The organism is Agromyces subbeticus DSM 16689, assembly GCF_000421565.1.
Taxonomy (GTDB): Bacteria; Actinomycetota; Actinomycetes; order Actinomycetales; family Microbacteriaceae; genus Agromyces; species Agromyces subbeticus.
The window spans coordinates 56,000-112,640 of the sequence record NZ_ATXG01000011.1; the positions used below are offsets into that span (position 1 = coordinate 56,000).

Genomic DNA, 56,641 nt, shown 5'->3' on the forward strand with positions numbered 1-56,641 from the left:
CCTGCGCAAGCGCTACGGCGCCGAACAGGCCCTCGACGGCTTCGACCTCGAGATCCGGCGCGGGCAGGTGCACGGCCTGCTCGGACCGAACGGCGCCGGCAAGACCACCGCCGTTCGATGCCTCACCACCCTGACCGACCTCGACGACGGTCACGCCGAGATCGACGGCATCGATGTGCGCCGGCACCCAGCACGGGTGCGCGAGCGCATCGGGCTCGTCGGCCAGTTCCACGCCGTCGATGAGGCACTCACCGCGCAGCAGAACCTCGTGCTCTTCGCCCGGCTCAGCGGACTCTCCAAGGCGAATGCGCGTCGCCGCGCGAGCGAGCTGCTCGCCTCCTTCGAGCTGACGGATGCCGCGTCCCGCGCGGTCTCCGGCTTCTCCGGCGGCATGCGGCGCCGGCTCGACATCGCGGCGAGCCTCGTGCTCACCCCCGCGATCCTCTTCCTCGACGAGCCCACCACTGGGCTCGACCCGCGCGGGCGGGCGACCGTGTGGCAAGCGGTGCGCGAGATCGCAGCGGCCGGCACGACCGTGCTGCTGACGACCCAGTACCTCGACGAGGCCGACCAGCTCGCCGATCGCATCTCGGTCATGGACCACGGCAGGGTCGTGGCCGAGGGAACGCCGGCCGCGCTCAAGCGGCGGCTCGGCGGCGACCGGGTCGCAGTGGTGATCGCCGACGCCGCCCGGCTCGACGAAGCGGCGGAGCTCGTCGGCCGAACGGTCGGCTCCGCAGCATCCGTCGATCACGACACCCGCACCGTCACCGTGGAGGTCGACGACGGACAGAAGGCGCTCGCCCCGATCGTGCGCGCACTCGACGGCGCGGGGCTCACCGTCGACGACCTGGCGCTGCGGCGGCCGACCCTCGACGAGGTGTTCCTGCATCTCACGGGCCCCGGAGGGCAGTCAGCATCCGACCCCACCGCCGCCAGCACCCCACCACTCCACGAGACTCAGGAGGCACGATGACCACCATCACCCCGCCCACCGCCGTCGCCGGCGCATCCGTCGTGCGAGACCGACGCCCGAATGCCGCGCGAGAGGCATGGCTGATCGCCGGGCGCGACATGCTGCACTGGGTGCGCGAGCCCTGGGGCATCGTGTTCGGGCTCGCGTTCAACATCATGCTCATCCTGATGTTCGGCTTCCTCTTCGGCGGCGCCATCGAGCTGCCGGGCGGCGGCGACTACATCGCCTTCCTGCTGCCCGGCATGTTCGCGCTCACCATGCTGTTCGGCCTCGAATCGACCATGACCGCGATGGCGGAAGACGCGAAGCGCGGCATCACCGACCGGTTCCGCTCACTGCCGATCTCGAGCGCATCGGTCGCACTCGGCCGAGCGATCGCCGACCTCGCATCGTCGGCGCTGAGCCTCGCCGTGCTCATGCTCGGCGGGCTGCTCATCGGCTGGCGGCCGACGACCGGGCCCGGCGAGGTCGCGCTCGGCATCGTGCTGCTGCTGTGGCTGCGCTTCTCGCTGCTGTGGCTCGGCATCTTCCTCGGCCTGCGCTTTCGCGGTGCCGGCGCGACGACCGCGGTGCAGGTGCTGGTCTGGCCGATCGGGTTCCTCTCGACCGTGTTCGTCTCGGCCGAGACGATGCCCGGCTGGCTCGGCGCGATCGCCACGTGGAACCCGGTCTCGGCGACGGCGGCCGCGACTCGTGAGCTGTTCGGCAACCCGACCGGCACGACGAGCGGATGGTTCGCCGAGAACGCCGTGCTCGCGGCATCCGTCTGGCCGCTCGTGATCACGGCCGTGTTCCTGCCGCTCGCCGCCGGGGCGTACCGACGCCTGCGGCGCTGACTCCGGAGCGCACGACGGCCGGGCTCGATTCGAGCCCGGCCGTCGTCGCGCGATCGCGCTACTTCTTCTTCGACTTCTCGGGCACCGGCAGCGTGCCGGCCGCCCGCTGCGCCGCGTAGTAGGCGCGCGCCTCGTCTTGCCGCTCGAGCTCGGCACCCGACGCGATCTTCGCGCGCAAGTGCTCGGGAGCGTAGCCGAACGCGTCGACCAGGTCTTGCGCGTGCGGTCGCAGGCGCTCGACGAGCCGGTCGATGTAGGCCCCGACGGCCTGAGCACGCTTCGGCGCGAGGCGGCCGTGGATCAGGTACCACGCGAGGTGCTTCTCGATGAGGCCGAGTCCGAAGAGGTCGCGCACCCAGGTCAGCACCTGCTTGGTTCCCGGGTCTCTCGTCTTGGCGAGGGCGCGCGTGAACGCCTCCCACTGCAGCAGCTCGCCGTGGGCCCGCGCCGCCTCGATGAGTTCGTTCTGGTTCCGGTTGAACGCGGCGGCCGCGTCGGCCTTCGGCAGCCTGCGCGCATCGCGCAGCCGGCCGGCGATCTCGCCGATCATGGCCTCGACGCGGTCGGTGAGCAGCTCGCGCTGCGTCCGCTCGTCGCGCAGCTCGCTGACCGATCGGGCGGTCGAGCCGAAGTCGGCGATCGTCTGGGCGAGGCTGCGGAGCCCGGTGCCGTGGTAGGCGCGATCGGCCGTCTGCGCGACCACGTAGCGCGCCATGACGCCGGCATCGGCCTTCGCGAACTGCTTCGAGAAGTCGGTGAGCAGTCGCTTGGCCACGAGCTGCAGCAGCACGTTGTTGTCGCCCTCGAAGGTGACGTAGATGTCGAGATCCTGGCGCAGGCCCACCATGCGGTTCTCGGCGAGGAAGCCCGCACCGCCGGTCGCCTCGCGCGCCTCCTGCAGCGTCTCGAGCGCGTGCCACGTCGACAGCGGCTTCAGCGCGGCCGCGATCGTCTCGAGGTCTTGACGGTCGTCGTCGGTGTCGGCCTCGCCCGAGAACACCGCGTCGAACTTCACCAGGAACTCGTCGTGGGCGAAGAACTGCGCATAGGTCGTGGCGAGCTTCGGCAGCAGTCGGCGCTGGTGGCGCTGGTAGTCGAGCAGCACCTCTTCTTCGGTGTCGCTCGCTGCGTTGAACTGGCGGCGCTGGTTGCCGTAGGTGATCGCGATCGTGAGCGCCATCGCGGCGGCAGCGGTCGCCGCGCCGTCGAGCGAGACGCGGCCCTGCACGAGCGTGCCGAGCATGGTGAAGAAGCGGCGCCCCGGGCTCGCGATCGGGCTCGAGTAGGTGCCGTCTTCGGCGACGGCGCCGTAGCGGTTCAGCAGGTTCTCGCGCGGCACCCGCACATTGGTGAAGTGCAAGCGGCCGTTGTCGATGCCGTTCAGGCCGCCCTTCAGGCCGTCGTCTTCGCCGCCGATGCCCTTGAGGAAGGCGCCCTTCGTGTTGCGGAGCGGCACGTAGAAGGCGTGCACTCCGTGATTCACGCCCTTCGTGATGAGCTGCGCGAAGACCACCGCGGCGGTGCCGTGCACGGCCGCGTTGCCGAGGTAGTCCTTCCAGGCGCCGCGGAACGGGGTGTTGATGACGAACTGGTGCTTCGCCTCGTCGTAGGTGGCGGTCGTGCCGATCGCCGCGACATCCGAACCGTGGCCGGTCTCGGTCATCGCGAACGCGCCGGGCACCTTGAGCGACATGATGTCGGGCAGGAACGTCTCGTGGTGGTACTCGGTGCCGAGGTGCAGCACCGCTGCACCGAAGAGGCCCCACTGCACGCCCGCCTTGATCTGCAGGCTGGGGTCGGCGATGACGAGCTCTTCGAACGCGGCGATGTTGCCGCCGTGGTCGTCGAACCCGCCGAGCGACGTCGGGAACGCGCGGTGCACGGCGCCCTCGTCGACGAGGAGTTTGAGCTGCCCGAGCACGCGCTCGCGGTGCTCGGCCATGGGCTGGCCCTCGATGCGCTGGAGCTCGGGTCGCGCAGCACGTTCACGCGATGCAAGGCGGATGTCCGCCCACGTGCCGAGCAGTTGCCGCCCCAGGGTGGCGACGTCGACAGCCGGCTGGGCGGGTGCTGCGCTCTGCGCAGGGGCGGATGCCTCGGTGCTGGCCGGCTTCGGCGGCGCCGTATCGGCCGACCGCTGCGGCTTGGCGGCCTGCTGCTTCGAAGTGGTGCGGGGTGCCGTGTCAACCATCGTCGGTGTCTCGTCCTTCGTGTGCGGTCTGGGCGTCGTTCCACGCTACGACTGCGCCGGTCGGCACGGAAACGCTGCTCAGGTGGCCTACAAAGGCGGGCGGGAACCCCTCGACGCCCGCTGTGACTACCCTACAAACGGGACTCTCGAGCTCGATGGGATACCGACAACGACGTGATCGGCCGCCCGCTCACCCGCGGAAGAACGCGTTCGCGCGGCCCGTCCAGAGGAAGGCCAGGATGATCACGGCGACGGCGACACTGAAGTACTCGCCGATCGCGCCGGCCGGGTAGGCGATCGCCAGGAAGATCGAGAGCGCGATCGAGAGCACCTGGAAGACCGTGACGACGATGCGGGCCCCCGGGCTGCCGCGCAGCAGCCCGCCGGCGACGGCGATGACGATGCCGCCGACGAGGATCGTGATGATCGCCGAGGCGATGAGCTGGCTGGCTCCGCCGAACTGCTCGACGGTGGCCGCGACACTCGTCTGGAAGAGCAGGATGGTGCCGCCGATGATGTCGAGCAGGCCCGAGATCCAGGTGAGCACGGCGATGAAGGTGACGCCGCCCGGGCGCACCGCGCTCACGCCACGCTCCGGGTGCCGAAGAACACGCTGGCCCGGTGCGTCCAGAGCAGCAGCACCACGACGAGCGAGACGAGGATGCCGAGCCACTCGCCGACGGCGCCGCCGAGGTAGGCGAAGGCGAGGAAGAGCGAGCCGATCATCGAGATGACCTGCACGACCGTGATGATGAGGCGCGCCACCGGGTTGCCGCCGAGCAGGCCCGCGGCGAGCCCGATGACGATGAATCCGAGCACGATCGAGCCGATCGCGGCCACGTAGAGCGGCCCGGTGCCGCCGAAGCCGTCGGCGACCGACTCGACGCCGGCTTGGAAGAGCAGAATCGTGCCGGAGATGACGTCGAGTGCACCCGCGATCCACGCGAGGATCGCGACGATCGTCACCCCTGTCGGCCGAGTCGCCTGTTCGGACATGCCGTACCCCCTTGCCCCTGCGCACCGCCGGCGCGGCGCACTTGCGCCGATCGTAGCGTTCACGACGGCATGCCGTACAGCATCCGCGCCGACGGGTACTGCCGCGACTCAGTCGGCGTAGCGCAGCCCGTGCCCGAAGCGGAACAGCGGGTCTGCCGTGTCGAACGGCACGTCGGGCCGATTCGCCTCCACCGCCGCCATGCTCCTCGGCAGGTCGAACGGCAGCTTTCCCTGAGGCGCGGCGGCACCCGTGAGCACGTCGAGCACCGCACGTGGGCTCGCGCCCCAGTTGGCGGTCAGTGCGGCGAGTTCGTCGACGATCGGCGTGAGGATCGCCGGGCGGTCGAGGAAGACGTCGACGACGGTCGGCACTGCGTCGGCCACCTCTCGCACGTGCGCGATCTGGTCAGCCGAGAAGTCGAGCGAGCCGGAGTGGAAGAAGTTCTCGAAGAACGTCGGGCGCTCCTCGAACGGCGCTGACAACCGCAGGATCGCGACGTCGGCCTCGGCCGGTGACGCGACGACGTCGCCGTACTCCGCCGCGATCTCGGGCTCGATGCCCTCGACGTAGAGCCGCAGGCCACGGGCGAGCGGCAGGGCGGGGCGCGTCGCGCCCGAGGCATCCGTCTGTTCGCGATTGACCAGCAGGGTGATGGCCGCGCGCTGGGCGGCCTCACCCGCGGCGACGAACTCGGGCGAGCCGACGACGCGCTTGGCCCGCTCGACGTCGACGTAGGGGTTGTCGAAGAGGCCGAGCACGAACTTCTCGCGCAGCAGGCGACGCGCCGAGACATCCAGTCGCGCCTCGGTGATCTCACCCGATCGCACGAGCTCGACGAGCATGTCGGGTGCCGCCTCACCGCCGAACTGGTCGGCACCGGCGTCGATGACCTTCTTCATGCGCTCGCGCGGCGACAGGTGCTCGACGCCCCAGGCGCGGGCGGGGAACGAGGCGCCCATGATCGAGGCGTCGTTGATGAGCCCCCAGTCGGTGCACACGATGCCGTCGAAGCCGTAGCGCTCGCGCAGCAGGCCGGTGATGACCGACTTGTTGAAGCCGAAGCCGACCTCTTCGTATTCGGTGCCGACCGGCATGCCGTAGTAGGGCATGATCTGGCTGGTGCCCGCCTCGAAGGCGGCTTCGAACGGCTTCAGGTGCAGCTCGAACTCGCCACCGGGGTAGACCTGCTCGCGACCGTGTGCGAAGTGCGGGTCCTCACCGTCTTTCTGCGGGCCGCCGCCGGGGAAGTGCTTCGTCATCGTGGCGACCGAGTCGGGGCCGAGCTCCGCGCCCTGGAACCCGCGGATGTACGCGGCACCGAGTCGCGAGGCGAGCTCGACGTCTTCGCCGAAGGTCTGCAGCGCGCGCGACCAGCGCGGCTCCGTCGCGAGGTCGATCTGGGGATGCAGCGCGACGCGGATGCCGACGGCGGTGTACTCCTGCCGCGCGATGTCGCCGAATCGCTCGACGAGGGCCTCATCTCCGATGGCGGCCAGCCCCATGGTCTCGGGCCAGACCGAGAACGAGCCCGTGAGCATGCCCGAGAGCGGGTTGTCGGTGTAGGAGTGGCGCGGGTCGGTCGAGATGGTCACGGGGATGCCGAGGCGGGTCGCGGCTGCGGCCTCCTGCAGGCGGTTGTGCCATTCGGCGATGAGCTCCGCCGTGGGCGGGGTCTGCAGCACGTTGAAGTGGTTCATGAGGCGACCCGCGACGTAGTCGTCGGTCGCGGGCAGGCCGAACATGTCGTCGCCCTGCGAGAGCGTGCCGTCTTCACCGGCGGCGATCATCGTCTGGAAGAAGAGGCCTGCCTTCTCTTCGAGCGTCATCTGCGAGAGGAGGATCTCGACGCGCTCGGCGACCGGCAGGCTCGCGTCGCGATAGCGCAGGTCGAGGTCACCGGCGGTGTCGACGGGCACCGCGGCATCCGTCTCGTGGTTCAGCTGATCGGTCATGCCAGCACTCCTTCATGCTTCGAGAATCGGGCCGCGACGCGGCATCCAGTTCATCATAAACCGAATGACGCTTGGTTTTCGAGTCCTCGGCGGAAACGCACAGGCACGGCCGCATGCCTGGATGCGGCCGTGCCTGGTCCTCTCGCGTCGGGTCGGGCTTCGGGTCGAGGCTCGGGTCGGCTATGTGCTCCGCTGGTACACGCGGAACGCGCGCGTCGCCACCCAGGCGAGCACCGCGGTGAACACGGCGAGGAGGCCCAGGTGACCCCACACGCTCGCCCAGTCGGGGCTCGCGCCGAGCGCCTCGCGGCCGGCCACGACGGCCCACTCGAACGGGTTGAACCGCGCGACCTCGGCGACCCAGTCGGCCGACAGGCTCGTGTCCATGAGCGCAGAGCTCAGGAACATGAGCGGGATCGTGATGAGTTGCGAGATGCCGATCAGCACGTTCTGGTTGCGCGCGAGCAGCGCCGCCGCGTTCGACAGCGCCGAGAACGATGCCGTCAGCAGCATCGCCGCGAGCAGCAGGATCAGGATGCCGCCGAGGCCGCCGTCGAACCTCGCCCCGCCGAGCCAAGCGACGCCGAGCACGATGAGCGACTGCACGAGGGTGAGCAGCGCCTGGTAGACGAGCGTCGAGACCATCATCGCGCCGCGACTCGTCGGCGAGGTGAGGAAGCGGTCCATGACGCCGCGGTCCATGTCCTGGATGTAGCTCGTGCCGGCCCAGGCGCTGCCGAACAGGGCCATCATCATGACGATGCCGGGCGTGAGGAACTCGAGGTAGTTGTCCCCGCCCGTGAATCCCGGGATGTCGACGACCGAGGTGAAGAGCTGGCCGAACAGCAGCAGCCAGATGAGGGGCTGCACGACGTTCATGACGACGAACGCCGGGACTCGCGCTGCGGCCCGCAACTGCCGGAGCGTGAGGTAGGCGGTGTGGCGGAAGAAGCTCGGCCGGGCAGTTGCGGGCGGGGCCGCGACGCGGGCCTGGTTCGTGAGCGCGGTCATGATGCGACCTCCTCGAGCTCGGTGCGGGCATCTGCGGACGAGCCGGCGTGCACCGCGGCGAAGGAGTGCCCGGTGTGGGCGAGGTAGACGTCGTCGAGGCTCGGCCGCGACACGGTCGCGGACGCCACGGCGATGCCCTCGGCGTCGAGCGCCGCGAGCAGGAGCGGCAATGCCGCGCCGCCGTCATCGGCCCTGGCGCGCACCGCACGCCCCTCGGCCGCGGCGTCGCGGAACCCGCCGAGGCGGCCGAGCGACTCGAGCACCCGAGAGATGACGGATGCCTCGTGCAATTCGATCACCACGGCATCGCCGCGCAGCTCGCTCTTCAGCTGTTCGGGCGTGCCCTCGGTCACGACGCGCCCGGCATCGACGATCGCCAGCCGGCTCGCCAGCCGATCGGCCTCCTCGAGGTAGTGCGTCGTCAGCAGCACGGTCATGCGCTCCTCACGGGACATCCGCTCGATCTCGGCCCACATCTCGGCGCGCGCCTCGGGGTCGAGACCGGTCGTCGGCTCGTCGAGGAACAGCACCTGCGGGCGGTGCATCAGGCCGATCGCGACGTCGAGCTTGCGCGCCATGCCGCCCGAGTAGGTCTTCACCTGGCGGCGGGCTGCACTCGTGAGCGCGAACCGCTCGAGCAGCTCGCCCGCCCGGCTGCGTGCGGCACGCGTCGACATGCCGTGCAACTGACCGGCGAGCACCAGGTTCTCGACGCCCGTGTCCATGGGGTCGGAGACCTGCTTCTGGGCGACGAAGCCGATCGCGCTGCGAGCGCGACCGGGGTGGCGCCCCACGTCGATGCCGGCCACCATGGCGGTGCCGGAGTCCGGGCGCGCGAGGGTCGAGAGGATCTTGACGGTCGTCGATTTGCCGGCGCCGTTCGGTCCCAGTAGGCCGAAGACCGTGCCCTCCTCGGTCTGGAACGTGAGCCCGTCGAGGGCTCGGAGCGGGGGCGTGCCGCGCCCCTGCGAATAGGTCTTGACGAGATCGGCGGCCACGAGGGCCATCCCGTCGGATGATGCAGCCATGAGGCTCTCCTTCGGTGGGGAGCCGTTCGGTCGTGAGGGCGCGCCGATAGAATGGCGGCACGCACTGGGATGGATTCGATTCACGTTGAACGACTCGGTTGCGAGATGGCTCGGGTGTTGCCGCATCCGGGCCATCGATCTGTGTACTGGTCAGTGCTGCTGCTGGTCTGCGGCTCCTTCCGCCAGGTACTGCGCGAGCTTCGCTTCGAGCTCTTCGGCGCTCGCGCCGGACTCGATCAGCTCGTGCATGGCCCTCCACGCGTCGAGACCGCCGAGCTCGCCCGCCTCGAGGCGCTCGAGCATGCCGGCCACGAACTCGCGCTCGGCGCGGGTCATCGCCACCCGGTAGTGGGACTCGACGAGGAACAGTTCGGGCAGGCCGACCTCGTCGGACTGCTCGGCGAGCTTCGCCCGGGAGGCGAGCTCGGCGTCGAGCCGCTCGAGGCGTTCGCGCAGGAGCGCGATGGCCTCGTCGGGCGCGAGCAGCGCGATGAGCGAGAGGCCGGACTCGAAGGCCGGGTACTCCTTGGCCGGCACCGCGATGAGCTCCCGCATCCAGTCGTGCGCCTCGGCACGGCCTGCGTCGGTGATCGCGTAGACGATGCGCTCGGGCCGGTTGCCCTCGCGCTCGACGCGCGCCTCTTCGATGAGGCCGTGCTTCTCGAGCGACTTGATGATCGCGTAGAGCGAGCCGAAGTTCAGCTTGATGCTGTCTTCCTTGCCGCGCTCCCGCAGGGTCGTCGTGATCTCGTAGGGGTACATCGGGCGCTCCCACAGGCTCGCCAGCACTGCGAGTGCGAGCGGGTTGCTCACCGGCCGACGCGACATACTCACCTCCAAATACTTTGTTCAGAGTATATCGCGAGTTATCGGACGTCAAGCGCGGCCTCGCCCCGGGTCTGGCAACCGCGTCAACACGACCTCAGTCGCTGGGCGCTCAGCGGGCGTTCAATGGGACGGCGACGACGCCGCCATCATGCCGAGCGAGTCGACGACCCGGTTCGAGAAGCCCCACTCGTTGTCGTACCAGGCCACCACCTTCACGTGGCGCCCGAGCACCCTCGTGAGTTCGGCGTCGTAGACGGCTGACGCGGGGTTGCCCACGATGTCGGTGGAGACGAGCGGATCGGTCGAGTACTCGAGGATCCCCGCGAGGCGCCCCGCTGCCGCGCTCCGGTACGCCTCGTCGAGCGCGTCGACCGAGACCTGCCGCTCGACGGTCACCGCGAGTTCGACGAGCGAGCCGACCGGCACCGGAACGCGCACCGAGTCGCCCGCGAGCCGTCCGTCGAGCCGCGGCAACACGAGGCCGATCGCCGCAGCCGCACCCGTCGTCGTCGGCGCGATGTTGACCGCTGCCGCCCGCGCCCGGCGCAGGTCGCGGTGCGGGCCGTCCTGCAGGTTCTGCTCCTGCGTGTACGCGTGCACCGTCGTCATGAAGCCCGCCTCGATCGTCGCGGTCTCATCGAGCACCTGGGCGAGCGGCGCGAGCGCATTCGTCGTGCACGACGCATTCGAGACGATGTCGTGCACCGCCGGGTCGTAGGCGTCGTGGTTCACGCCGAACGCGATCGTCACGTCGGCTCCCTTGGCTGGCGCGCTCACGAGCACCTTCGCCGCACCAGCATCGAGATGGCGACGCGCGTCGCCGGCCGCGGTGAACCGGCCCGTCGATTCGAGCACGAGGTCGACGCCGAGCTCGGCCCACGGCAGTCGCTCGGGCTCGCGCTCGGCGAGCACGGTGAGCTTCGCGCCGTCGACGACGAGGCCGTCGTCGGCCACCTCGACCGCGCGACCGAGGCGGCCGAGCGTGCTGTCGTACCTGAGCAGCTGCGCCAGCGTCGCGGGCGCGGCGAGGTCGTTGACCGCGACGATCTCGAAGTCGGTCTCGCGTTCGAGTGCTGCGCGGAAGACGTTGCGGCCGATGCGGCCGAAGCCGTTGATGGCGACACGGGTGGTCATGGGCGGTACTCCTTCAGTCGGTGGTGTCCACCAACCACACTGCCGAGACGCTCGCGCCGCCGGCAGGTGGCCGGAAGACAGATTGCGAAAGGATCGGGACAGCCGAGACATCCGCTCGCCTTCGAACGAGACGGATGCCGCTTCGCCGGCGATCGCCCGCCGGGTGCGCGACCCACCCGCGCCCTACGCCGCCGAGTCGGCGAACGTCTTGCAGTAGTCGCTCGGCGATGTGCCGAGGATGCGGCGGAAGTGCAAGCGCAGATTGGCACCCGTGCCGAGGCCGACCCTGGCCGAGACCTGGTCGATGCCGAGGTCGGTGCCCTCGAGGAGTTCACGAGCGAGATCCACTCGCGCGCGAAGCACCCATTGCAGCGGCGTGTAGCCCGCGTCCTCGACGAAGCGGCGCGCGAATGTGCGGCTCGAGACGCGCGCGTGACGGGCGAGATCGGCCACGGTCCGCGGCTCCTCGAGACGGGCGAGCGCCCATTGGCGGGTCGCGGCGAACACCTCGCCGAGCGATTCCGGCACAGATCTCGGGACGAACTGCAACTGCCCGCCGCTGCGGTACGGTGCCGCGACGAGTCGGCGTGCGACGTCATTCGAGAGGCGCACGCCGTGATCGCGGCGGATGAGGTGCAGGCAGACGTCGATGCCCGCGGCGACTCCCGCCGATGTGAGCACCTGACCCTCGTCGATGAAGAGCACCGTGCCGTCGACTCGGACCGCGGGGTACCGGCGGGCGAGCTCCTCGGCGCTCGCCCAGTGCGTGGTCGCCCGCAGGCCGTCGAGCAGCCCTGCTTCGGCGAGCGCGAAGGCGCCGGTGCAGATCGAGACCATCCGGGCGCCGCGCCGATGGGCGGCCTGCAGCGCCGCAAGCACCCTCGCGTCGACGCCACCGCCGCGCGGCCGGTAGCCGGGGACGATGATCGTGTCGGCCTCGGCGAGCGCTTCGAGGCCGTGCTCGACGTGGAAGGCGAGCCCATCGCGGGAACCCACCCGGCCCGCGGCGACACCGCACAAGCGCAACTCGTAGGGAAGCCATGGGCGCGGATGGAAGACCTGCGCGGGAATGCCCACGTCGATCGACACCGCGCCCTCGAGCACGAGCACCACGACCCGGTGCTGCTGCATCATCGACCCCTCACTCGTGCTGCCAGTCATCTCACCAGCATGAGCCCGGTCGCCGCCGAGGTGCCATTGGCGAGAATGCCATGCACCGAAAGATTCCCGCCACGGATGATGCGGCCTAACGGGGTCGGCCGTCGGGCGCTGCATCGTCAGCATCGATGTACGCGTCGGCGACGCGCCGGGTGAACTCGTCGATCATTGTGCGAGTCTGCTCGGCAGCGTCTTCGGGGGGCGCGGCCTCCCACAGTCCGGCCACCCGGTGCTCGAGATCGCGGATCTGGGCGCGCACCGCTTCGTCGGCTCGGATGCGCGCCTCCTTCGTGGCATCCTGCACCACCCGCACCGCCGTGCCGATGATGCGGCGCTCGAGCAACACCACGATGCCCACGAGCAGCAGCGTGGTGCCGACGCCGGCGAACACGCCTCCGACGTAGCCGAGCCGGCTTTCGGGCGAGACGAGGAACCATCCCGCGATGATGGCGGCGAGGCCGAGCACGATGCAACCGAGGAACCAGCCCCAGCGGATACGGATGCGGTGCGGAATCGGGCCGCTCTCGGTTCCGCCGGTCGTTGCCTGCGCGGCGGCGGCCTCGATGCTCGGTTCGCTGGTCATCGCTCCAGCTTCGTGGCGCGCGCGCCGTGCGTCAAACACCCGCGGGTCGATGCACCCGCACCGGGAACCCGCGGGCGCTTCAGGCGCCGACGACGGAGAGCAGGGCCTGCCCGTAGGCCTCTCGCTTCTTGGCGCCGATGCCCGTGATGCCGTCGAGGTCTTCGAGGGTCGCGGGTCGCGCGATGGCGACAGCCCGCAGGGTGGCATCGCCGAAGACGATGTAGGCGGGCACGCCCTGCTCTTTGGCCTCGCCGGCCCGCCACGACCGCAGCTGCTCGAACAGCTCGGCCTGCGCCGGCTCGAGGTCGGCGGCTGCCGTCGCGGCCTTGGGCCCGCGCGAGCGAGTCGCCCGCTCGGGTTCGGTGCGCAGCATCACGGAGCGAGTGCCCGAGAGCACCTCGGCCGAGGCATCGGTCACGGTGAGGGTGCCGTATTCGCCGTGGGTCGCGAGCAGGCCCTGGGCCAGCAGTTGGCGAACGACGCCGCGCCACTGCTGGTCGCTGAGATCTTGGCCGATGCTCCACGTGGCGAGCGCATCATGGCCGTATTGGCGCACGCGCGGCGTCTCTTTGCCGCGGAGGATGTCGATGAGGTGACCGGCCCCGAACTTCTGGCGGCGCTCGCGCTGCAGTCGCACGATCGTCGACATGAGCTTCTGCGCCGGCACCGTGCCGTCCCATGAGGCCGGCGGCTCGAGGCACGTGTCGCAATTGCCGCACGGCTCGCTCGGCTGCCCGAAGTACCCGAGCAGGTTCTGTCGACGGCACTGCACGGTCTCGCAGAGGGCGAGCATCGCCTCGAGGTGCTGCGCGAGCCGACGCCGGTGCGCGAGGTCGCCCGGGCTCTCGTCGATCATGCGTCGCTGCTGCACGACGTCTTGCAGGCCGTAGGCGAGCCAGGCCGTGGCGGGGCCGCCATCGCGGCCGGCACGACCCGTCTCCTGGTAGTAGCCCTCGACCGACTTCGGCAGGTCGACGTGGGCGACGAAACGCACGTCGGGCTTGTCGATGCCCATGCCGAAGGCGATCGTCGCGACCACGACGACACCGTCTTCACGGAGGAAGCGCTCTTGCGTGCGCCGGCGGAGGCCCGCGTCGAGACCCGCGTGATACGGCAACGCGTTGACGCCGTGGTCGGCGAGGTAGGCAGCGATCTTCTCGGTGCTCGCCCGGGAGAGGGCGTAGACGATGCCCGCGACGGGGTTGCCTGCGGCATCGCGCCCCTCGGTGCGGATGAAGTCGAGCAGTTGCTTGCGCACCTCGAGCTTCGAGTCGATGCGGTACTGGATGTTGGGCCGGTCGAAGCTCGAGACGAAGTGCTTCGCGCCGCCGAGGCTGAGTCGCTCGGTGATCTCGCGGTGCGTCGCCTCGGTCGCCGTCGCCGTGAGGGCGATGCGGGGCACGTCGGGCCAGCGCTCGGCGAGCTCGGAGAGCGCGAGGTAGTCGGGACGGAAGTCGTGCCCCCACTGCGCCACGCAGTGCGCCTCGTCGATCGCGAAGAGCGCGACCGTGCCCTGGGCGAGGAAGCGCTTCGTCGCCTCGCCGCCGAGCCGCTCGGGAGCGACGTAGAGCAGGTCGAGCTCACCCGCGAGGTATGCCCGCTCGACCTCGGCGCGCTCGTGCGACTGCTGGCTCGAGTTCAGGTAGGCGGCGCGCACGCCGTTGCGCACGAGGGCGTCGACCTGATCGTGCATGAGGGCGATGAGCGGTGAGACGACGATGCCCGTGCCCTCGCGCAGGAGCGATGGGATCTGGTAGCAGAGGCTCTTGCCGCCGCCGGTCGGCATGAGCACAACAGCGTCGCCGCCGGCCGCGACCTGCTCGATGATCTCGGCCTGCTCGCCGCGGAAGCTGTCGTAGCCGAAGACGGTGTGCAGCGCCTCGGCGGCTGAGCCGAATCGGGCCGGGGCCGCGGCTCGGGCGACGGCGGCGGATGCAGCGTCGGGCCGGGCAGCGCTTGCGGCGGCCGGCATGGAGAACTGCGCATCGGCGGGCGGCGGCGCCCACTCGTCGTCGGGCGGCGGCGCCTGCTCGTCGGGATCCCACGGGACCTCATCGGCCCAGTCGGGTTCGGCGTGCAAGCTCATCCGTCGAGTGTAACGAGCGCCGCTGACCATGCCGCCCGATCAGCGGGCGCTCGATGCGGGCCATGAGCAGGCGACCCTGTGGAGGACGGGCGGACTCAGTACCCGAGCCGCGAGCGGAGCACCGTGAGCGCGTGCGAGGTCTCGACCGCGAGGTCGGGCGCGAGCGCAGAGACCGACTGCGCGAGCACGTCGGCGACGAGGATCGAGGTCAGCACCTCGGCGGTCAGCCCGGTGGGCGTGTGCGGCGCGGTGAGCGTGACGGCGACCCTCGGCGCGAGCCGCTCGCGCAGTTCATCGGTGATGAGCACGGTGTGCGCGCCGACCTCGCGCGCTCGCCCGACGATCGCCTCGAGCTCGGAGTTGACGCGCCCCGGGGCGAAGAGCACCACGACGTCACCGCTCCGCAGCGGCAGCAGCGCATCGGCCAGCCGGAAGCCGTCGGCGTCGAGATGCCGGGCCGATCGGCCCGCTCGACCGAGCCGCAGGCACAAGTGGGTGGCGGCGACGGCCGAGGCGCCGACGCCGTAGGCGTAGACCTGACCCGCACGGGCGATGAGCGCGGCGGCGGCGGTGACGTCGTCGACCGAGAGCGCCCGCCGAGCGAGCTCGATCTGATCGCGCGCCTCGTCCCAGACGCTCGCGGCGATGCGGCCGGTGTCTTCACCTGCGTGGTCGAGCCGTTGCCGCACGCGCTCCTCGGGCGAGACCGCCTCGGTGAAGGGCGCGGCGACCTGGCGCTTCAGGTCGGCGAGGCCGGCGTACTCCAGCTTCTGCAACGTTCGGATGACGGTGGCATTGCTCGTGCCCGTCTCGGCGCCGAGCTCGGCCGCGGTTGCGAAGAGCAGGCGTTCGGCCGGGCTGCCGGCGAGCAGGCCACCGACGGCCTGTTCGGCCTTGGACATGGTCTCCCACGCGCCACGCACGCGGCTTCGCAGCTCGATCACACCGGGGTTGCGTGTATCGGTTGTTACAGATTGCAGGTCGTGTGTATCATTCATTCCACGAGCATCCTATCTCGTAACGATCATTCCAACGAAGACGCCGGTGATCCACATGCTAACCGGCGCAGAGAGAACGCCGCCGGACATGAGCACCACCATCCGCACGATCGAGATCAGCGGCGCCCCATTCGAACGCGGCACGCAATACGGCGAGGCCGCCACCGATCTCATCTCGTCGGCCATCGAGTACTACGAGGCTGCGTTCGGCCAGCAGGCCGGCCTCACCTGGTCGGCGGTGCGCGATCAGGCCGCGAGCTGGATTCCCGCCTGTCGAGACGCGGCGCCCGACGTCGTGCGAGAGCTCGAAGGCGTCGCCGCCGGCAGTGGGCGCGACCTGCTCGACCTGATGGCCCTGAACCTCCGCGGCGAGATCATCTACGACCAGGGTTCGACGCGCACCCGGCCGATGGACCCCGAAGAGGAGCGCGATTCGAGCGACGGCTGCACGAGCTTCTCGCTCACCGGGGCTGCCGCCGGCGACGGCCACACCTACGCCGGCCAGAACTGGGACTGGCGAGCAGGAACCCAGCACACCGTCGTCATCGTGCGGGTCGTGCAGGACCCGCTGCCGACGCTCATCATGCAACTCGAGGCGGGCCAGATCGGGCGGCACGGAGTGAACTCCGCGGGGCTCGCGCTGAACGCCAACGGGCTCGGCGGCCGCTTCGGCGCCTCGGTCGGACTCCCCCAGACCTTCATCCGGCGCATGACGCTGAACCAGAGCGAACTGCCCGACGCGATCAACACGCTCGTGCGCACGAACGCCCACATCTCGAGCAACGCGCTGCTCACCGACCGCTCGGGCTTCTCGATCGACCTCGAGATCACGCCCACGGGAATCGACTGGGTCTACCCCGACGACGGCCTGCTCGTGCACGGCAACCACTACCAGGCATCCGTGCCCCCGCAGCTCGCCGGCCACTACCGCCCGGTCTCGGCCGACTCGCTCTTCCGCGTGCCGCAGGCACGATCCGGCCTCGAGCGTGTGCGACATGCCAACGGCCGCGACGAGACCCTCGCCGGCATCCGCGCCGCGATGAGCGACCACCTCGGCTACCCCGAATCCGTCTGCACCCACCCCGACGAACGACGTCCGGCGGTGCGGCAGTGGTCGACGCTCCTCTCCAGTTGCGTCGACCTCACGACCGGCGACTACTTCGTCACGAACGGAACGCCGTGCGACCACCCCTATGAGATCCTGCCCTGGAACGCCTTCGACGGACCGGGCTCCCGCTTCACCACCCCCACCCTGCCAATGGAGGCACACCGATGAACATCAGCCACCGACCCAGACGAGCCGCCTGGCTCGCGATCGCCGCGGGCGCGGCCATCGCACTCACCGGATGCACCGCAGACGGCGGTGACCCGTCGACCGCCCCGGCCATCGACATCCCGTTCGGGGCGACGACGCCCGCGGCATCCGGGCCCGTCGACTCCGTCGCCTGGATGCTCCCGGCCGAGCCCGCGACCTTCGACTTCGACATCGACAGCGGCGCCGCCGAGAACACCGTCTTCGCGAACGTCTGCGAGCGGCTCATGGCCGTGCAGCCCGACCTCACCACGGTGCCGCACCTCGCCGAGAGCGCCGAGTGGGTCGACGACACGCACGTCGTGTTCACGATCCGCACCGATGCGACGTTCCACGACGGCAGCCCCGTCACCGCCGACGACGTGCTGTGGAGCATGCAGCGACACGCGGCGGAGGGCGCCGATGAATCCGACGAGTACGCGAACGTCACCGCGATGGAGAAGACGGGAGCGAACGAGATCACGGTCACGCTCGCGCAGCGCGACGCGATCTTCATCCAGGCGATGGCCGGCAACGGCGGCATGGTGCTGAACCCGCGCGTCGTCGAGGCGCAGGGCGAGAACTTCGGCGCCCCGGGAACGCCCGACGCGTGCTCGGGGCCGTACACGCTCGGCGAGTGGAAGCCCGGCACGAGCCTCACGATCGAGAAGGCCGAGAACTACTGGGATGCCTCGCGCGAGGTGCTCGCCTCCGAGGTCGTGTTCCGCTGGGCCGACCAGTCGGCCGTGGTGAACGCACTGACCGCGGGCGAGGCCGATGGCTCCTACCTCGATTCGCCGGCCTCCGCTATCCCACTGCAGTCGGTCGACTCCGTCTCGCTCGCACAGGGACCGTCGACGAACGCGTGGGTACTGCTCGCGACCGAGCGCGGCGCCCTCGCCGATGAGCGCATCCGCCAGGCCCTCTCGCTGGCCCTCGACCGCGCCGGCATCGCCAAGGCCGCGTTCGGCGACCTCGCCGAGCCGTCCAAGACGCCGATCGGATCGGGAGCCTGGGGCTACGAGCGCGACGCCTTCGAAGCCGCGTACGAAGCGCTCGAAGGTGCGCCCGCGAGCCCGAGTGCGAGCGACCTCGAGGCGGCGAAGGAACTCGTCGCCGAGGCCGGTGCACCCGATGAGCCCATCGTGATCGCGAGCGACGGCGGTTCTGTGCGCAACGTCGTCTCCAACGCGCTCGTCGCCGCCGCGAAGAGCATCGGCCTCGAAGCCGAGATCGCGACCATCCCGTCGGCGCAGTACGGCGACTTCTACTCCGATGCCGAGCTGCGCGGCCAGGCCGACCTGTTCTCCGACGAGTACTACATCTCCAAGAACGACCCCGTCGGCTTCTACAAGAACGGCGCATCCACCGCATCGGTGAACTTCGTCGGCTTCGACGACCCCGAGTACGACGAGCTCGTCACCCAGGCCTTCGCGGCGACGGATGACGCGGAGCGCGCCGAGCTCGCGATCGAGCTGCAGCGCCGCTGGGTCGAGGCGACGCCGTGGCTGCCCGTCACGCAGAGCCCGTCGACGGTCGCCTACTCCTCGAAGCTCACCGGTCTGCCGTCATCGGCCGCGTACCTCTACTACCCCTGGGCCGCCGACCTCGGCTCCTCGCAGGGCTGAGCATGACGACGGCGCTCAGGCGGCTCGCGGGCATGGCCGTGACGTTGGTGGTGGCATCCTTCATCATCTTCGCGGCCATGTACGCGGCGCCCGGCGACCCGGTGACGTTCCTCATCGGCAACCCGGAGAACCTCACGCCCGAGCGCATCGCCGCCGTGCGGGCCGAGTACCACCTCGACGAACCGCTATTCGTGCAGTATTGGCTCTGGCTGAGCGGTGCCGTCACGGGTGATCTCGGCACCTCGTTCCAGTACCACCAGCCCGTCGCGGCGATCATGTCGAGTCGGCTGCCCGCCACCCTGTCGCTCGTCGCCTACGCCGCCGTGCTGTTCACCGTCGCCGGTGTCGGCCTCGGCATCTGGGCGGCCGTGCGCCGGGGCCGGGTCGCCGACTCGGCGGTCGTCGGAGCGACGACGCTCGCGGCATCCGTGCCCTCGTTCGTCGTGGGCATCGTGCTCGTCTCCTTCTTCTCGGTGCAGCTCGGCTGGTTCCCGGTGACGGGCGCCGGCGAGGGCTTCGCCGATCGGATGCACCACCTCACGCTGCCCGCGATCGCCCTGTCGGTCGGGGCGCTCGCGATCGTCAGCCGGGTGACCCGGCAGACGATGGTCGAACAGTTCGACTCGGAACACGTCGAAGCGGCCCGGAGCACCGGCCTGGCCGAGCGACTCGTCGTGCTGCGCCACGTGCTGCGCAATGCATGGGGGCCGATCATCACCATGATCGCGCTCGTCATCGCGAGCATGCTCGCGGGCACCGTCGTCGTCGAGAGCGTCTTCGGCATCAGCGGCATCGGCTCGCTGCTCGTCGACGCCATCAACACGCACGACTTCCCGATCGTGCAGGCGGTGCTGCTCTACATGGTCGTCGCCTACATGATCGTGACGACCCTCGTCGATCTCCTCCTGCCCCTGCTCGACCCACGCATCGGAAGCCGGGTGAAGACCTCATGACCACGACCACGGCAGACGCCCTGCTGACCCGCACCGGCCTCACCGGGCGACGACGCGACCCGCTCTTCTGGATCTCGACCGGGTTCCTCGCGGTCGTGGTGCTCGTGGCCGCGTTCGCCCCGCTCATCGCGCCCTACGACCCGGAGGCCATCGACTTCGCGGCGATCTGGGCGCCACCGAGCCTCGCGCATCCGTTCGGCACCGACCAGCTCGGCCGCGACCTGCTCTCACGGCTGCTGCTCGGCACTCGTGAGAGCCTGATCGGCCCGTTCCTGCTGCTCGTCGGCGCAACCGTGCTCGGCGTCGCGATCGGCATCGTCGCGGCCTGGAACGGCGGCTGGATCGACGTGCTGCTCGCACGCATCACCGACGTGATGTTCGCCTTTCCCGGCCTGCTCTTCGTCGTGCTCGTCATCGCCGTGTTCGGCGAGGGCCCAGCGACGGCGGTTGTGGCGCTCGCCCTCGCGTACGCCCCGGTCATCGCGAAGTTCACGAGGAGCATCGCGCTCTCCGAGCTCGCCCGGCCCTACGTCGACGCGTATCGCGTGCAGGGCGTCGGCGGCGGGGTGATCGCGGCACGATACGTCGTGCCGAACATGGCGCCCGCGCTGCTCGGTTACCTCGTCGTGCTGTTCGGCGAGGGCCTCATGGGACTCGCGACCCTCAGCTACCTCGGCTTCGGCGCACAGCCCCCGAGCTCGGAATGGGGCCTCATGGTGCAGGAAGGACAGGACGGCATCGTGCTCGGCCACTTCGGGCCGACGCTCGTGCCCGGCCTCGCCATCTCGGCGGTGGTCGTCGCGGTGAACATCGTCGGCGTTCGCCTCTCGGAGCGGATGGGGGCCCGCGCATGACCGGGCCGCTGCTCGACATCGCCGATCTCTCGCTCCGCTACGGCGACACCCGCATCCTCGACCGCGTGAGCCTTCGCGTCGATACCGGCGAGACGGTCGGCCTCGTCGGCGAGTCGGGCTCGGGCAAGTCGAGCACGGTGCGCGCGGCGCTGCGACTGCTGCCCCCGACCGCGCAGCTCGACGGCAGCGTGCGCATCGCCGGGCGCGACGTGCTCGGTGCCGACGCGCGCGAACTCCGCGACATCCGCTCGTCAGAGGTGGCCCTGATCCAGCAAGACCCCCGAGGCGCGCTCAACCCGGTGCGGCGCATCGGCGATTCGCTCATCGAGCGCCTCGTGCTCGTGCACGGCGTGGCTCGGCCCGAGGCGAAGCGCCGCGGTCTCGAACTGCTCGAAGCGGTGGGCATCTCACGGCCTGAGCTCCGATTCCGCCAGTATCCGCACGAGCTGTCGGGCGGCATGCTGCAGCGAGTCGTCATCGCGGCTGCGCTGACCACGCGACCGGCGCTGCTGCTGGCCGACGAGGCGACGAGCGCACTCGACGTCACGACACAGGCCGAAGTGCTCGCCATCCTGCGCGACCTGCAACGCGAGCGCGGACTCGGTCTGCTCTTCATCACCCACGACCTGCACCTCGCGGCGGCGTACTGCGACCGGGTGTACGTGATGCTCAGCGGCGAGATCGTCGAGGAGCTGCAGGGCGCCGACCTCTTCGCAGGAGCGCGCGACACGTACACGCGTTCGTTGCTCGACGCCGTGCCGACGATCAGGGAGCACCACGCATGAGCACTGCCAGCACTCCCCTCGTCGTCGCCGACTCGCTTCGACGCACGTTCCAGCCCGCCCGTGGCGCCGACCCCGTGGTCGCCGTCGACGACGTCTCGTTCACCATCTCCGCCGGCGAGTCGCTCGGCCTCGTCGGCGAATCGGGATCGGGCAAGTCGACCATCGCCCGCATCCTCGCCGGCCTCGAACGAGCGGATGCCGGAAGCCTCACGGTCGACGGTCGCGACCGGCTCGTTCGGGGCCGTGGGCGACGCGCTCGACTGCATCGGGCACGTCAGGTGCAGATGGTCTTCCAGGACCCGTACGGATCGCTCGACCGGCGTCTCACCGTCGAGCAGACCCTCGTGCACGCCATGCGGCTGCACGGCCTGGCGGCGCGGGCCGACGCCGGGGCTCGCGTCGCGGAACTGCTCGACCGAGTGCGGTTGGCTTCGGCACAGGGCGCGCTCAAGCCGCACCAGTTGAGCGGCGGGCAGCGCCAGCGCGTCGCGATCGCGCGAGCGATCGCGGTGTCGCCGTCGGTGCTCGTGCTCGACGAGGCGGTTTCGGCCCTCGACGTCTCGGTGCAGGCGCAGATCCTCGAGCTGCTCGGCGAGATCCGCCGCGACTCCGGCATCGCACTGCTCTTCGTCAGCCACGACCTCGCCGTCGTCGACGAGGTGACCGACCGCACGCTCGTGCTGTTCCACGGCCGGGTGGTCGAGCACGGGGCGACGCGCGAGGTGCTCAGGGCACCACGGCACGCGTACACGCAATTGCTCGTCTCCTCGGTGGCCGGCCCCGGCTGGGACCCGCACGAGGTGATCGAGCGGCGTGCCGCGTTCGAGCGCCAGTCGGATGCGCCGCTGCGCTGAGGCCGACCGGCGCCGAGCGTTGGTACACAGAAGTGGGGCGGCAGTCGAGATCGACTGCCGCCCCACTCGCGTTGTGCGCTGTTACCAGACCAGGATCGGCACCGCGAACGACTCGGAGTCGGCATATGGCGCCGCTCCGTCGAAGCTCGATCGCAGCACGTGCACGCCCCGGGTGAGCGGGGGCAGGTTCACCGTGAACCGGCCCTTGTCGGCGGCGTCGAGCTCGACCGTTGCGAGCACGGTCTCACCGTCGGTGATCGTCACCGTGCCCACCGGGCGCGACCCGTCGTGCGAGATCACGACGCCCTGGTACTTGAGCTTCGAGCCGGCCTTCGCGAACAGCTTGTTCGGAACACCGACGATCGTCGTGTCGACCTCGTCGATCGCCACCTCGATCATGATCGGCACCTCGACGCTCGTGCCGGTCGATGCGACCGAGACCACGAGTTGCTGCGCACCCTCGAGACCCTCGGGAATGGTGACCGAGAGGCTGGCCCGACCGATCTCGTCGAACTTCTCGAGCAGCGTGCGGTCGACCGGGGCGGTGCCCAGCACGGTGTCGCCGATCGACACCGCGACCTCGCCCGCAGCGACCTCGGTCGTGCTGAAGTCGAGCGAGCTCAGCGAGAGCTGCACCGATTCACCCGCCACGTACTCGGTGCCGTTCGCCGGAGCCGAGATCGTGACGCCCACCGACCGCTGAGCGAGATCGGGGGTGGCGACGCCGTTCGCGGCGAACCATTCGACCGTCGATGCGAGGTCGACCTTGCCCGTGTCGGAGCGGTTGGTGCCCGACGCGAAGGTGGTGAAGCTGTCGCCGCCACCCGCGAGGAACGAGTTGGCCACCACGCGGTACGTCGCCGCCGGGTCGATCGGCGTGCCGTTCAGCGTGATCGACGTGACGTGCGAGCCGGTCGGTGCCGTCGGGTCGTAGACGACCTCGACGCCCTTGTTCACGCCGAGCTTCAGCAGCGGACGGGTCGGGCTCGTCTGCCACTGCTCCTCGAACACCTGCTTGACCTGTGCGCCCGTGAGGTCGAGCGTGACCAGGGTGTTGGCGAACGGCTGCACGGTCGCAGCCTCCCGGTAGGTCACGTTGCCTGCGGGGTCGTCGACTCCTCCCGATGCGTACTTGAGATCGGCACGGATGCCGCCGGGGTTCATGAACGCGATGTCGGCGTGACCGTCGACGTTCGCCGCCCACAGGTGCACATCGGCGATGAAGTTGCCGATCGTCGACTCACCGCCACGGTTCTCGACGAGCACCGGGTTGCCGTTCGCGTCGAGCCCGGGCTGCTGCGCACGGTTGAGGTCGCCGGTGATCTCACCGACTTTCTGCTTGCCCAGCACATCGGCCTTAGCCGTGGCGTCAGCCACGATCGCCGCCACCTCGGGAACCGGCTGGTAGACCGAGACCCACGGCGACGTCGGGGTCGCGCGGGTCATGAGGGGCTTCAGCTCGTTGGTGATCGAGAGGAGCTCCTTCGTGACCGGGTCGACCTGCAGCTGCATGAGCCCGAACTGCTCGCCGTACTGACCGGCCGAGACGACCGGGCGGCCGTCGACCGTGTGGTTGTACGGCAGGTGCGTGTGCGCCGAGACGATCGCCGACACCGAGTCGTCGACGCCCGCGACGATCTGCGCGAACGGCGAACCGTCGGTGAGGGCCGAGATATTCGTCGATGATGCACCCTCGTGCACGAGCAGGATGAGCACGTCGGCCTCGCCGTTGGCGGGGTCGCCGTCTTTCAGCTCGGCAGCGGCCGCGTTCACCGAGTCGACGACGCTGCGCACCTCGAGCTCGGCGATGCCGGCCGGGCTCACGAGCGAGTCGAGGTCTTCGGTCACGGCGCCGATGAACCCGACGGTCACGCCCTCGAAGGTCTGCGTGAACGTGGGCGCGAGCGCCGTGTCGTCGGTTCCCTTCAGGAACACGTTGGAGCTGATGTACTCCCAGTCGGCGCGGTCTTGCACGCGGTCGCGCAGGTCCGCCCAGCCCTGGTCGAACTCGTGGTTGCCGGCGGCGCTCACGTCGAGGCCGGCGGCGTTCAGCGCGTCGATCGTCGGAGTGTCGTTCTGGATGAACGACGTGAACGTCGAGGCGCCGATGAGGTCACCGGCGGCCGCGAACACCGTGTTGGGGTTCTCGGCACGGACCTGCTCGACGGCTCCCGCGAGCTCGGCGATGCCGGCCGAGGGTGCGGCCTTCTCGATGCGCCCGTGGAAGTCGTTGATCGTCACGACCGAGATGTCGACGACGTTCTCGAGTTCGGCCAGGTCGATGCCGATCAGCGTCGGGTCGTGGTCGCTCGAACGGAAGACCGAACCGTCATCGGCTGCCTCGCGGCCGTACTCGCGGGCGCCCCACTCGGGCGAGTTGATCGCCCAGCGGCCGATGCCGGTGACGGCCTCGGTGCCCTCGGCGTTCGCGAGTGCGTGGTCGAGCGAGCCGAGCTCGCCGTCGAAGGAGTACGTGTACTCCCCCGGTGCGAGGGCCGGCAGCAGGTCGGTGTAGCCGGCCGCGGTGAGCACCTGGATCGGGTCCTCTTGCGCGTACGCGTTGAAGTCGCCGAGCAGGAAGACCTCGTCGGCCGCCGCGTCGAGCTGGCCCGCGAGCGTGAGCAGCGAGTTCGCCTGCGCGACCCGGTCGGCATTGAAGTGGCCCTGGCCGTCGGCCGGCTCGGTGCCGCTTCCGCTCTTGGACTTGAAGTGGTTGGCGATCACGGCGAGGTCGGTGCCGTTCGCGAGCTCGAAGCTCTGGCCGATCGGCTCGCGGGCGTTGCCCCAGACGGCCTCATCGGTGATCGTCAGCGCCTCGCCCTTGGGCGAGACCGCGTCGGAGCGGTAGATGATCGCGTTCTGGATGACGTCGGTCGTGGCCGCCGTCAGCGCGGCGGGCGTCGGAACGAAGCTCCACACCTGCGAGCCCTCTGCTGCGTTGAGTGCGGCGACCAGCGCGCCGATCGCCTCGTCGGCTGTGCCATCGACCTTCAGGGAGTTCTCGATCTCCTGCAGCGCGACGATCTCGGCGTCGAGCGCCGTGATCGCCTCGACGATCTTCTCCTCCTGCAGCGCGAACTCCTCGGCGGTGTCCGCACCGCGGGCCTCGGGGTTCTGGCTCGTCAGGGTGGTGAAGTAGTTGAGCACGTTGAAGACGCCGATCTGCACGTCGCCGCCCACCGCGGGCACGCCGCTCGGGCGCGCGTTCTGCGCCTCGAAGGTCGGCTTCGCCACGGCGCTCACGTTGTCGATCGGCGTCGCCGGCTGCAGGCGCCATGCGTTGAAGCCGTAGCTCAGCACGTAGGGCGTCGCGGGGAAGACGACGCGGTCGCCGTTGCGAACGATCGTCTCTTCGGTGAGGTACGGCTGCTCGTTCGGGTGCGCGGCGTTGTCGGCACGGGTGTTCCAGCCGTCGTCGAGCACGAGCAGGCGCGCGCGGTTCGCAGCGGCGATCTCGGCGGCGGCGGGGCCGGCGTCGACCTGCTCGGTGCTCTTGACCGGCAGCGTCTCGCCGGCGGCGAGCCAGACCGAGCCGAAGCTCGTGGACTCATGGGTGCTCGACACGAGGTACGAGCCGGTCGGGGCGACGAGCATGCTCTCGAGCGGCTCGCGAGCCGAGCCGACGAGGCTCGACGGCAGCTCGGCCGGAGCCGGCACGCCGGCCGCGGGGGTCACGACCTCTGCACCATCGGCGACCGCGGTGACCTGGGTGAGGCCGAAGTACTCGCTCACGGTGCCGGTGACCCGCACGAGGTCGCCGATCGCTCCGACAGCGGGCATCTGGAAGACGAACAGGCCGTCGGATGCACCGGGGGTGGTGTCGGTGTCTGGCGTCTGGATGGTCACGCCGCCGTAGCCGCCGGAGCGGTAGTCGCCGGTGATGACGCCCTCGACGGTGACCGCGGTGCCGACGAGCGGGCTCGCGTCACCCGTGCCCTGCACCTCGGCGATGGTCGCGGCGGTGGGGTCGGGCGGTTCGACGACGCCGCCGGAACCCTGCGGTGTGACCGTCTCGGTGAACGTGAAGTCGGCCGAGTTGACATCGGTGTCGGCGAAGTCGGTGCGCACGATGCTGCCGGGAACCGAGTTGGTGCCGGGGTACGCGGCGACCGCGCCCTCGAAGTTCAGCGATGCGCCGTAGCCGACGTAGTCGACGACTTCGGCGTGGTTGACGATCGAGCCGGTGCCGGGGTTGATCGCGCCAGCGACGTTCGCGAGGAACAGCGACCCCGTGGTGCCGCTCGGGCCCCAGGTGAACGCGGCGTCGGTCGCGGGGAGTGCGGCGCCGCTCGCGCCGTTGCTGTTGAGGCCGATCAGGTAGTGGCTGTTCGCCGCGATCTCGCCGCTCAGTGCGCCGACGTTGCTGGCGGCGCCCGTGCTCGTGGCGCTGCGGTACTGCAGCGACCATCCGTCGAGCTGCACCGCGGAGTCGGTGGGGTTGTAGAGCTCGACGAACTTGTTGACGAACGGCTGATTGGCACTGCCGCCACGGGCGTACACCTCGTTGATGACGACACCGGTGCCGTCGACCGAGGCGAGGGCCGGCGGCGCGGCCAGAAGGCCGGCGACGAGTGCCCCGGCAGACGCGGCCGCCACGGCCGCGAGACGTTGGATGGTGCGGCGACGATGCATGACTCTCCCCTGAGCGATCGGATTCCCAGCAGGGGCTCGCTTGCGCGCGCCTTGCAGGGGGACACTGCCCGTAGCCTATGTGCGGCCTGTGACCCTGCCAAGGGGTATCCCCATGCCGAGAACCCTGATTTCACGCGGTGTTCACACGGTTGCGCTCAGATGAGCAGGCGCGAGGATTCCGTCCGCTCGAATGAGCGAACGCCGGGTGATCAGAGCCGAACGAGCCCGATCACGCGCACCACTGCGACGCCCTCTTCGACCGAGGCGTCGAGGTCGACCTCGGCACGGATGCGCCAGTCGTGGTCGCCGGCCGGGTCGTCGATCGTCTGCTCGACGCGCCACACGCCCTCGGCGGCATCCGTCTCGTCGATCGTGACCAGTTTCGGCGATCGCGCCGCGGGGCCGATGCCGATCTCGTCGTGCTCGGCGTAGTAGCGATCGAGCGCGTCCGGCCAGCCGGCGTCGGGGTCGAGCTCGGCGAGCTCGTCGTCGCGCTCGAGCGCCGCGAGCTGCACCCGCCGGAACAGCTCGTTGCGCACGAGCACGGTGAAGGCGCGCCGATTCGTGAGCACCGACGGCGGCGCCGGCGGCACCACGGCGGTCTCGTCTTCGGGCAGGTGCGACGAGGGGTCGATGAGTTCGTTCCACTCGTCGACGAGGCTCGAGTCGACCTGGCGCACGACCTCGCCGAGCCACTCGATGATGTCGAGCAGCTCTTCGTTCTTCGCCTCGGTCGGCACCGTCTGGCGGATCGCCCGGAAGGCGTCTGAGAGGTAGCGGAGCACGAGGCCCTCGCTGCGCGCCAGCTGGTAAGCGCCGACGTATTCCCCGAACGACATGCTGCGCTCGAACATGTCTCGCACCACCGATTTCGGTGACAGTTCGAAGTCGCGAACCCATGGCTGACTCGACGCGAAGACCTCGAACGACTGCGCGAGCAGCTCGTCGAGCGGCTTGGGCCAGGTGACCTGCTCGACGAGCTCCATGCGCTCGTCGTATTCGATGCCCTCTTGCTTCATGCGGCCGATTGCCTCGCCCCTGGCCTTGAACTGCTGCTGCGAGAGGATCGGTCGCGGGTCGTCGAGCGTCGACTCGATGACGCTCACGACATCGAGCGCGTAGTGGCCGGTTCCCGCGCCGTTCTCGGCGGTCGCCTCGGGGTCGAGCAGCTCGATCGCGGCGAGCGCGAATGGCGACAGCGGCTGGTTGAGCGCGAAGTTCGGCTGCAGGTCGACCGTGAGGCGTACGGACGGCATCGAGGTTCTGTCGGCGTTCGGCACGAGTTCGACGACGCCCGCCTCGCGCAGCGTGCGAAAGATCTCGAGGGCGCGTCGGGCGAGCTCGAACTGTCGAGCGCGCGGCTCGTGGTTGTCGAACACGAGCGAGCGGATGTCGCCGATGACGTCGCCCCCGCGGCCGATCACGTTGATCAGCATCGCCGCCGTGAGCTTCAGCTGCGGCACGAGCGGCTCGGGCTCGGCGGCGACGCGCCGGGGGGGCCCGGCCGGCCCCCCCCCGCTCAGGCCCCGCGGCGGCCCCCCCCCCCCGCCGCCCGCCGCGGTCGCCCCGCCCCGCCCCGGCGTGCTCCGGCGGCGGCCGGGGGGCCGGGGGGGGGGGGGGGGGGAGCCGGTCGTACGAGGCCTCGCCCCACGTGATCTGGCCGGCCGGCGCCTTCTTGCGCACGATCTTCTTGATCTTCTTCGGGTCGTCGCCCGCCTTGCGCACGGCGGCGTCGTTCTCGATCTCGTGCTCGGGCGCGAGCACCACCACGGTGCCCGCGGTGTCGTAGCCGGCCCGCCCGGCCCGCCCCGCGACCTGGTGGAACTCGCGGGCGCTCAGCTGCCGCATCCGCTGCCCGTCGAACTTCACGAGCGCCGTGATCAGCACGGTGCGAATGGGCACGTTGATGCCGACGCCGAGGGTGTCGGTGCCGCAGATGACCCGCAGCAGCCCCCGTTGCGCGAGCGTCTCGACGAGGCGGCGATACCGCGGCAGCATGCCGGCGTGGTGCACGCCGATGCCCGAGCGCACGAGTCGCGAGAGGGTCTTGCCGAAGGCCGTGTTGAAGCGGAAGCCGCCGAGCGCCTCGGCGATCTCGTCGCGCTGCTCACGCGTGATCACGCGGATCGAGGAGAGCGCCTGCGCCCGCTCCATGGCGGCGGCCTGCGAGAAGTGCACGATGTAGACGGGTGCCTGCCGGGTCTCGATGAGCTCTTCGACCGTCTCTTGCACGGGTGTCTTCGCGTACGAGAAGTGCAGCGGCACCGGACGGTCGACTCCCGTGACGAGCGCCGTCTCGCGGCCCGTGCGGCGCTTCAGGTCGGCCGCGATGCCGGTGACGTCGCCGAGCGTGGCCGACATGAGGATGAACTGCGCCCGGTGCAGCGTGAGCAGCGGCACCTGCCACGCCCAGCCGCGATCGGGGTCGCCGTAGTAGTGGAACTCGTCCATCACGACCTGGTCGACGTCGGCGTCGGGCCCGTGGCGCAGGGCGAGGTTCGCGAGGATCTCGGCGGTGCAGCAGATGATGGGGGCATCGGGGTTCACCGAGCTGTCACCCGTGACCATGCCCACGTTCGCGGCGCCGAAGATGTCGGCGAGCTGGAAGAACTTCTCGGAGACGAGCGCCTTGATCGGCGCGGTGTAGTAGCTGCGACCGCCGCGAGCGAGGGATGCCGCGTGGGCGGCGACCGCGACGAGCGACTTGCCGGTGCCCGTGGGCGTGGAGAGCACGACGTTGGCGCCCGAGACGATCTCGATGACGGCCTCGTCTTGCGCGGGGTAGAGCGGCAGACCGCGCCCCTCGGCCCAGCCGACGAAGGCGTCGTACATCGCATCGGCGTTGTACGGGCTCGGGGCGAGCTCGGGCAGGGTCTGCGTCATCCGTCGAGTCTGTCACGCGCTCGGGATGCCCCGGGCCGCCGCCTACTGCGCGTCGATGATGACGATCGGGCCGGTCGACGACGACCACTCGACCGTGCCGTGCTCGAAGACGCCGCGCAGCATTCCGGACTCGGGAGCGGGCTCGACGTCACACACCGGCAGGCCGAGCGGCGATCGCTCCCACCCGAGCAGCGCCCAGATGTCGCGCACCATGCCGAATACGATCGCGGATCCGTGCGCCGGGGTCCAGTAGATCGAACCGCCCTCGAAGTGGCCGACGCCGCCCGCGAGCCGGCCGCCGTGCTCCGACTCGGCGAGCGGCTGCTCGTCGGTCGTCGGGAAGCCGAGGAACGAGGCTTCGGCGCCCACGCCGTACCAGTGCTCGGCGACGAGTCCGTGCACCTCGTGTGCACCGGTGCGCTCCGACCAGTAGACGGCCCCGTGCTCGTACTCGCGTCGATACAGTTCACCCGAACCGATGCGCGTGTGGGGTGCGATCGCCTCGCCGAGCACCGGGTGCTCGGCTCGCTTGGCGCTGATCGCCGGCACGGCGAGCAGCAGCTGGTTCGCCCGGTCGTAGCGCACGGCGCTGCGGAAGTCGCTCCAGCTCAGGGCCTGCTCGGCATGGCTCGACCGCACCTCGCCGCGTGCCGCAGGCACGTGGCCGGGTCGCGTGGGCCGCGTCATCCGCTCGATCATCGCTCGAACCCTTCTCTGCCTGGAGCCACCGGCGCGCCACCCGGCGCCGAAACGGGGGAAGCCGGCCTGCACCTCGTGTTCGGAACGCGATGCCGGCCGGCTGCCAGATCTCCACCGCGCGGTGACAGTTCCCCCTGCGGTCCACGAGTGGTGATCGCTCATCACGATACGAAGCGAAGCGGATGTCGCGGATCAGGGGTATCCCTGATCTTCGCGGGTCAGGCGCGGGCGGCAGCCTCGGCTTGTGCGGCGCTCGCGAGCACTTCGACGGAGCGCACGATCACGTTGCGCCGTGCGGCTGCGCGGTCACCCGGCGCACCGGTGGCGCCGACGACGAGCAGCGTGTCGAGGTGCCCGAGCACGGGCCATCCGTTCACGAGCGTCACGATCGTGAGGAGCAGTTCGGCCGCTTGCTCCAGATCGATGCCGGGCAGCAACTCGCGGAACCGCTCGGCCTTCACCCGGTGGTACTCGATGCGCGCGGCGTCGGCGGCCGCGCCGGCACCGCGCTCGAGGCCCTCCCAGAACAGCAGGCGCGGAATCGTGGACTGGATGATGTGGTGGTCGAAGAGGCGACCCGCGTAGTCGCCGGCGGCGGCCGGCCCCGTGCCCGACAACGGCACGGCGTCCATCGTCTCGCGCAATTGGGTGGCGAGCACGGTGGCGAAGAGCTCGTCCTTCTTGCCGAAGTACTGGTAGATGCGCTCCTTGTTGACCCCGGCCGACGTCGCGATGCGATCCATGCGGGCGCCTGCGAGCCCGTGCTCGCTGAACTCGGCGGTCGCCGCCTCGAGCAGCAGGCGTTTCGTGCGCTCGGTGTCCCAGGCCATGTTTGCCACTCTAGCAATTCTCCAACCGGGTGGTTGTGAAATGAGTCTGGGCATGGTTCAATTGCAACTAATCAGTTGGAATTGACCGAGGAGTCGCATGAGCACCACCGCATCCACCCCCGCCATCACGAGCGACACGACCGCGCTGTCGGTCGCCGCCGCACCGCTCGCACCCGCAGCTCCGCTCGCACCCGCGGCTCCGCCGTCGGTGCACGCTCGCGCCGTCATCACCTGGCTCGCGATCTTTCCACTCGTCGCGATCGGCATGATGCTGCTCGGCCCGGTCTCGGAGTCGTGGCATCCCGTGCTTCGAGCCTTCGTGCTGACGCTCGTGGTCGTGCCGCTCGCGGTCTACCTCGTGGTGCCGCGGCTGATGAGCGCCTACGGCTCGCTCCGTCGCCGGGCAGCGCGCCGGGTCGCCCGTCAGGGGTGACCCTGACGGGGATCTCCACGGCGGCACAGGCGACACCGCATGCCGCCAGCCGCTAGCGTTCGCTCAGACGCACTCGCCCGAGGAGAACCCATGCGCATCGCGCCCAGTCCGACGCCCGACGCGGCACCCGACTTCGATGAACGCGCAGCCGACTCGAGCGCCGACGCGAGCGGCGACGCCGGCACGTACGACCGCGCGCTCGTGGTCGTGCACGGCATGGGCAACGCGTACCGCAGCCAGATCCTGCTCGAGTGGGCCGAACCGCTGCTCGGCCGCATGGACTGGCTCGCCCGCGACAAGGTCATCGGCGGCGAAGAGCGGCACGGGGTGCAGATCCACTCCTCCGACCTGTCGGGCGACGTGCCGATCGTCACGGCGACCGTGCGCTACCCGGGGCTGCGGGCGCAGCAGCAAGCACAGGAGCAGGCGCGAGCGGGCGGCTCGGCGGCGGCCGATGCGACCTCCGACCCCGCCGACGACGTGCTGCTGAAGATCGCCATCCTCGAGGCGCGCTGGTCGGAGTCGTTCGTGCCGATGAGCCGCGGGCAGGTCTTCCAGTGGGCCGTCGTGTTCATGTGGCGCATGATCTGGCGCGTGCTCGACCTCTTTCTCGGCACCATGGTGCTCGTGCCGTGGTACACCCTCGTGCGGCACGTGACCGCGCCGCGAGGTGCGCCCCGTGAACTGCCGAGACTCGTCGACCTCGTCATCGATCTCGTGCGGCTCATCGTCTGCAGCTTCGGCTTCGCCGTCACCTGGCTCTTCCTCGTGCTGCTCGCCACGGTGCTCACGCCCGTGCTGCCGCTGCTCAGCCCGCTGCTCATCATTCCCTGGTTCAAGAACCTCGCGCAGAACGCGATCGACGGCATCATCGAGTCGATCGGCGATGTCGCGGCGTGGAAGGAGCGGCCGCTCCGCGCCTCGGCGATGCGACTCGTGGTGCGCAACGCCCTCGACCACGCCAAGGAGCTCGTCGGCGACGGTGACGTGCACCTCTTCGCGCACTCGCAGGGCGCCGCCGTCGCGACCTACACGCTCTTCGAAGAGCTGACGCCGAGCGACTACAACGTCACCCGGCTCACGACGGTGGGCGCCGCGGTCGTCCTGCTCGGCCGTGACAAGTGGCTCGGCCGGCCCGACGAGTACACGCCCGTCGCGAAGTGGATCGAGCGCAACACGGGCGTCGCCGACGATCGCCAGGTCGCATGGGCCAACCACTGGGCCATCTGGGACCCGTTCTCGGCCGGCCCCATCGCCGACACCGCGCCCGGTCGCCGCGAGCGCTGGCGCAACGCCTACTTTCCGGGCCGGGCGAGCGTGCGCGGGCCAGAGGAGCATGCCGTGCACAACACGAGCCAGCCGTTCCTCGACCACTCCGTCTACTTCGAGAACACGATCCAGGTGGTCGAGCCGACCGCGCGGCACCTGCTCGGCCCGGAGTTTCCGCCGGCGCCGGCCACCGTCGCCTACGTCGAGAACCGGCTCTCGGTGATCGACAAGAAGTCGCTCGGCATCAACATGCTCGCCGCCGTCGTGATCGCGGCGATCCTGCCCGGGCTACCGGGCGTGCCTGCACTCGTGGCCACCCTCGCGAGCTGGGTCGCCGGCGCGATCGGGTTCGTCATCGGCATCTTTCCGGGCGGGCAGGATGTCGCCGAGACGGTGCCGGCCGCGATCGCCTCGGCCTCGATCATCACCGACCCGGCGTCGTTCGGGCCCTGGAGCTGGCTGCTCGCCTCGGCGCTCACCCTCGCGGTGCTGATCTGGCTGAACCAGTTGCTCTCACGAGTGACCCGTCGTTCGCGCGAGTGGGATCGCTGCCCGGTCGAGCCGAGGCACTGGCTCGTGCTGAGCTCGATTCCGCGCGCCATCTTCGTCGCCGGCGCGTTCCTCTGCGTGTGGTTCGCGATCCGCGCGTGGGCAGCGCCGCCGCTCGAGTGGTTGCTCGTCGACGCCGTCGTGCTCGCCATCGTGGCGGTGTTCGTCTTCGTCGAGCCGCTCTACTCCCCCGTTCCGGTCGTCGTCGAGGCCCGCACCAGTGACGACGACGCCGGCGGCCCGACGATCGTCGCGGCATCGCGGCCGATGAAGCTCCGCGACGCCGTGCTCACCGAGGAGTTCACCCGCGATCTCGAACGCCGGCGCAGCCTGCTGCGTCCGCAGGGCTGGCGCGCGCGAATCTGGGCGCGCTGGTTCCACGACTGGAAGCCGCCGGTCAGCGCGAACGAGCCGTCGGCCTGAGCACCCCGACCGGGTCGCCACCGGTCACGAGCTCGACGAGCGCCTCGACCAGGCGGAACGGCACGATCGCGAGCAGTTGCACCGCCACGAACGGCCCGAGCCAGGCGATCGAGAAGCTCAGCACGAGCATCGCCCCGCCGAGGCGGCCCCACACGAGTGCGGCGAGCACGACGACGACGAGAAGCACGAGCCACAGCGGGTTCCAGAACGCGGCGACGGATGCCCCGAGCACGACCAGGCCGCCGAGCACCGCCTGCGCGACGAAGACGAGCCCGGCGGCACCGCCGAACTCGCGCTCCCGATCGGCCGAGATCCACGCCCACATGAGCCACGCCCGCACGAGCGGCACGCCCTGCTCGCGCAGCGCGGTGCGGAAGACCCGGTCGTCGAACCGGCGCTGCGCGAGGGCGGCGCGCCGGTCGCCGAGCCCGGCCGCGATCACCGAGCGCGAGTCGTGCAGCAGCGCCGGTGCCGACTGCCGGCCGTAGCTCGCGATGAGCCCCCACAGCCACGACGGCACGGACGCGAGATCGGAGTCGGAGGGCGACACGGCCTCGCCCGCTCGCGCGACGTGCACGGGCACTTCGTACGCCCTGCCGCTGACCGGGTCGAGATAGTGGAACGGTCGCCGCAGCTCGAAGCGGTGCCCGTCGGCGGGCCGCTGGGCGAGCAGCAGCTCGTCGAGCGGCCGGCCGTCGTCGGTGAGGAATGGCATCGCGGGTCTCCTTCGCTCACGCCCATCCTGCCGCGCCCCACGGCGGTCGGCGCTCAACCGAGGCGCTCAACCGAGCATCTCAACCCAGCAGCAGCGCCACCGCGAAGAGCACCGGAACCGAGCCGACGGTCGTGAGGAACACCGTGTCGCGAGCCACGACCTCGGCCGTCTCGTAGCGCTGCGCGAAGTTGAAGACGTTCTGCGCTGTGGGCAGGGCGGCCAGCACCGTCACGGCGTAGAGCTCGATGCCGTCGAGCCCGAAGACGAAGCGGCCGACGGCCCACGCTGCCACGGGCATCGCGACGAGTTTCAGCACGGTCGCGAGCAGCACCTCGCGGCGGCCGCTGCCGGCCTCGAAGAGCCGCTGCCCGTGCAGCGAGAGCCCGTAGGCGATGAGCATGAGCGGCACCGCGGCGTGGCCGATGAGCTCGATCGGCTCGAGCACGATCGGCGGCAACTCGAGGCCGGAGACCGAGACCAGCACGCCCGCGAGCGAGCCGACGATGATCGGGTTCGTGACCGTGGTGCGCACGATCGCCGCGACCGAGGTGTGGCCGTTCACGCGAGCACCGAGCACCGCGAGCGCCACCGGCGCGAAGAGCAGCAGTTGCAGCAGCACGACGGGCGCCGAGTAGGCCGCGTCGCCGAGCATGTAGACGGCGATCGGGATGCCGAAGTTGTTGCCGTTGACGTATCCAGACGCGAGCGAGCCGATGACCGTGCGCTCGAGGCTCGAACGCCAGACGAGCATCGCCACGAGCCCGAAGAGCAGCATCATCGCGGCCGCCGCGATCGCCGAGACCGGCAGCAGTGCGGAGAAGAGCGCGCCCACATCGGCCGTGGCGAGCACCGAGAACAGCAAAAACGGCGCCAGCACGTTGAAGTTCAGCCGGGCGAGCATGGGCTTCGCCTCGGGGCCGAGCACGCCCGTGCGGCCGGCGATCCAGCCGACGAACACGGCGAGCGCGATGACCGCGAACCCGGTGAAGATCTGGATCACGCTCGGCACGCCCCTTCGTCGGGGTGCTGCACGGCGCTCATCGCCTTCGACCCTACCGGTGATGACGATGGGCGCCCGGTCTCCCGGACGCCCATCGACTGCGGTGCTCGCCGTTACGCGTTGCAGCCCCACACATACTTGCCGTTGTAGTACACGGGGTGCATCTCCTTGCCGGTGCACGGACCGCAGTCCTCATCGCGAGGCGCAGCGGGCAGGCCCGGGTAGGACTCGGCGGTGTAGGGGTTCGCAGCGGCCTCCGCGGGAGCCTCGCCGGCACTGCCGGAGCTCGCTCCCGCGTCGGAACCCGATGCGGCGTCCGAGCTTTCCGACCACGACCCGGTGTCGTCGGACTGCTCGGCTGCCACTCGGGCGGCCTCGGCGGCGGCCTCGGCCGCGGCGGCCTCGGCCGCGACCTGCGCGGCGACCGCCTCGCGGTGAGCCGTGAGCGCTGCGGACAGCGCACCGTGCTCGGCCCGCAGCGATGCCACTGCCGTGGTGACGGCAGCGGCGGAGCCGCCCGAAGCCACCTCGGCGATCACGCCGTTGCGCAACGACACGAGGGTCGCCGCGGCACCGGCGCCGAGTTCGGCACCCGCCTCTGAGATGAGCCCGTGTGCACCGTGCAGCGCACTCGTGGCGAAGCTCGTCGCCGCGGCATCCCGAATGCCGTTGACGTCGACGCCCGCGGCACCGATGCCGACGCGGTCGCCCACTTGCGCCACCGCGAGCTCGTGCGCCCTGGTGAGGTCGGCCGAGGCCCGCGCGCTCTGCGCCTGACTGGCCACGCCGAGCGTGACCACGATCAGGCCGGCGAACGCGAGGCCGAGCATTCGATGCACCTGGGTGCGACTCTTGCGGCCCCCGAGTTGCAGGGCCGTCGCCCCCTCATGGTCGAACGCCATGTCTCGTCGAGTGATCATTCGATTCCTTCCTTCATACGACCGATGTTGCGATCTGAGCCCGTCGTGTCGACGGGTCGAAGGAGGGAGATGTGGCGACCCCGCGGTCTCGTGCAGCACCGAGCAGGCCTGCGCCCCCACGGTGCCCCGATGTCGTCACTGTCAGCCCCCCGCTAACACCACACTCGTGAGCGTATCGACGTTGCGGGGTGTTCGGGGGGAGTTCTCGAATTTTCGCCGTGGCGTGGTCGCTCGCTCAGGACCACTCGTATCGCGCAGGACACTCGATATCCACGGTCCCGTGCGACACGAGTGGTCCCGATCGGGGGCGAGTCAGCGGGCTACCAGCGCTCGTGCACCGAGGGGCGGATGTCGCGGTCGTAGAGGTCTCGCACGACGGCGTCGACCGAAGCCGGCAGGTGCAGCGACCCGGCCGCGGCGTTCGAGCGCGCCTGCTCGGGCGAACGGGCACCGGGAATCACCGAGCTCACGCCGGGCTGCGCCGCGATCCAGGCGAGGGCGGCCTGCGCCGTCGTCGCAGCGGGCACGGCCTCACGGGCCACCGCGGCGAACTCGGCGGCGGCGCGCACGCCCGTCTCGTAGTCGACGCCCGAGAAGGTCTCGCCCACGTCGAAGGACTCGCCGTGCCGGTTGTAGGTGCGGTGGTCGTTCGCGGCGAAGAGCGTCTCGCTCGTGTACCGCCCCGAGAGCAGCCCGCTCGCGAGCGGAACCCGGGCGATGATGCCGACGCCGGCCGCGTCGGCGGCCGGCAGCACCTCGTCGAGCGGCTTCAGCCGGAACGCGTTCAGAATGATCTGCACGGATGCCACGTGCGGCCGAGCGATCGCGGCGAGGGCCTCGTCGACCCGCTCGACGCTGACGCCGTAGTTCGTGATCGCACCCTCGGCGACGAGCGCGTCGAGCGCGTCGTAGACGGCGTCGTCGCCGTAGACCGACGTCGGCGGGCAGTGCAGCTGCACGAGGTCGAGCGTGTCGACGCCGAGGTTCGCCCGCGAGCGGTCGGTCCACGCCCGGTAGTTCGCGAGCGAGTAGTTGGCGTGCTCCTGCGGCATCCGTCGCCCCATCTTGGTGGCGACCGTGACGCCCGAGTCGGGGTTCGCCCGAAGCCAGGTGCCGATGAGCGATTCGCTACGACCATCGCCGTACACGTCGGCGGTGTCGAAGAAGGTGACGCCCGCCGCGTATGCGGCGTCGAGCACGGCGAGCGCGTCGGCCTCGTCGACCTCGCCCCAGTCGGCGCCGAGCTGCCAGGTGCCGAGTCCGATGATCGAGACGGTGCGGCCGGTGCGGCCGAGGGTGCGAGTCTGCATGGTGCTCCAAGTGGTGAGGTGCGTGCGGGTGGATCGTGATGAATCAGTGGTGACGGTGGTGGCAATGGCACCGGACCGCGAGTTGGATGCTGGGCGCTGGGCGCTCAAGCGCCGGTCGGCGCCGTGATCGGCACGGCTCGCCCGCTCACGACGATGCCGCCGCTCGCCGGGATGTCGACCGTGAGCTCGCCCGGCCGGCCGACGTGCCGGCCCTGCTCGATCACGATTCGGGCGGGCGGTTCGACGAGTCCGAGGCCGCGCAGATACCCGCCGACCGCGGCAGCGGCGGAACCGGTGGCCGGGTCTTCGGTGATGCGCCCGACGGGGAAGAGGTTGCGCGCCCCGAAGCGTTGCGGCGGGACGACTGGGCCGGTGTCGGCGTCGGCCGCAGCGAGCGGGTGCAGCACGGTGATGGTCGCCGGCCAGCCCTGTGCGTCCATGAAGGCTCGCACGGCCGTGGGCTCGAAGCCGAACCCGTCGAACACGGCGGACTCGGCGATCACGAGCACCGGATGCCAGTTGCCCGCGAAGGCGAGTCGCGGCGGGTACCGTTCGGCGATCTGCGAGCGGTCGAGGCCGAGCAGGTCGAGCAGTGCGTCGAGCACGAACTCGGGAATCGGCGCGAGTTGCGTATCGACGCTCGTGAACGCCGCGCGGATGCCGCCGTCGGGGTGCTCGCTCGTCTCGATGACGATCTCGCCGACGGGCGTCGAGAATCGCACCGTGCGTGCTCCTGCACCGACGCCGTCTCGCGCTGCGAGGGCCACCGCGGTCGCGACGGTGGCGTGCCCGCAGAACGGCACCTCGGCGATCGGCGAGAAGTACCGAACGACGTGCGCGTCGCCGGCGCGGCCGGTCACGAACGCGGTCTCGGCGTCGTCGACCTCTGCGGCGATGCGCTGCATGGCCGCGTCGTCGAGCGCCGACGCATCGAGCACGACGCCGGCCGGGTTGCCGCCCGACGCATCGCCGGTGAACGCCGCGTAGCGGAGTACCTGTGGAGATTCGGTCATGTCTCGATGCTGTCATGAGCACGCCGGAGCGTGCATCACGTCCGCCGATGTCGCCGGGCGGTGCCAGACTGGCCGGCATGGCGGCGAAGTACGATCCCAAGCGCGAGATCTCGAGCTACACCGCACGATCGGGGCGCTTCGACGTCATCGACGTGCCCGAGCTCGCGTACTGCATGATCGACGGTCATGGCGACCCCAACACCGCGCCCGAATACGCCGCGGCCGTCGAGGCGCTCTACGCCATCTCGTACACGGTGAAGTTCCGCAGCAAGCGCGAGCTCGACCGCGACTACGTCGTGGGCCCGCTCGAGGGTCTCTGGAGCGCCGACGACCCTTCGACGTTCGTCACGCGCGAGAAGTCGGCGTGGTCGTGGACCATGATGATCTGGCAACCCGACTGGCTCACGTCCGAGCTCGTCGCCGAGGCGACGTCGGCTGCCACGGCCAAGGCCGCAGCCGCCGAGCGAGTGCGGTTCGAGCGACTCACCGAGGGGCGGTCGGTGCAGACCCTGCACCTCGGCTCCTACGACGACGAAGGGCCAACGCTCGCTCGGCTGCACGACGAGTTCATGCCAGAGCACGGACTGCGCTTCAACGGCCGGCACCACGAGGTCTACCTCGGCGACCCGCGGCGCACAGCCCCCGAGAAGCTGCGCACCATCTTGCGGCAGCCGGTCGCCGAGGGCTGAACCGGCCGATCGCGGCTCGCGCCACGCCCGGCCGGCGGCGCCGAACTCAGTGCTCCTGATCGGCGCCGAACCGCCCGCGAGCCTCGACCGGAATCTACGGCTGCTCGGCACGGGCCTTGATCTGCTGCACGACCCACGTGTTGCCGTCGAGATCGGCGAAGCCGAAGAAGGTGCCGCCGTCGCGCGGGTCGAAGCCGGTGATCTCACCCGCCTCGATGCCCCGGCTCAGCAGCTCTTCGCGGGCGGCGACGGCGTCGGCGACCACGAGCTGCAGGCCGTGCATCGAGCCCGGTGCCATCTCGTTCTGCGAGGGAAGCGAGCCGATCACGATCGAGCAACCCGAGCCCCGCGGGGTGAGTTGCGCAACGTGCATGTGCTCGTTCGTGGTCTCGTGATCGAGGTCGAATCCCACCTTGTCGCGGTAGAACTCGATCGCGCGGCCGAGGTCGCTCACCGGAACGATGACGACTTCAAGTGTCCAGTCCATGACGTGATCTCCATTCACTTGGTCGGTGCTCGCTACTGCGGGCTGCGGGTGCTCGAGTGGGCGAATTTGGTCGTGTTCGATCGCGAAATCGACCAACTTCGCCCACTCGAGGCATGAATCGGGCGGATCGAGTGGATCCGGCACTCAGGCGGCGAGCACGCCGTCGAGGCGCTCGTAGCCTTCGCGCAGTCCCAGCTCCATGTTCGACTGCACCATGCCGTCGCGTGCCTCGACGCTCGGGTAGGTGGAGTGGATGCGGAGCTTGGTGCGCCCGTTGCCGAGGTCTTCGAACGTCATGGCCTCGATGGCCACGACGTCGGGAAAGCCCTCGAACTCGAAGGTCTGGATCGCGAACTCGTTCTCGCGCACCGAGTGGAAGGTGCCGTTGAACGCGTAGGTCTCGCCGTCGGTGCCCGTGTGCAGGTAGCGGTACCCGCCCTGCGGCACGAAGTCCCAGCGCTCGATCTGCATCTCGTAGCCGTTCGGGCCGAGCCACTGCTTGACGAGCTCTGGATCGCGGTGCGCGTTGAAGAGGGCGGCGACGGGAGCGTCGAACTCGCGCTCGATGTCGATGAAGGGCAGCCCCTCGGGGACGGTGATGGTGACGGGGTTCGTCATTGTTCCGACTCTTTCGTGTTGGTGCCGGCGGGCTCGCCGGCAGCGGAGGTGACAGTGCTGCCGCCGCGAGACTCGGTGAGTACGTCACGGGCGACGGATGCCGCGGCGTCGTGGCCGCGGTCGGTGGCGAGCAGCGCGTCCAATGCGCGGAACTGCTGCTCGTGGATCAACCGGTAGCGGTCGATCCACGCGGTGAGCGCTTCGAGCTGGGCCGCCTCGAGGTGCACGGGTCGGCGCTGAGCATCGCGGGTTCGCGTGACGAGCCCGGCGTGCTCGAGCACCTGGATGTGCTTCGACACGGCCTGCTTGGTGATCTGGAACGGTTCGGCGAGCTCGTTGACCGTGGCCGGCCCGCGGCTCAGGCGGGCGATGATGCCGCGGCGCACCGGGTCGGCCAGCGCCATGAAGGCCCGGTCGAGGCGGTCGTCTGCGCTCGGATCGACGATCATCACCTGCTCCTTTCTCAACCAATTCATTGATCAACCATTTGGTTGATTACAACTGTACGACGGTCGAATGCCGCTGTCAACACCTCATCCCGTGAAGCCTTGCCGACCCGCCGCCGAGCGAGGAGGATGCCCTCACACGCACCGACACCTCGAAAGGCTGCATCATGGTCACGCTCAACCCGTACCTCAACTTCCGCGACAACGCGCGGGAGGCGATGGAGTTCTACCACTCGGTATTCGGCGGGGAACTCACGTCGAGCACGTTCGCCGACTTCGGCCAAGCCGACGACCCCGCCGATGCCGACAAGATCATGCACAGTCAGCTCGAAGCGGAGAACGGCCTCGTCCTGATGGGCGCAGACACCCCGAGCTCGATGCCCGACCCGGGTTCGAGCGGGCCCATCTCGGTCTCGCTCTCCGGCGATGCCGGCGACGATGCCACGCTGCGCGGCTACTGGCAGAAGCTGCTCGACAGCGGCTCCGAGATCGTGCCGCTCGAGGTCGCTCCCTGGGGCGACGCCTTCGGCATGTGCACCGATCGCTACGGCATCACCTGGCTCGTGAACATCGGCGGCCCCGAAGGCACGCCGGTCGAGTAGGAGCGCCGGCGCAGTATCGAGACCAGCCCCAACCCAGCCAGCGGTGAAGGCGCCGCTGTCAATCCCCTCGTGCTTGGGTTCGTCCGTGCGTACCGTGAATCGGTGTGACCGGCGTCGCGAGCATGGCGCCGGTCGGTCGCTCACCCGAAGGGCTGACTCATGACGGGCTGGAACACGGACACGCTTGCGCAGTCGGCGGGAGCCGGCGCCATCACGATCGTCGAGGGCTCGTCGTTCTGCGTATCCCACGCGAACGGCGACATCGTTCCCGAACTGCCGCACGGGATGTTCTTCCGTGATACCCGGCTCGTGTCGCGCTCGACCCTGCTCATCGACGGCGCACCCATCGAACCGCTGTCGGCGATGACCCCTGAACCCTTCCGGGCGCTCATCGTCGGGCGCGCCGGACACCTGCCCGACCGAGCCGACACGCCGCTCACCGTCGAGCGCGACCGCCGCGTCGACAGCGGGCTTCGCGAGAAGATCACGATCCACAACTACTCGCGCGAACCGATGTCCTGCCGAGTCGAGCTCGCGCTCGAGTCCGACTTCGCCGACATCTTCGAGGTGAAGGAGGAACGTGCCGGCGGCGCCGCCCACCCGCTCCTCGCCGGCTCAGACGGGCGGTTGCGCGCCGAGTCGGAGCACACCCCCGCTCGTCTCGGTCTCGTCGTCACTGCCGCCGGTGCATCAGTCGACGCCGCGCGCCTCGTCTTCGACGTCAGCCTGCCGCCGCACGGAAGCTGGACGCAACGCATCGTGATCACCCCGACGCTCGATGGCGACGAGGTCGTGCTCGACCCGATCGGGGCTCCCCTGCACGAGACGAGGCCTGCCCGCAGACTCACCCAGTGGCAGTCCTCCATCTGGGTGCCGACGATCGACGACGACGACGTCGAGCGCATCATCCTGCAGAGCCAGCGCGACCTCGGCTCGCTCCGCATCTTCAATCCCCGGCATCCCGAGCGTGCTGTCGTCGCCGCCGGTGTGCCGTGGTTCATGGCGCTCTTCGGCCGCGACTCACTGATCGCCTCGTATATGACCCTCGGCCTCGATCCGACGCTCGCCGTCGGCACATTGCAGACCCTCGCCGAGCTGCAGGGCACGACGTTCGACGCGGCATCCGAGGAGCAACCGGGCCGCATCCTGCACGAGGTTCGCCTGGGCGCGACCACGAACCTCGCCCTCGGCGGCGAGTCGGTGTACTACGGCACCGTCGACGCCACGCCACTGTTCGTGTTCCTGCTCGGCGAGCTCGCCGCATGGGGCGCCCTGCCCGACGACGCCGACGAACTCGTCGCGGCGGCCGATCGTGCGCTCGAGTGGATCGAACGCGACGGCGATCGTGACGGCGACGGCTTCGTCGAATACGCACGGCTCAACGACTTCGGCCTGATCAACCAGGGCTGGAAGGACTCGTGGGACGGCATCAACTTCGCCGACGGCGCCCTCGCCGAGGCGCCGATCGCGCTGTGCGAGGTGCAGGGATACGTGTATGCCGCCTACCGCGCGCGGGCGACGATCGCCGAGTCCCGCGGCGATGTCGAGGGCATCGCCCGGTGGAACGCGAAGGCCGCCGAGCTGAAGGTGCGTTTCAACGAGCGGTTCTGGATCCCCGAGCGCCAGTGCTTCGCCGTCGCACTCGACCGCGACAAGCGACAGGTCGACGCATGCGCCTCGAACATGGGCCACTGCCTGTGGAGTGGCATCGTCGACGACGACAAGGCTGCGGCCGTGGCCGAATTGCTGCTCTCAGAGACGATGTTCACTGGCTGGGGCGTGCGCACCCTCGCCTCCGACATGGGCGCTTACAACCCGGCGAGCTATCACAACGGCTCGGTCTGGCCGCACGACAGCGCCATCGTCGCCGCCGGCCTCATGCGCTACGGCTTCGTCGAGCAGGCCCACCGCGTCATCGTCGGGCTGCTCGACGCGGCGACCCACTTCGGCGGGCGCCTGCCCGAGCTGTTCTGCGGCTTCGATCGCGAGCAGTACGCGGAGCCCGTCGTGTACCCGGCGTCGTGCTCACCGCAGGCCTGGGCCGCTGCCGCGCCGTTCCTGCTGCTGCGCAGCATGCTGCGGCTCGATCCCTCTGTTCCCACGGGCGAGCTCTGGCTCGCTCCGGCGATCCCGCCCGAGTTCGGTGGCATCCACCTCGTGAACGTGCCGTTCGCGGGGGCGCGCGTCTCCCTCGACATCGGCGGCGACGACACCTCGGTGACGGGGCTGCCCGAGCACATCACCCTGCACACGGCTCCGCGCGGTGCCTCCCGCGCCTGAACAGGAGGTGCCCCATGCGGATCGGCATCATCGCCCCGCCGTGGATTCCCGTGCCACCCCCGGCCTACGGCGGCATCGAATCGTTCATCGACACGCTCGCCCAGGCGATCGTGCGAGCCGGCCACCAGGCCGTGCTCGCGGCATCCGGCGACAGCACGTCGCCCGTCGAGCGGCTGCCCGGCTTCCCGCCCTCGGGCTCCGACACGATGGGTCTCACGACGCACGAACTCCGGCACCTCATTCGGGCGTACGCGCAGCTCGACGACGTCGACGTGATCGTCGACAACACGCTAGCGGGCCCGATCCTGGCCCGCACGGCAGCCACCGCACCGGTCGTCACGATCGCACACGGCCCGTTCATCCCGCTCGTGCAGGAGCTCTACGGTGCCGCGTCGCCCGACATGACCTTCGTCGCGATCTCACACCACCACGCCTCGACGGCCGGGACGGTCCGCATCGCACGGGTCATCCATCACGGCATCTGCGTCGCCGACGTGCCGATCGGCCCGGGCGGGAACGACGCCTGCTTCGTCGGACGCATGAATCCGACGAAGGGCGTGGTCGAGGCGATCCTCGTCGCGGAGCGCGCCGGCATTCCGTTGCGCATCGCCGCGAAGATGCGGGAACCTGCCGAGCGGGCGTACTTCAACGAGGCGGTGCGCCCGATTCTCGGCCGCAACGCGGAGTACATCGGCGAGCTGTCGACCGCCGATGCCTGCGCGCTGATGGGTGCGTCGTGCGCGCTCGTCAACCCGATCCAATGGGACGAGCCCTTCGGTCTCGTGATGATCGAATCGCTCGCCGCTGGAACCCCGGTCGTGGCGACGCCGCGCGGGTCGGTTCCCGAGCTCGTCGACGACGGCGTCACCGGCTTCGTGCGGGCCGGCATCGACGAACTCGCGGCCGCGCTCGGCGATGTCACTGCGCTCGACCGAGCCGATTGCCGGGCGAGGGCCGAAGCCGACTTCACCGATGCCCGGATGGCGCGGGACTACCTCGACCTCTTCGCCGACGTCATCTCGGCCGACCCGTTGGCGCGCCTGGAGACGGCATGACCCCGATCAGTCGAAGAGTTCGGAGAGCCAGCTCTCCTTCTTCTTCTTGCGGTACCCCTGGTCGCCGTAGCCGCGGTTGTCGTAGCCACGGTTGTCGCCGCGGTTGTCGTAGCCACGGTCGTCGTAGGGCTGCTGGTACCCCTGCTGTCCGTACGCCGGGGCGGCGGGCTGCGCCGGCCGGGCGGGCTGCGCCGGGGCGGCGGGCGGCGTCGGTGCCGCCGGTGCCGCCGGTGCGGCGCCCGAGAACTCGCGAGAGCCGCGCTCGATGATCTTGTCGAGTTCACCGCGGTCGAGCCACACGCCGCGACAGGTCGGGCAGTAGTCGATCTCGATGCCGCTCCGCTCGCTCATCACGAGCACGGTTCCATCACTGGGGCACTGCATTGGGGGCTCCTCCTTCGGGGCCGACCGTGACCGATCGGGACTGATCGGGATGTTCGACGAGTCGAGCCTACGGAGCGAAGCTTTGAGGAAGCTCAGCGGCCCGAAACGCACAGAGCGGATGCCGCGGCGCTTGCCTCACGAAGAGGCGGCTGCCGCGACATCCGCTCGTTGATCAGGTTCGACGTGCTCGTTGAGCGCGCCCACCCCGATCGAAAGGGATGCGAGAACTTACGAAATGACCGTGATGTTCTCAGCCTGCAGGCCCTTGGGGCCGCGGGCGGTCTCGAATTCGACCTTCTGGTTCTCCTCGAGCGAGCGGTAGCCGCCCGATGCGATCGCGCTGAAGTGCGCGAAGACGTCGGCCGAGCCGTCGTCAGGAGCGATGAAGCCGAAGCCCTTGTCGGCGTTGAACCACTTGACGGTTCCGGTAGCCATATTCTTTTCCTTCTGTAAAGCCGAGCCGCCGAAACGGCTGCGACGTGCACGACCTCAGGTCGTGCGGGGTTCCGACGGCGACGTCCGCCGCCGGAAGTTGATGGTGCGAGTGAATCGCACGTGATGCGCCCGCGCTGCCCCGACTGAACGGTCGGTGGCGCGAGTAGCGACGATGATGGATCTGCGGGAGAGGTGTGATCGCTTCGGCTCGACGACACTCGACGAGCACGCGATGTCGCTTCTCGTGACGAGTGTGGAACGGGTGCGGGGCGTCTTCGCCTGCATCGCACCGAGAGCTTCGGCGTGAGAGATGTTTACTTCGTCCCGACTTGTCGTTGACTTCCCAGCCGTGTCACGCGGGGAGAAGACCCCCACTGCAGATATCACCACTCTAGCCCCATCGCATGTGCGCCCGCTGAGAAAACTTCGACGACTTCGGAACGAACGCCATCAGACCGCCGCGGATGCCGCTGTGCGGAGGTCGTCGACGAGTGCTGTGAACGCGGCTGCGCGGTCGTCGGCATCCTCGATGCGCAGGAGTGCAGAGGGGTGCGTGGTGACGAGGATCGGCGCCGGGAGCGCCGACGCAGACCCCGCGGCATCCGGCAGCAGCACCTTGCCCCGCAGCTGGCCGATGCGCACCGGGCGGCCGAGCACCGCTCGCGCCGCAGTGGCGCCGAGCGCCACGACGATCGACGGATCGACCGCCTCGAACTCGGCCTCGAGCCAGGGATGACAGGCGACGATATGGCCGACGGCGGGCTTCTCGTGGATGCGGCGCTTGCCGCGGCGCTCGAACCGGAAGTGCTTGACCGCGTTCGTCAGGTAGATGCCCTCGCGCGGGATGCCGGCGGCATCAACCGCATCGGCGAGCACTCGCCCGGCCGGGCCGACGAAGGGCTCGCCCTCGAGGTCTTCGCGGTCGCCGGGCTGCTCGCCGACGAGCATCATCGACGCGCTCGCCCGGCCGCGTGAGAAGACCACCTGCGTGGCATCTCGCCAGAGCTCGCAGCCCCGGCACTGCGGCGCGGCCAGCCGCAGTTCGTCGACTCCCGCGGCCGCCGGCACCCACTGTTCGGCGCCCGGGCGTGCTTCGAGCTCAGCCATGCGTCGAGCCTAGGCACGCAGGCGCGCGCCGTCAGGGGGTTGCGGTGCAAGACTTGACCCATGCGCATCGTCGTCACCGGAGGCTCGGGCAAGCTCGGCCGCACCGTCGTCCGCACGCTCCGCGACGAGGGCCACGAGGTCGTGAACCTCGATCGCTTCGGCGAGCGCGAGAGCGTCACTCGCGTCGACCTCACCGACTACGGCCAGGTGATCGACGCGATCGCCGGTGTCGACGACCGGCACTCGGGAACCGACGCGATCGTGCATCTCGCGGCGATCCCCGCACCCGGCATCGCGAGCGACGTCGAGACGTTCCACAACAACATCACGTCGACGTTCAACGTCTTCCAGGCGGCACGCCGGCTCGGCATCACCCGCATCGTGTACGCCTCGAGCGAGACCGTGCTCGGCCTGCCGTTCGACGTACCGCCGCCGTACATCCCCGTCGACGAGGAGTACCCGGCGCGGCCCGAGAGCACCTATTCGCTCGTGAAGCACCTCGAAGAGCAGCTCGCGATCGAGCTCGTGCGCTGGAATCCCGAACTCTCGATCACGGCGCTGCGGTTCTCGAACGTCATGGACCCCGACGACTACGCCGCGTTCCCGTCGTTCGACGGCGACGCGAGCCTGCGCAAGTGGAACCTGTGGGGCTACATCGACGGCCGCGACGGCGCCCAGGCCGTGAGTCGCGCGCTCGCGAACGCCGGGCCCGGCTTCGAGCGGTACATCATCGCCGCGGCCGACACCGTGATGTCGCGATCGAACGCGGAACTCGTCGCCGAGATGTTCCCCGGCGTATCGATCCGCGGCGAGCTCGGCGTCAACGACACGCTGCTGTCGATCGAGAAGGCGCGACGCGAGCTCGGCTTCGCACCCGAGCACTCCTGGCGCGACGCGAGCTGAAGACGACGAACGCCCCCGCGGCCGAGGCTGCGGGGGCGTTCGCGTCGTGAGTTCCGAGGCTTAGAGGCCGCGGATGTTCTCAGCCTGCAGACCCTTCGGGCCCTGCGCGACCTCGAACTCGACCTTCTGGCCCTCTTCGAGCGAACGGTAGCCGTTGCCCGAGATGGCGCTGAAGTGCGCGAAGACGTCGGCAGAGCCGTCGTCGGGAGCGATGAAGCCGAAGCCCTTTTCGGCGTTGAACCACTTGACGGTTCCGGTTGCCATACTGCTGTCCTTCTGTCGTCTAGGGCTGCTGGTGCAAGCCCGATGCGATCGACGGTCGATCGCTGCCCCGCACGGCGGGTTGCCGACGGAGCGGGGGCGAGGGGCGGGTGTGCGCTCAGGCATCCGCCGTCTCGTATCGGGTCATGCCACGCGGATGGGTCCGCCTCCGGGCAATCAGATGGAGGCACGGGCGAGCGCCCGCCTGATGGAGGAATCAGTGAACACACCCTATCGGGTGACGTTCAGCTTCACACGGTACGCGACCGAATCGTGATCTAGGAAGAGTCGGGCGCGAAATTCGCCGTCGTGAGCGGACACTCGGAAGGATGCCAGCGCGCTTGCAGTCAAAGGGTGCAGAATCGTGGGATGAACCGCCGCCCCCTCGGTCTCGTCGCCGCTGCCTACGCAGCCGTCGTGCTGTGGGCGACCATCGGTCCGGCGCCGTGGCGCACGGCGGGCAACCAGGTCGACGGCGGCATCCTGAACCCCGACGCGTGGACCGCTCCGGTCACGTGGACCACCGGGTACTTCTCGGAGATCGCGCTCAACGTCGTGATCTTCGTGCCGATCGGCGTGATCGCGGCACTGCTCCTGCCCCGACGGCGCTGGCCGCTCGCACTGCTCATCGGCTTCGGCTTCACGACGTTCATCGAGCTCGTGCAGTTGCCCGAGCTCGATCGCATCTCCGACCCCCGCGATCTCGTGATGAACACCTCGGGCGCGATGCTCGGCGTGCTGCTCGTGCTGCTCGCCCGCGGCGTGCGTCGCGCCGGCCTCGTCGCCGACGAGTTGCGCGAGGCCGGGTTCGCGCCGGCCGACGAGATCGACGCGCTCGACGCCCCACTCGAGCCCGCCCTCGTCGCGGAGCCCTCGGTCGTGACCGCCGACCCCGCGCCCGACCTCGTCACCGCTCGCTCCGAGCAGGCTGCGTAGCCCCAGGCGCACCCAGACCGCCGCGGCCATTGCACCCCAGTACAGTAGGCGGGTGACCTCCGTCGAGCCGCCCGTTCCGAAGGCGCACGCACCCGTCTCCTGGCTGCGGCTCGCCCTCATCGGCGCGATCGGCGGCCTGCTCTCGGGCGCGTTCGGGGTCGGCGGCGGCATCCTGATGGTGCCCCTGTTCGTGGCCTTCGCGGGCATGGATCAGCGGCGCGCCTCGGCCACCTCGCTCGCCGCGATCGTGCCCACCGCGATCGCCGGCTCGATCACCTACTTCCTGAGCGGCGAGGTCGCCCTGATTCCCGCCTTGTTCGTCGCTGCGGGCGGCATCGTCGGATCGTGGCTCGGCGCGCTGCTGCTGCGGCGCCTGCCGCTCGGCTGGCTGCGCTGGCTCTTCATCGCGCTGCTCGTGGCGGTTGCCGTGCGCATGCTGCTCGTCGTGCCCGAGCGGGCTGCCGCGCAGGTCGAACTCGACGCCCTCACGATCGTCGGCATGGTGGGCCTCGGCCTCGTGATCGGCGTCGCCTCGGGTCTCTTCGGCATCGGCGGCGGGCTCGTCATGGTGCCGGCCTTCATCGTCTTCTTCGGCATGAGCGATCTCGTCGCCAAGGGCACCTCGCTCGCGGTCATGATCCCCACCGCCGTCAGCGGCACCATCACGAACGCCCGCGGCGGCGTCGTCGACCTGCGCGCCGGTCTCATCGCCGGCGTCGCGGCCACCGCGGCCTCGTTCGGCGGCGTCGCGCTCGCGCACCTGCTGTCGCCCGAGTGGTCGACGTGGCTCTTCGCGGCACTCGTCGTGATCGCCGCTGTGCAGCTCACGGTGCGCGCCGTACGGTTGCAGAAGAAGGAGCAGAAAGAGAGGGGCGAGCGTGTCGCTTGAGCCTGAGTCCGAGCGTGCCGCCGGTTGGTACGACGACGAATCGGATGCCGCGCTGCTGCGCTACTGGGACGGCAGCGCCTGGAGCCCGCACACGGCGCCGAAGCCCGCGGATGCCGCGCCGCGCCCGTTGCCCGCCGCCTCCGGCCCGACCGCCTCTTCGTCTGCTCCACCCGCTCCCCCGGCAGCGCCCCCGGCGCCCGTCTTCGTGCCTGCGGCGGCACCGCCGCCACGCTTCGGCTCCGGTTCGACCCCAGTTCCCGCCTTCGACGACATCGACGAGTCGACGACCGCCCGACCCGCGCGCGCCACCCCCGCCGCCGATGCAGCGACCGCAGCATCAGCACCGTTCGCGCCGGCGGCGCCGCCCGTCTTCCCGGGCACTGCGCCCGCGTTTCCGGGCGCGGCCGTGCCGCCGCCTCCGCCGGCCCCGGCGCTCGTCTTCCCGTCGCACACCCTGCCGGCTCCGCCGCCGCCCTACGGCGTCGAGGAGCAGACGACGGCACCCCTTCCTCCGGGGTACAGCGCCGACGCGGCATCCGGCCCGCAGTTCTCCTACGACGCCTACCGCTCGGCCGGTCGCACCTTCGTCGCGACCTGGCTCTTCGCCATGCTGCTCGGCTTCTGGGGCGCCGACCGCTTCTACCTCGGCAAGTACGGCACTGCGATCGCCAAGCTGCTGACCCTCGGCGGGCTCGGCATCTGGGTGCTCGTCGACCTGCTGCTCGTGCTCACGGGCGCGCAGCGCGATCGCGACGGCCGGGCGCTCGAGGGATACGAGGAGCACAAGCGCATCGCCTGGATCGTGACCGGTGGGCTCGTGGCTCTCTCGTTGCTCTCGAGCATCGTGTCGACGACCGTCGGCCTGCTCGGGCGCTGATCAGGCGCTGACGCGAGCGGTGCAGCTCAGGTGCACCAGTCGGAGAACCCGCCCGACATCGTCAGTACCGTGTGGCCGCTCGCGATCTCGACGACCGAGGTCATCGTCTCGGTGAACCCGGGATTGTCGGAGTAGCCGTCAGGGCGCCCGCTCTCGGCCGAGGCCGCGACGGCGACGTACTGTCCGTTGGGCGAGACGCAGTACTCGCGGATGATGCTCGTCTCGCTCGCAGGCGCGTACACCTCGCGCAGTTCGCCCTCGTCGCCGACCTCGGCGAGCATCGACGTGCGAACGTTGCGATCGCCCTCGACCGCGAGCGCCACGAGCGAGATGAGGTACGTCGAGTCACGGTCGAGCATCGTGATCGGCCCGGGATAGACGTTCTCGGCGATGTCGGCGGAGGCCAGCTCGAGCGTCGTGGTGGTGCCGTCGGCCAGGTCGATGCGCGCGCCGCGATCGGGATCCGCGACGATCAGCTGCGAAGTGCCCGGCACGAAGCCGCGCAGCTCGGTGTGCACGCCGAGCGGTGACGCCGGCTGCTGGGTGATGACGTCGACCATGAAGACCGATTGCTCGAAGTCCTGCGCCACGAGCGAGGTCGTGCCCGGAACGAACATCCACGACGAGACGTTCGACTTCTCGCCGTCGAGGCCGAGCACCGGCAGCAGGTCCATGCCGCCGTTCGGCGAGAGGTCGATCACGATGAGCTCGCTGTCGAATTCGCGCACGCCGTCGATCTCGGGCGAGCTGAGCACCAACGCGGCGAGCTGGTTGGTGGTCGAGACCGCGAGATCGCGAATCGAGGCGCCCCTGGGGATTCCGAACTGCTGCGGCTCGCCGTCGCGCGCATCGGTGACGAAGAGCAGGTTCGACCCGTCCTCCTCGATGGTCACGGCGAGCACCAGATCGCCGTGGTGGGCGAACTCCTGGATGCGCGGCGCCTCGAACACCGTCTCGGGGTCGCCGCCGTCGAGCGGCTTGCGCTGCACCACGTCGGGCTCGCCCTGGTCGCTGCGCCGCGTGAGCGTGTAGACGTCGACCCCGGGCGTCGTGAATTCGTATTCGATGGTCGACGGCGTGGGCTGCACCGCACCGACGACCCCGGGCACTCGCACCGTGTAGTCGGTCGAATAGGCGAGCGGCGCATCGAAGGTGAGCATGATCGTGCGGTCGTCGATCTCGGCGGTCACCGCGGCTGCGGGCTCGACCGCGATTCCGGTCTCGTCGATCGAGGCCACGGGCTGGTTGACCTCGAGGGTGAGTCTCTGCCCGGCGAGCACTGTCGTGCGCTGCACATCGAGTTGCGCGTCGTTCAGCCGCGGGCCCTGGGTGATGTTCGCGAACGCGAACGCTCCAGCCGCGAGCGCGAGCACCGCGATGCTGCCGGCCAGCCGCCGCGCGAATGTATTTGCCCGCGCGGCACCGGGCTCGTCGGTCGGCCGCGCGTCAGAGGACAACTGCGTGTCAGTAGACATAGGGATCGCTCGGCTCCTCGATGCGCTCGAGTTCCTCGGGCACCAGCACGAGTGGATCGGTTCCCGTCTGCGCCGGGTTCGCGGCCAGTGCTCCGGATGCCTCGACCCATTGATCAGCCTCGTAGTCGTCTTGCCAGCCGGGCAGGTAGACCGGCACTCCGACCGGCTGGGCGTCGATGGCGCAATGGGTCACGACGAACCGCGTGATGAAGAAGACGTTCTCGGAGTCCTCGGCCGAGGCGAGCACGAATCCGCTCGCAGTGACGGGGGTGCCGGTGTAGGCGTCGACGTCGGGGTTCTGTCGAAGCAGGACAGCCCAGTCCTTCACGGTGAAGCTCGAGGTGTCGGCGCCGACGAGGGTGGTGCCTCCCTGGTTGATCGCCGAGGTGTCGCTGTTGATGCTGCGCTGGGCGGCGACCGCCGAGGTCAGCGTCGCCGGCGGGAGCACGAGGAGCGCCAGGGTCGCGCCGACGACGATCATCGCCGCCAGCGCGGTACGGATCTTGCCGGGCGGTGTCGACGATGCGTGCTCGTGCTCGTGCTCGTGCTCGTGCAGCTTGCCGTGAGGCACGGGCGATGCGGCATCTGCCTCGCTCACATGCTCGTCGTCGAGCGGGGGGAAGGCGAACGCGGCGACCACGAATACGGCTCCGATGCTCGCCATGAGGATCGCGAACCACGAGGTGTCGGGATTGATGTAGAGCCCGAGCTGGCCGGTCAACGCGAGCCAGACCGTGGCGACGATGCCGACGAGGGCGAGCACGACGCCCTGCCAGCGCGCGATGAGTCGTCTACGCAAGGGTGTTCACCGCCAATCCGAGTGCTGCACTCGCGAGACCCACCACGACCGTGACCTGCACCAGGGTCTTGGCCGTGAACGTCGTGCGCATGAGCGCGAGCATCTTGACGTCGATCATCGGCCCGAACACGAGGAAGGCGACGATCGCGCCCGGCATGAAGGTCGAGCCGAACGCGAGGATGAAGAACGCGTCGACGTTCGAGCAGATCGCGACGACGAAGGCGAGCGCCATGAGCGCGAACACCGAGAGGATCGGGTTCTGGCCGAGCGTCAGGAGCACGTCTCGGGAGACCGCGACCTGGATGAGGCCGGCGACCGCCGACCCCACGAAGAGCGCCGGCAGCATCGCCCCGGTCTCCTTCGCGAACATGTCGACGCTGCGCCGGCTGCGCGTGGCCGGCACCTCGTCGTGGGCATGGGCGCAACTCGCCTGGAACTTCGGGGTGAGCAGGCTCATCGGGCTCGGGTGCCGACTGTAGATCCAGCCGATGAGGTTCGCGATGACGAAGCCGCCGAGGATGCGCGAGACGAGGATGCCGTCGGACCAGCCGAACGCCTGATACGTCGTGATGATCGTGACCGGGTTGAGGATCGGCGCTGCGAGGAGGAACGTCATCGACTCCCCGACGGTCAGCCCGCGCATGATCAGCCCGCGAGTGAGGGGCACGTTGCCGCACTCGCAGACGGGCAGCAGCACTCCGAGGAGCGAGAGCGTCACTCGCCGCACCACCGCATTCTTCGGCAGGTGGCGCAGCAGGAACCCATCGGGCAGCCAGACCTGCACCCCGATCGAGAGCAGGATGCCGAGGAAGACGAACGGCAGGCTCTCGATGATGACGCTGATCGAGAGGGTGAAGAAGTCTTGCACCGTGTTCGAGAGCACATCGCCGAGCGCCTCGGGTGCGAAGACGCGGATGCCGAAGAAGAGCAGCACGAGGCCGAGACCGAGCGCGAGACCGAGGCCCGCGCGGCCGCGCGGCCGCTCGAGGCGACCGTGATGGTGCTGGTGCCCCGGCGCGTGCGGTCGCGACGGAGATCGCGGTGCGCGGCGCGGATCACGGAGCTGGGGGCGACTCATCGGGTCTAGCGTAGACGTTCGGCCTTGGCGGCGAGATAGCGCTGCTCGGGCCCGTTGAGTGTGCGGCGAGCCGCTTCGGCGAACGCGAGCGATGCGGCATCCGTCGCCCCCGACCGCTCGAGCAGGTGGGCGCGCACCGCCCAGGTGCGGTGATGCTCGGCGAGCGCGGTGCCACCGGCCGCCGACTCGGATGCCTCGAGCTCGGCGAGCCCGGCTGCTGGTCCCTCGACCATGGCGAGTGCGACGATGCGACCGAGCGCGACCATGGGCCCCGGCGCGAGGTGGTCGAGCAGTGCGTAGAGGCCGAGGATCTCGATCCAGTCGGTCTCGGCGCTCGACGGCGCCTCGTCGTGCACCGCGGCGATCGCCGCCTGCACCTGGTACGGCCCGATCGGCGCGCGGTCGAGCACCGCCGTGACGAGCGCGACGCCCTCGTCGATCATGTCGTGGTTCCAGCGGGTTCGATCCTGCTCGTCGAGCGGCACGAGGCCGCCCGAGCCGTCGGAGCGCGCGGCCCGTCGCGCGTCGGTCAGGAGCATGAGGGCGAGCAGGCCCGTGGTCTCCCCCGAGGCATCGGGCCCCGACGCCTGCAGCTGCCGCGTGAGCCGGATCGCCTCGGCCGAGAGGTCGACCCGTGCGAGCTCGTCGCCCGAACTCGCCGTGTGGCCCTCGGTGAAGATGAGGTAGAGCACCTGCCGCAGAGCGGCGAGTCGCTCGTCGAGCTCGGTCGGCTGCGGCATCCGGAACCCGTCGCCGCTCGCCCGGATGCGCGCCTTCGCGCGCGAGATGCGCTGCGCGATCGTGGCCTCGGGCAGGAACAGGGCCCGCCCGATCTCGGCCGTGGTCAGGCCGCCGACTGCGCGCAGCGTGAGTGCGAGTTGCGCGGGCCGCCCGAGTGCGGGGTGGCAGCACAGTAGAAAGAGCGTGAGCGTGTCGTCGACCGCGGCGACCGGCGCCGCATCGACGGGCTCGAGATCGACGGCGTGCGACTCACGGCGGCGCCGGGCGACATCCGACCGCACCTCGTCGATGTAGCGTCGCGAGCCGACCCGCACGAGCCACGCCCGCGGACTGTCGGGCAACCCTTCGCGCGGCCACTGGCTCGCGGCAGCGATGAGGGCCTCCTGCATGGCGTCTTCGCACGCGGCGAAGTCGCCGTAGCGCCGCACGAGCACCGCGAGCGCCGACGGTGCGGCGGCTCGCAGTGCCCGTACGGCCTCGGCCTCAGCCCCAGCCCCGGCCTCAGCCCGAGACATCCGTCGTCACACGTCGGAGCCCGAGGCCATCTCGAGCACCGGCCGAACCTCGACGAGGCCGAACTGCGCCTCGGGGAACCGGCCCGCGATCTCGACGGCGCGCGCCTCGCTCTCGCAATCGACGAGGTAGAAGCCGGCGAGCAGCTCCTTCGTCTCGGCGAACGGGCCGTCGCTCGCGACCGTGCCGCTGTCGCTGTGCGTCACGCGCTTGGCGAGGGAGGCGTCGGCGAGCGCCTCGCCGGCGACGAACTCGCCGCTCGACACGAGCTCGTTGCTGATGCCCTCGTAGTACGCGTAGCCCTCGGCCTGCTCTTCGGGCGTGAAGCCCTCCCACACCGCGCGCGATGCGGGGTTGCTGTAGATCTGGATCAGGTACTTCATCGGAATCGCTCCTTCGATCTCGGGAGGCGGAATCGCGCTCCCATCAGTATGTCGAGGCTGCGCTCTCGATCTCGACGATCTGCTCGCCGAGACTGGCCGAGTCTCAGCAGCAGAACTGCGCGGCCGTGCCAAGGGCTTGACACCCCTCGGCGCGATGAGCAGAGTTCGGAATGAACGTGAGGGGGCGACTGCGATGACGACGCAAACCACGACGTTCGGCATCGAGGAGGAGTTCGTCTTCCTCGAGGCCGAGAACCTGCGCCCCGCGGATGTCGGTGCGCGCGCGTTCCAAGACCTCACCGCCCGACCGGGATTGCAGCCGCTGACGCACCGCGAGTTCCTCGCTGCGCAGGTGGAGCACGCCTCGGCCGTCTTCACGTCGATGAGCGAAGCGCAGACGGCGCTCGTCGATTTTCGCCGCGAGCTGGTCGATGCGGCAGCGCACCTCGGGGTCGTCGTCGCGAGTGTCGGCACGCCGCCGGATGCGCCGCCGTTCCCGACGGTCTCCGAGCTGCCCCGCTACCTGCGCATCGTCGACGACATGGGTGGGGTGATCGCGGACCATCAGATCCAGGGGTTGCATGTGCACGTCGGCGTGCCAGATCGCGATGCCGGCATTCGGGCGCTCAATGCGTGTCGCACGTGGCTGCCGCTGTTGTCGGCGATGACCGGCAACTCGCCGATCTGGCGCGGGTACGACACCGGGTTCGAGAGCTGGCGCAACGTCACCCAGCGTCGGTGGACGACGACGGGGTGCCCGCCGATCTTCCGTGACGGCGCCGACTACGACCGCAGGCTCGAACGGCTCATCGGCATCGGGGGCATGAAGGACCGCGCGATCATCATGTGGAATGCGCGGCTCTC

The 56,641-nt window shown here is 69.9% G+C and carries 51 protein-coding genes and 2 pseudogenes (2 of these 53 cut by a window edge); 19 read left to right on the forward strand and 34 right to left on the reverse strand.

Annotation, left to right across the window (positions count from 1 at the left end):
- Positions 1-976, forward strand: partial view of an ATP-binding cassette domain-containing protein gene (locus tag H521_RS23570; RefSeq protein ID WP_051159324.1) — the 3' portion only. The gene continues 47 nt to the left of window position 1, outside the view; the window shows 976 of its 1,023 coding nt (coding positions 48-1,023); its start codon lies beyond the left edge, outside the window; its stop codon occupies positions 974-976.
- Positions 973-1,812: an ABC transporter permease gene (locus H521_RS0114455; protein ID WP_022893742.1), complete on the forward strand. Its 840-nt coding sequence runs from the start codon at positions 973-975 to the stop codon at positions 1,810-1,812. Before H521_RS23570 ends, H521_RS0114455 begins: the two co-directional genes overlap by 4 nt.
- A gap of 58 nt (positions 1,813-1,870) precedes the next feature.
- Here the strand turns inward: H521_RS0114455 and H521_RS0114460 are convergent, their stop codons facing one another.
- From H521_RS0114460 to H521_RS0114515, 12 genes are all read right to left on the reverse strand, one after another.
- On the reverse strand, positions 1,871-4,003 hold the full coding sequence (locus H521_RS0114460) for an acyl-CoA dehydrogenase family protein (protein ID WP_026482312.1): 2,133 nt from the start codon (positions 4,001-4,003) through the stop codon (positions 1,871-1,873).
- Positions 4,004-4,193: 190 nt separating this feature from the next.
- The gene (locus H521_RS0114465) at positions 4,194-4,589 is read right to left on the reverse strand and encodes a DUF7144 family membrane protein (RefSeq protein WP_022893743.1); all 396 of its coding nucleotides are present in this window, start codon (positions 4,587-4,589) and stop codon (positions 4,194-4,196) included.
- Positions 4,586-4,999 (reverse strand): hypothetical protein, encoded by a 414-nt coding sequence (locus H521_RS0114470; RefSeq protein ID WP_156891467.1) that lies wholly within the window; start codon positions 4,997-4,999, stop codon positions 4,586-4,588. The genes H521_RS0114465 and H521_RS0114470 overlap by 4 nt, the downstream gene beginning before the upstream one ends.
- Positions 5,000-5,107: 108 nt before the next feature.
- A complete protein-coding gene (locus H521_RS0114475) occupies positions 5,108-6,952 on the reverse strand; it encodes a glycoside hydrolase family 3 protein (RefSeq protein ID WP_022893745.1) in 1,845 nt (614 codons plus the stop codon).
- 180 nt (positions 6,953-7,132) lie between these two features.
- Positions 7,133-7,963 (reverse strand): ABC transporter permease, encoded by an 831-nt coding sequence (locus H521_RS0114480; protein WP_022893746.1) that lies wholly within the window; start codon positions 7,961-7,963, stop codon positions 7,133-7,135.
- Positions 7,960-8,991, reverse strand: coding sequence for a daunorubicin resistance protein DrrA family ABC transporter ATP-binding protein (locus H521_RS0114485; protein WP_022893747.1), 1,032 nt, complete (start codon positions 8,989-8,991; stop codon positions 7,960-7,962). The genes H521_RS0114480 and H521_RS0114485 overlap by 4 nt, the downstream gene beginning before the upstream one ends.
- Positions 8,992-9,141: 150 nt before the next feature.
- Positions 9,142-9,804, reverse strand: a complete 663-nt coding sequence (locus H521_RS0114490) for a PadR family transcriptional regulator (protein ID WP_245560996.1) — start codon at positions 9,802-9,804, stop codon at positions 9,142-9,144.
- Between the two features lie 135 nt (positions 9,805-9,939).
- Positions 9,940-10,953: a type I glyceraldehyde-3-phosphate dehydrogenase gene (gap, locus tag H521_RS0114495; protein WP_022893749.1), complete on the reverse strand. Its 1,014-nt coding sequence runs from the start codon at positions 10,951-10,953 to the stop codon at positions 9,940-9,942.
- Between the two features lie 183 nt (positions 10,954-11,136).
- Entirely contained in the window at positions 11,137-12,114 is a 978-nt protein-coding gene (locus tag H521_RS0114500; protein ID WP_245560997.1) for a GlxA family transcriptional regulator, read from the reverse strand.
- A gap of 85 nt (positions 12,115-12,199) precedes the next feature.
- Complete coding sequence (locus H521_RS0114505; protein WP_022893751.1) at positions 12,200-12,694, reverse strand: hypothetical protein; 495 nt, start codon at positions 12,692-12,694, stop codon at positions 12,200-12,202.
- Positions 12,695-12,773: 79 nt separating this feature from the next.
- Positions 12,774-14,780, reverse strand: coding sequence for a DNA helicase RecQ (recQ, locus tag H521_RS0114510; protein WP_022893752.1), 2,007 nt, complete (start codon positions 14,778-14,780; stop codon positions 12,774-12,776).
- A gap of 95 nt (positions 14,781-14,875) precedes the next feature.
- A complete protein-coding gene (locus H521_RS0114515) occupies positions 14,876-15,682 on the reverse strand; it encodes a MurR/RpiR family transcriptional regulator (RefSeq protein ID WP_245560998.1) in 807 nt (268 codons plus the stop codon).
- Between the two features lie 184 nt (positions 15,683-15,866).
- On the opposite strand from H521_RS0114515, the gene H521_RS23575 reads away from it, so the two are divergent.
- The 6 genes from H521_RS23575 to H521_RS26475 are packed head-to-tail and all read left to right on the forward strand — an operon-like array spanning position 15,867 to position 22,143.
- Entirely contained in the window at positions 15,867-17,054 is a 1,188-nt protein-coding gene (locus H521_RS23575; RefSeq protein ID WP_040424759.1) for an acyl-CoA--6-aminopenicillanic acid acyltransferase, read from the forward strand.
- Positions 17,051-18,697: an ABC transporter substrate-binding protein gene (locus H521_RS0114525; protein WP_022893755.1), complete on the forward strand. Its 1,647-nt coding sequence runs from the start codon at positions 17,051-17,053 to the stop codon at positions 18,695-18,697. Before H521_RS23575 ends, H521_RS0114525 begins: the two co-directional genes overlap by 4 nt.
- Positions 18,698-18,699: 2 nt before the next feature.
- Positions 18,700-19,650: an ABC transporter permease gene (locus H521_RS0114530; protein WP_022893756.1), complete on the forward strand. Its 951-nt coding sequence runs from the start codon at positions 18,700-18,702 to the stop codon at positions 19,648-19,650.
- Positions 19,647-20,504, forward strand: a complete 858-nt coding sequence (locus H521_RS0114535) for an ABC transporter permease (protein WP_022893757.1) — start codon at positions 19,647-19,649, stop codon at positions 20,502-20,504. The genes H521_RS0114530 and H521_RS0114535 overlap by 4 nt, the downstream gene beginning before the upstream one ends.
- Positions 20,501-21,289, forward strand: a complete 789-nt coding sequence (locus tag H521_RS26470; RefSeq protein ID WP_022893758.1) for an ABC transporter ATP-binding protein — start codon at positions 20,501-20,503, stop codon at positions 21,287-21,289. The genes H521_RS0114535 and H521_RS26470 overlap by 4 nt, the downstream gene beginning before the upstream one ends.
- Complete coding sequence (locus tag H521_RS26475; protein ID WP_022893759.1) at positions 21,286-22,143, forward strand: ABC transporter ATP-binding protein; 858 nt, start codon at positions 21,286-21,288, stop codon at positions 22,141-22,143. Before H521_RS26470 ends, H521_RS26475 begins: the two co-directional genes overlap by 4 nt.
- Positions 22,144-22,224: 81 nt before the next feature.
- Here the strand turns inward: H521_RS26475 and H521_RS23585 are convergent, their stop codons facing one another.
- The 5 genes and pseudogenes from H521_RS23585 to H521_RS0114565 form a co-directional block, all read right to left on the reverse strand.
- Positions 22,225-26,775, reverse strand: coding sequence for an ExeM/NucH family extracellular endonuclease (locus H521_RS23585; RefSeq protein WP_022893760.1), 4,551 nt, complete (start codon positions 26,773-26,775; stop codon positions 22,225-22,227).
- A 209-nt stretch (positions 26,776-26,984) separates the two neighbouring features.
- Positions 26,985-28,262, reverse strand: a pseudogene (locus H521_RS26680) (DUF3516 domain-containing protein); the annotation flags it as partial.
- Between the two features lie 136 nt (positions 28,263-28,398).
- Positions 28,399-29,658 (reverse strand): annotated as a pseudogene (locus H521_RS26685) (DEAD/DEAH box helicase); the annotation flags it as partial.
- 42 nt (positions 29,659-29,700) lie between these two features.
- The gene (locus H521_RS25130) at positions 29,701-30,345 is read right to left on the reverse strand and encodes an LGFP repeat-containing protein (protein ID WP_169513997.1); all 645 of its coding nucleotides are present in this window, start codon (positions 30,343-30,345) and stop codon (positions 29,701-29,703) included.
- A 230-nt stretch (positions 30,346-30,575) separates the two neighbouring features.
- Positions 30,576-31,187, reverse strand: a complete 612-nt coding sequence (locus H521_RS0114565; RefSeq protein WP_022893762.1) for a TetR/AcrR family transcriptional regulator — start codon at positions 31,185-31,187, stop codon at positions 30,576-30,578.
- 97 nt (positions 31,188-31,284) lie between these two features.
- Here H521_RS0114565 and H521_RS0114570 point away from each other — a divergent pair, with 97 nt between their 5' ends.
- Positions 31,285-31,620: a putative antibiotic biosynthesis monooxygenase gene (locus H521_RS0114570; RefSeq protein WP_022893763.1), complete on the forward strand. Its 336-nt coding sequence runs from the start codon at positions 31,285-31,287 to the stop codon at positions 31,618-31,620.
- A gap of 90 nt (positions 31,621-31,710) precedes the next feature.
- Positions 31,711-33,861, forward strand: a complete 2,151-nt coding sequence (locus H521_RS0114575; RefSeq protein WP_022893764.1) for a hypothetical protein — start codon at positions 31,711-31,713, stop codon at positions 33,859-33,861.
- Here the strand turns inward: H521_RS0114575 and H521_RS0114580 are convergent.
- The 5 genes from H521_RS0114580 to H521_RS0114600 form a co-directional block, all read right to left on the reverse strand.
- Positions 33,836-34,576, reverse strand: a complete 741-nt coding sequence (locus tag H521_RS0114580) for a DUF1353 domain-containing protein (RefSeq protein ID WP_022893765.1) — start codon at positions 34,574-34,576, stop codon at positions 33,836-33,838. The two genes, H521_RS0114575 and H521_RS0114580, sit on opposite strands and share 26 nt — an antisense overlap.
- 79 nt (positions 34,577-34,655) lie before the next feature.
- On the reverse strand, positions 34,656-35,585 hold the full coding sequence (locus tag H521_RS0114585; RefSeq protein ID WP_022893766.1) for an AEC family transporter: 930 nt from the start codon (positions 35,583-35,585) through the stop codon (positions 34,656-34,658).
- Between the two features lie 104 nt (positions 35,586-35,689).
- Positions 35,690-36,496 (reverse strand): hypothetical protein, encoded by an 807-nt coding sequence (locus H521_RS0114590; protein ID WP_156891469.1) that lies wholly within the window; start codon positions 36,494-36,496, stop codon positions 35,690-35,692.
- Positions 36,497-36,816: 320 nt separating this feature from the next.
- Positions 36,817-37,806: an aldo/keto reductase gene (locus H521_RS0114595; protein WP_022893768.1), complete on the reverse strand. Its 990-nt coding sequence runs from the start codon at positions 37,804-37,806 to the stop codon at positions 36,817-36,819.
- 104 nt (positions 37,807-37,910) lie between these two features.
- Positions 37,911-38,819, reverse strand: coding sequence for a PhzF family phenazine biosynthesis protein (locus tag H521_RS0114600; RefSeq protein WP_022893769.1), 909 nt, complete (start codon positions 38,817-38,819; stop codon positions 37,911-37,913).
- Between the two features lie 77 nt (positions 38,820-38,896).
- On the opposite strand from H521_RS0114600, the gene H521_RS0114605 reads away from it, so the two are divergent.
- Positions 38,897-39,508: a GyrI-like domain-containing protein gene (locus H521_RS0114605; protein WP_022893770.1), complete on the forward strand. Its 612-nt coding sequence runs from the start codon at positions 38,897-38,899 to the stop codon at positions 39,506-39,508.
- A 94-nt stretch (positions 39,509-39,602) separates the two neighbouring features.
- On the opposite strand, the gene H521_RS0114610 is transcribed toward H521_RS0114605, so the two are convergent.
- The 3 genes from H521_RS0114610 to H521_RS23605 form a co-directional block, all read right to left on the reverse strand.
- On the reverse strand, positions 39,603-39,995 hold the full coding sequence (locus tag H521_RS0114610; RefSeq protein WP_026482317.1) for a VOC family protein: 393 nt from the start codon (positions 39,993-39,995) through the stop codon (positions 39,603-39,605).
- 144 nt (positions 39,996-40,139) lie between these two features.
- Positions 40,140-40,613 (reverse strand): SRPBCC family protein, encoded by a 474-nt coding sequence (locus H521_RS0114620; protein WP_022893772.1) that lies wholly within the window; start codon positions 40,611-40,613, stop codon positions 40,140-40,142.
- Positions 40,610-41,062 carry an ArsR/SmtB family transcription factor gene (locus tag H521_RS23605; protein WP_022893773.1) on the reverse strand — a complete coding sequence of 151 codons (453 nt, stop codon included), beginning with the start codon at positions 41,060-41,062 and terminating at the stop codon, positions 40,610-40,612. The genes H521_RS0114620 and H521_RS23605 overlap by 4 nt, the downstream gene beginning before the upstream one ends.
- A 164-nt stretch (positions 41,063-41,226) precedes the next feature.
- On the opposite strand from H521_RS23605, the gene H521_RS0114630 reads away from it, so the two are divergent.
- The 3 genes from H521_RS0114630 (at position 41,227) to H521_RS23610 (ending at position 44,996) form a co-directional block, all read left to right on the forward strand.
- Positions 41,227-41,661, forward strand: a complete 435-nt coding sequence (locus tag H521_RS0114630) for a VOC family protein (protein WP_022893774.1) — start codon at positions 41,227-41,229, stop codon at positions 41,659-41,661.
- 159 nt (positions 41,662-41,820) lie between these two features.
- A complete protein-coding gene (locus H521_RS0114635; RefSeq protein ID WP_022893775.1) occupies positions 41,821-43,941 on the forward strand; it encodes an amylo-alpha-1,6-glucosidase in 2,121 nt (706 codons plus the stop codon).
- Positions 43,942-43,955: 14 nt separating this feature from the next.
- Positions 43,956-44,996, forward strand: a complete 1,041-nt coding sequence (locus H521_RS23610) for a glycosyltransferase (RefSeq protein ID WP_022893776.1) — start codon at positions 43,956-43,958, stop codon at positions 44,994-44,996.
- Positions 44,997-45,002: 6 nt separating this feature from the next.
- On the opposite strand, the gene H521_RS0114645 is transcribed toward H521_RS23610, so the two are convergent.
- The 3 genes from H521_RS0114645 to H521_RS0114660 all read right to left on the reverse strand — a co-directional run bounded on the left by H521_RS0114645 (position 45,003) and on the right by H521_RS0114660 (position 46,922).
- Positions 45,003-45,380 (reverse strand): TFIIB-type zinc ribbon-containing protein, encoded by a 378-nt coding sequence (locus H521_RS0114645; RefSeq protein ID WP_022893777.1) that lies wholly within the window; start codon positions 45,378-45,380, stop codon positions 45,003-45,005.
- Between the two features lie 228 nt (positions 45,381-45,608).
- Entirely contained in the window at positions 45,609-45,815 is a 207-nt protein-coding gene (locus H521_RS0114650) for a cold-shock protein (RefSeq protein ID WP_022893778.1), read from the reverse strand.
- A gap of 450 nt (positions 45,816-46,265) precedes the next feature.
- Positions 46,266-46,922, reverse strand: a complete 657-nt coding sequence (locus tag H521_RS0114660) for a UdgX family uracil-DNA binding protein (protein ID WP_022893780.1) — start codon at positions 46,920-46,922, stop codon at positions 46,266-46,268.
- Between the two features lie 60 nt (positions 46,923-46,982).
- Between H521_RS0114660 and H521_RS0114665 the strand changes: the two genes are divergently transcribed.
- Complete coding sequence (locus H521_RS0114665; protein ID WP_022893781.1) at positions 46,983-47,825, forward strand: NAD-dependent epimerase/dehydratase family protein; 843 nt, start codon at positions 46,983-46,985, stop codon at positions 47,823-47,825.
- Positions 47,826-47,885: 60 nt separating this feature from the next.
- Here H521_RS0114665 and H521_RS0114670 read toward each other — a convergent pair whose 3' ends face one another.
- Positions 47,886-48,089 (reverse strand): cold-shock protein, encoded by a 204-nt coding sequence (locus H521_RS0114670; RefSeq protein ID WP_022893782.1) that lies wholly within the window; start codon positions 48,087-48,089, stop codon positions 47,886-47,888.
- Positions 48,090-48,455: 366 nt separating this feature from the next.
- On the opposite strand from H521_RS0114670, the gene H521_RS23615 reads away from it, so the two are divergent.
- The 3 genes from H521_RS23615 to H521_RS26480 are packed head-to-tail and all read left to right on the forward strand — an operon-like array spanning position 48,456 to position 50,788.
- Positions 48,456-49,022 carry a VanZ family protein gene (locus H521_RS23615; protein ID WP_022893783.1) on the forward strand — a complete coding sequence of 189 codons (567 nt, stop codon included), beginning with the start codon at positions 48,456-48,458 and terminating at the stop codon, positions 49,020-49,022.
- A 52-nt stretch (positions 49,023-49,074) separates the two neighbouring features.
- Entirely contained in the window at positions 49,075-49,911 is an 837-nt protein-coding gene (locus H521_RS0114680; RefSeq protein ID WP_022893784.1) for a sulfite exporter TauE/SafE family protein, read from the forward strand.
- On the forward strand, positions 49,901-50,788 hold the full coding sequence (locus H521_RS26480; protein WP_022893785.1) for an NINE protein: 888 nt from the start codon (positions 49,901-49,903) through the stop codon (positions 50,786-50,788). The genes H521_RS0114680 and H521_RS26480 overlap by 11 nt, the downstream gene beginning before the upstream one ends.
- Positions 50,789-50,814: 26 nt before the next feature.
- On the opposite strand, the gene H521_RS0114690 is transcribed toward H521_RS26480, so the two are convergent.
- The 5 genes from H521_RS0114690 to H521_RS0114710 are packed head-to-tail and all read right to left on the reverse strand — an operon-like array spanning position 50,815 to position 55,777.
- Complete coding sequence (locus tag H521_RS0114690) at positions 50,815-52,263, reverse strand: Ig-like domain-containing protein (protein WP_156891471.1); 1,449 nt, start codon at positions 52,261-52,263, stop codon at positions 50,815-50,817.
- Positions 52,253-53,062, reverse strand: a complete 810-nt coding sequence (locus tag H521_RS0114695; RefSeq protein WP_084512422.1) for a TIGR03943 family putative permease subunit — start codon at positions 53,060-53,062, stop codon at positions 52,253-52,255. Before H521_RS0114695 ends, H521_RS0114690 begins: the two co-directional genes overlap by 11 nt.
- Positions 53,055-54,140 carry a permease gene (locus H521_RS0114700; protein WP_022893788.1) on the reverse strand — a complete coding sequence of 362 codons (1,086 nt, stop codon included), beginning with the start codon at positions 54,138-54,140 and terminating at the stop codon, positions 53,055-53,057. Before H521_RS0114700 ends, H521_RS0114695 begins: the two co-directional genes overlap by 8 nt.
- Before the next feature lie 5 nt (positions 54,141-54,145).
- The gene (locus H521_RS0114705; RefSeq protein WP_022893789.1) at positions 54,146-55,396 is read right to left on the reverse strand and encodes an RNA polymerase sigma factor; all 1,251 of its coding nucleotides are present in this window, start codon (positions 55,394-55,396) and stop codon (positions 54,146-54,148) included.
- A 6-nt stretch (positions 55,397-55,402) separates the two neighbouring features.
- Positions 55,403-55,777, reverse strand: coding sequence for a YciI family protein (locus H521_RS0114710; protein ID WP_022893790.1), 375 nt, complete (start codon positions 55,775-55,777; stop codon positions 55,403-55,405).
- 193 nt (positions 55,778-55,970) lie between these two features.
- On the opposite strand from H521_RS0114710, the gene H521_RS0114715 reads away from it, so the two are divergent.
- Positions 55,971-56,641, forward strand: the 5' portion of a protein-coding gene (locus H521_RS0114715) for a carboxylate-amine ligase (protein ID WP_022893791.1). The gene runs 454 nt beyond the window's last position; the window shows 671 of its 1,125 coding nt (coding positions 1-671); it begins with the start codon at positions 55,971-55,973; its stop codon lies off the right edge, out of view.

Bases quoted from the DNA above. Each gene is read 5' to 3' on its own strand.
- H521_RS0114455 (WP_022893742.1), top strand. From the start codon at position 973: ATGACCACCATCACCCCGCCCACCGCCGTCGCCGGCGCATCCGTCGTG.
- H521_RS0114460 (WP_026482312.1), bottom strand. From the start codon at position 4,003: ATGGTTGACACGGCACCCCGCACCACTTCGAAGCAGCAGGCCGCCAAG.
- H521_RS0114470 (WP_156891467.1), bottom strand. From the start codon at position 4,999: ATGTCCGAACAGGCGACTCGGCCGACAGGGGTGACGATCGTCGCGATC.
- H521_RS0114475 (WP_022893745.1), bottom strand. From the start codon at position 6,952: ATGACCGATCAGCTGAACCACGAGACGGATGCCGCGGTGCCCGTCGAC.
- H521_RS0114480 (WP_022893746.1), bottom strand. From the start codon at position 7,963: ATGACCGCGCTCACGAACCAGGCCCGCGTCGCGGCCCCGCCCGCAACT.
- H521_RS0114485 (WP_022893747.1), bottom strand. From the start codon at position 8,991: ATGGCTGCATCATCCGACGGGATGGCCCTCGTGGCCGCCGATCTCGTC.
- gap (WP_022893749.1), bottom strand. From the start codon at position 10,953: ATGACCACCCGTGTCGCCATCAACGGCTTCGGCCGCATCGGCCGCAAC.
- H521_RS0114500 (WP_245560997.1), bottom strand. From the start codon at position 12,114: ATGACTGGCAGCACGAGTGAGGGGTCGATGATGCAGCAGCACCGGGTC.
- H521_RS0114505 (WP_022893751.1), bottom strand. From the start codon at position 12,694: ATGACCAGCGAACCGAGCATCGAGGCCGCCGCCGCGCAGGCAACGACC.
- recQ (WP_022893752.1), bottom strand. From the start codon at position 14,780: ATGAGCTTGCACGCCGAACCCGACTGGGCCGATGAGGTCCCGTGGGAT.
- H521_RS0114515 (WP_245560998.1), bottom strand. From the start codon at position 15,682: ATGTCCAAGGCCGAACAGGCCGTCGGTGGCCTGCTCGCCGGCAGCCCG.
- H521_RS23575 (WP_040424759.1), top strand. From the start codon at position 15,867: ATGAGCACCACCATCCGCACGATCGAGATCAGCGGCGCCCCATTCGAA.
- H521_RS0114525 (WP_022893755.1), top strand. From the start codon at position 17,051: ATGAACATCAGCCACCGACCCAGACGAGCCGCCTGGCTCGCGATCGCC.
- H521_RS0114530 (WP_022893756.1), top strand. From the start codon at position 18,700: ATGACGACGGCGCTCAGGCGGCTCGCGGGCATGGCCGTGACGTTGGTG.
- H521_RS0114535 (WP_022893757.1), top strand. From the start codon at position 19,647: ATGACCACGACCACGGCAGACGCCCTGCTGACCCGCACCGGCCTCACC.
- H521_RS26470 (WP_022893758.1), top strand. From the start codon at position 20,501: ATGACCGGGCCGCTGCTCGACATCGCCGATCTCTCGCTCCGCTACGGC.
- H521_RS26475 (WP_022893759.1), top strand. From the start codon at position 21,286: ATGAGCACTGCCAGCACTCCCCTCGTCGTCGCCGACTCGCTTCGACGC.
- H521_RS23585 (WP_022893760.1), bottom strand. From the start codon at position 26,775: ATGCATCGTCGCCGCACCATCCAACGTCTCGCGGCCGTGGCGGCCGCG.
- H521_RS25130 (WP_169513997.1), bottom strand. From the start codon at position 30,345: ATGACGCGGCCCACGCGACCCGGCCACGTGCCTGCGGCACGCGGCGAG.
- H521_RS0114565 (WP_022893762.1), bottom strand. From the start codon at position 31,187: ATGGCCTGGGACACCGAGCGCACGAAACGCCTGCTGCTCGAGGCGGCG.
- H521_RS0114570 (WP_022893763.1), top strand. From the start codon at position 31,285: ATGAGCACCACCGCATCCACCCCCGCCATCACGAGCGACACGACCGCG.
- H521_RS0114575 (WP_022893764.1), top strand. From the start codon at position 31,711: ATGCGCATCGCGCCCAGTCCGACGCCCGACGCGGCACCCGACTTCGAT.
- H521_RS0114580 (WP_022893765.1), bottom strand. From the start codon at position 34,576: ATGCCATTCCTCACCGACGACGGCCGGCCGCTCGACGAGCTGCTGCTC.
- H521_RS0114590 (WP_156891469.1), bottom strand. From the start codon at position 36,496: ATGATCACTCGACGAGACATGGCGTTCGACCATGAGGGGGCGACGGCC.
- H521_RS0114595 (WP_022893768.1), bottom strand. From the start codon at position 37,806: ATGCAGACTCGCACCCTCGGCCGCACCGGCCGCACCGTCTCGATCATC.
- H521_RS0114600 (WP_022893769.1), bottom strand. From the start codon at position 38,819: ATGACCGAATCTCCACAGGTACTCCGCTACGCGGCGTTCACCGGCGAT.
- H521_RS0114605 (WP_022893770.1), top strand. From the start codon at position 38,897: ATGGCGGCGAAGTACGATCCCAAGCGCGAGATCTCGAGCTACACCGCA.
- H521_RS0114610 (WP_026482317.1), bottom strand. From the start codon at position 39,995: ATGGACTGGACACTTGAAGTCGTCATCGTTCCGGTGAGCGACCTCGGC.
- H521_RS0114620 (WP_022893772.1), bottom strand. From the start codon at position 40,613: ATGACGAACCCCGTCACCATCACCGTCCCCGAGGGGCTGCCCTTCATC.
- H521_RS23605 (WP_022893773.1), bottom strand. From the start codon at position 41,062: ATGATCGTCGATCCGAGCGCAGACGACCGCCTCGACCGGGCCTTCATG.
- H521_RS0114630 (WP_022893774.1), top strand. From the start codon at position 41,227: ATGGTCACGCTCAACCCGTACCTCAACTTCCGCGACAACGCGCGGGAG.
- H521_RS0114635 (WP_022893775.1), top strand. From the start codon at position 41,821: ATGACGGGCTGGAACACGGACACGCTTGCGCAGTCGGCGGGAGCCGGC.
- H521_RS23610 (WP_022893776.1), top strand. From the start codon at position 43,956: ATGCGGATCGGCATCATCGCCCCGCCGTGGATTCCCGTGCCACCCCCG.
- H521_RS0114645 (WP_022893777.1), bottom strand. From the start codon at position 45,380: ATGCAGTGCCCCAGTGATGGAACCGTGCTCGTGATGAGCGAGCGGAGC.
- H521_RS0114650 (WP_022893778.1), bottom strand. From the start codon at position 45,815: ATGGCTACCGGAACCGTCAAGTGGTTCAACGCCGACAAGGGCTTCGGC.
- H521_RS0114660 (WP_022893780.1), bottom strand. From the start codon at position 46,922: ATGGCTGAGCTCGAAGCACGCCCGGGCGCCGAACAGTGGGTGCCGGCG.
- H521_RS0114665 (WP_022893781.1), top strand. From the start codon at position 46,983: ATGCGCATCGTCGTCACCGGAGGCTCGGGCAAGCTCGGCCGCACCGTC.
- H521_RS0114670 (WP_022893782.1), bottom strand. From the start codon at position 48,089: ATGGCAACCGGAACCGTCAAGTGGTTCAACGCCGAAAAGGGCTTCGGC.
- H521_RS23615 (WP_022893783.1), top strand. From the start codon at position 48,456: ATGAACCGCCGCCCCCTCGGTCTCGTCGCCGCTGCCTACGCAGCCGTC.
- H521_RS0114690 (WP_156891471.1), bottom strand. From the start codon at position 52,263: ATGTCTACTGACACGCAGTTGTCCTCTGACGCGCGGCCGACCGACGAG.
- H521_RS0114700 (WP_022893788.1), bottom strand. From the start codon at position 54,140: ATGAGTCGCCCCCAGCTCCGTGATCCGCGCCGCGCACCGCGATCTCCG.
- H521_RS0114705 (WP_022893789.1), bottom strand. From the start codon at position 55,396: ATGTCTCGGGCTGAGGCCGGGGCTGGGGCTGAGGCCGAGGCCGTACGG.
- H521_RS0114710 (WP_022893790.1), bottom strand. From the start codon at position 55,777: ATGAAGTACCTGATCCAGATCTACAGCAACCCCGCATCGCGCGCGGTG.